Annotated in this window: 51 protein-coding genes and 1 riboswitch (2 of these 52 cut by a window edge); of the genes, 26 read left to right on the top strand and 25 right to left on the bottom strand. The window is 71.8% G+C overall.

Annotated elements, in window-relative coordinates; all coding sequences use genetic code 11:
• Positions 1-181: the start of a lipoyl(octanoyl) transferase LipB gene (lipB, locus tag IE145_RS05460; protein WP_189519371.1), read on the bottom strand. The gene continues 656 nt to the left of window position 1, outside the view; 181 of the gene's 837 nt are visible here — the first part of the coding sequence; it begins with the start codon at positions 179-181; the stop codon falls past the left edge of the window.
• Positions 182-609: 428 nt separating this feature from the next.
• On the opposite strand from lipB, the gene IE145_RS05465 reads away from it, so the two are divergent.
• Entirely contained in the window at positions 610-2286 is a 1677-nt protein-coding gene (locus tag IE145_RS05465) for an NsdA family TPR-like regulatory protein (protein ID WP_189519373.1), read from the top strand.
• Positions 2287-2411: 125 nt separating this feature from the next.
• Here the strand turns inward: IE145_RS05465 and IE145_RS05470 are convergent, their stop codons facing one another.
• Together IE145_RS05470 and IE145_RS05475 are read right to left on the bottom strand one after the other, a co-directional pair.
• On the bottom strand, positions 2412-3860 hold the full coding sequence (locus IE145_RS05470; protein WP_189519375.1) for an FAD-dependent oxidoreductase: 1449 nt from the start codon (positions 3858-3860) through the stop codon (positions 2412-2414).
• A gap of 245 nt (positions 3861-4105) precedes the next feature.
• Positions 4106-5005, bottom strand: coding sequence for a TIGR01777 family oxidoreductase (locus tag IE145_RS05475; protein ID WP_189519377.1), 900 nt, complete (start codon positions 5003-5005; stop codon positions 4106-4108).
• A 62-nt stretch (positions 5006-5067) separates the two neighbouring features.
• Between IE145_RS05475 and IE145_RS05480 the strand changes: the two genes are divergently transcribed.
• A complete protein-coding gene (locus IE145_RS05480) occupies positions 5068-5625 on the top strand; it encodes a GNAT family N-acetyltransferase (protein WP_189519379.1) in 558 nt (185 codons plus the stop codon).
• A 10-nt stretch (positions 5626-5635) separates the two neighbouring features.
• Here the strand turns inward: IE145_RS05480 and IE145_RS05485 are convergent, their stop codons facing one another.
• The 8 genes from IE145_RS05485 to IE145_RS05520 all read right to left on the bottom strand — a co-directional run bounded on the left by IE145_RS05485 (position 5636) and on the right by IE145_RS05520 (position 17193).
• Entirely contained in the window at positions 5636-6157 is a 522-nt protein-coding gene (locus tag IE145_RS05485; protein WP_189519813.1) for a DUF4240 domain-containing protein, read from the bottom strand.
• Between the two features lie 62 nt (positions 6158-6219).
• Positions 6220-7203, bottom strand: a complete 984-nt coding sequence (locus tag IE145_RS05490) for a helix-turn-helix transcriptional regulator (protein ID WP_189519381.1) — start codon at positions 7201-7203, stop codon at positions 6220-6222.
• Between the two features lie 126 nt (positions 7204-7329).
• Complete coding sequence (aceE, locus tag IE145_RS05495) at positions 7330-10002, bottom strand: pyruvate dehydrogenase (acetyl-transferring), homodimeric type (protein WP_189519383.1); 2673 nt, start codon at positions 10000-10002, stop codon at positions 7330-7332.
• 267 nt (positions 10003-10269) lie between these two features.
• On the bottom strand, positions 10270-10893 hold the full coding sequence (locus IE145_RS05500) for a GntR family transcriptional regulator (protein ID WP_006123949.1): 624 nt from the start codon (positions 10891-10893) through the stop codon (positions 10270-10272).
• Between the two features lie 148 nt (positions 10894-11041).
• Positions 11042-12844: a 2-oxoglutarate dehydrogenase, E2 component, dihydrolipoamide succinyltransferase gene (sucB, locus tag IE145_RS05505; protein WP_189519385.1), complete on the bottom strand. Its 1803-nt coding sequence runs from the start codon at positions 12842-12844 to the stop codon at positions 11042-11044.
• 62 nt (positions 12845-12906) lie between these two features.
• Positions 12907-14295 carry a dihydrolipoyl dehydrogenase gene (lpdA, locus tag IE145_RS05510; RefSeq protein ID WP_030806048.1) on the bottom strand — a complete coding sequence of 463 codons (1389 nt, stop codon included), beginning with the start codon at positions 14293-14295 and terminating at the stop codon, positions 12907-12909.
• Positions 14296-14659: 364 nt separating this feature from the next.
• Complete coding sequence (locus tag IE145_RS05515; protein ID WP_189519387.1) at positions 14660-16207, bottom strand: leucyl aminopeptidase; 1548 nt, start codon at positions 16205-16207, stop codon at positions 14660-14662.
• Between the two features lie 203 nt (positions 16208-16410).
• Complete coding sequence (locus IE145_RS05520) at positions 16411-17193, bottom strand: adenosylcobinamide-GDP ribazoletransferase (RefSeq protein ID WP_189519389.1); 783 nt, start codon at positions 17191-17193, stop codon at positions 16411-16413.
• Between the two features lie 88 nt (positions 17194-17281).
• On the opposite strand from IE145_RS05520, the gene IE145_RS05525 reads away from it, so the two are divergent.
• Positions 17282-18046 carry a hypothetical protein gene (locus tag IE145_RS05525; protein ID WP_189519391.1) on the top strand — a complete coding sequence of 255 codons (765 nt, stop codon included), beginning with the start codon at positions 17282-17284 and terminating at the stop codon, positions 18044-18046.
• Here the strand turns inward: IE145_RS05525 and IE145_RS05530 are convergent.
• The 3 genes from IE145_RS05530 to IE145_RS05540 all read right to left on the bottom strand — a co-directional run bounded on the left by IE145_RS05530 (position 17994) and on the right by IE145_RS05540 (position 21411).
• Positions 17994-18758 carry a hypothetical protein gene (locus tag IE145_RS05530; RefSeq protein ID WP_189519393.1) on the bottom strand — a complete coding sequence of 255 codons (765 nt, stop codon included), beginning with the start codon at positions 18756-18758 and terminating at the stop codon, positions 17994-17996. The two genes, IE145_RS05525 and IE145_RS05530, sit on opposite strands and share 53 nt — an antisense overlap.
• Before the next feature lie 149 nt (positions 18759-18907).
• Entirely contained in the window at positions 18908-20017 is a 1110-nt protein-coding gene (cobT, locus tag IE145_RS05535) for a nicotinate-nucleotide--dimethylbenzimidazole phosphoribosyltransferase (RefSeq protein ID WP_189519395.1), read from the bottom strand.
• Between the two features lie 191 nt (positions 20018-20208).
• On the bottom strand, positions 20209-21411 hold the full coding sequence (locus IE145_RS05540; RefSeq protein ID WP_189519398.1) for a bifunctional adenosylcobinamide kinase/adenosylcobinamide-phosphate guanylyltransferase: 1203 nt from the start codon (positions 21409-21411) through the stop codon (positions 20209-20211).
• Between the two features lie 78 nt (positions 21412-21489).
• Between IE145_RS05540 and IE145_RS05545 the strand changes: the two genes are divergently transcribed.
• Positions 21490-21699, top strand: a complete 210-nt coding sequence (locus IE145_RS05545) for a hypothetical protein (protein ID WP_189519400.1) — start codon at positions 21490-21492, stop codon at positions 21697-21699.
• A 69-nt stretch (positions 21700-21768) separates the two neighbouring features.
• Here the strand turns inward: IE145_RS05545 and IE145_RS05550 are convergent, their stop codons facing one another.
• The 3 genes from IE145_RS05550 to IE145_RS05560 all read right to left on the bottom strand — a co-directional run bounded on the left by IE145_RS05550 (position 21769) and on the right by IE145_RS05560 (position 24318).
• Positions 21769-22857 carry a S1C family serine protease gene (locus IE145_RS05550; RefSeq protein WP_189519402.1) on the bottom strand — a complete coding sequence of 363 codons (1089 nt, stop codon included), beginning with the start codon at positions 22855-22857 and terminating at the stop codon, positions 21769-21771.
• A 70-nt stretch (positions 22858-22927) separates the two neighbouring features.
• Positions 22928-23590 carry a methyltransferase domain-containing protein gene (locus IE145_RS05555; protein WP_229825361.1) on the bottom strand — a complete coding sequence of 221 codons (663 nt, stop codon included), beginning with the start codon at positions 23588-23590 and terminating at the stop codon, positions 22928-22930.
• Between the two features lie 128 nt (positions 23591-23718).
• Positions 23719-24318 carry a DUF3043 domain-containing protein gene (locus IE145_RS05560; protein ID WP_189519404.1) on the bottom strand — a complete coding sequence of 200 codons (600 nt, stop codon included), beginning with the start codon at positions 24316-24318 and terminating at the stop codon, positions 23719-23721.
• A gap of 318 nt (positions 24319-24636) precedes the next feature.
• Between IE145_RS05560 and IE145_RS05565 the strand changes: the two genes are divergently transcribed.
• From IE145_RS05565 to IE145_RS05585, 5 genes are all read left to right on the top strand, one after another.
• The gene (locus IE145_RS05565) at positions 24637-25422 is read left to right on the top strand and encodes a PspA/IM30 family protein (RefSeq protein WP_189519406.1); all 786 of its coding nucleotides are present in this window, start codon (positions 24637-24639) and stop codon (positions 25420-25422) included.
• A 10-nt stretch (positions 25423-25432) separates the two neighbouring features.
• Positions 25433-25711, top strand: coding sequence for a PspA-associated protein PspAA (pspAA, locus tag IE145_RS05570; RefSeq protein WP_189519408.1), 279 nt, complete (start codon positions 25433-25435; stop codon positions 25709-25711).
• Positions 25712-25888: 177 nt separating this feature from the next.
• The gene (locus IE145_RS05575; protein ID WP_189519410.1) at positions 25889-27211 is read left to right on the top strand and encodes a sensor histidine kinase; all 1323 of its coding nucleotides are present in this window, start codon (positions 25889-25891) and stop codon (positions 27209-27211) included.
• Positions 27208-27936 carry a response regulator gene (locus tag IE145_RS05580; RefSeq protein WP_189519412.1) on the top strand — a complete coding sequence of 243 codons (729 nt, stop codon included), beginning with the start codon at positions 27208-27210 and terminating at the stop codon, positions 27934-27936. Before IE145_RS05575 ends, IE145_RS05580 begins: the two co-directional genes overlap by 4 nt.
• A gap of 186 nt (positions 27937-28122) precedes the next feature.
• Positions 28123-31278 (top strand): efflux RND transporter permease subunit, encoded by a 3156-nt coding sequence (locus tag IE145_RS05585; RefSeq protein ID WP_189519415.1) that lies wholly within the window; start codon positions 28123-28125, stop codon positions 31276-31278.
• 106 nt (positions 31279-31384) lie between these two features.
• On the opposite strand, the gene nadA is transcribed toward IE145_RS05585, so the two are convergent.
• Entirely contained in the window at positions 31385-32563 is a 1179-nt protein-coding gene (gene nadA / locus IE145_RS05590) for a quinolinate synthase NadA (protein WP_506005039.1), read from the bottom strand.
• A gap of 253 nt (positions 32564-32816) precedes the next feature.
• On the opposite strand from nadA, the gene IE145_RS05595 reads away from it, so the two are divergent.
• Complete coding sequence (locus tag IE145_RS05595) at positions 32817-33173, top strand: iron-sulfur cluster assembly accessory protein (RefSeq protein ID WP_006123927.1); 357 nt, start codon at positions 32817-32819, stop codon at positions 33171-33173.
• Positions 33174-33280: 107 nt separating this feature from the next.
• Here the strand turns inward: IE145_RS05595 and IE145_RS05600 are convergent, their stop codons facing one another.
• A complete protein-coding gene (locus IE145_RS05600) occupies positions 33281-34723 on the bottom strand; it encodes a hypothetical protein (RefSeq protein ID WP_189519419.1) in 1443 nt (480 codons plus the stop codon).
• 216 nt (positions 34724-34939) lie between these two features.
• Positions 34940-35137 carry a hypothetical protein gene (locus IE145_RS05605; protein WP_189519421.1) on the bottom strand — a complete coding sequence of 66 codons (198 nt, stop codon included), beginning with the start codon at positions 35135-35137 and terminating at the stop codon, positions 34940-34942.
• Positions 35138-35293: 156 nt separating this feature from the next.
• On the opposite strand from IE145_RS05605, the gene IE145_RS05610 reads away from it, so the two are divergent.
• Positions 35294-36268: a carbohydrate kinase family protein gene (locus IE145_RS05610; protein ID WP_006123924.1), complete on the top strand. Its 975-nt coding sequence runs from the start codon at positions 35294-35296 to the stop codon at positions 36266-36268.
• A gap of 15 nt (positions 36269-36283) precedes the next feature.
• Here the strand turns inward: IE145_RS05610 and IE145_RS05615 are convergent, their stop codons facing one another.
• Positions 36284-37666, bottom strand: a complete 1383-nt coding sequence (locus IE145_RS05615) for a cysteine desulfurase/sulfurtransferase TusA family protein (RefSeq protein ID WP_189519424.1) — start codon at positions 37664-37666, stop codon at positions 36284-36286.
• A gap of 273 nt (positions 37667-37939) precedes the next feature.
• Here IE145_RS05615 and ctaC point away from each other — a divergent pair, with 273 nt between their 5' ends.
• From ctaC to IE145_RS05635, 4 genes are all read left to right on the top strand, one after another.
• A complete protein-coding gene (ctaC, locus tag IE145_RS05620; protein ID WP_032761681.1) occupies positions 37940-38908 on the top strand; it encodes an aa3-type cytochrome oxidase subunit II in 969 nt (322 codons plus the stop codon).
• Positions 38905-40641, top strand: a complete 1737-nt coding sequence (gene ctaD, locus IE145_RS05625) for an aa3-type cytochrome oxidase subunit I (protein ID WP_032761680.1) — start codon at positions 38905-38907, stop codon at positions 40639-40641. The genes ctaC and ctaD overlap by 4 nt, the downstream gene beginning before the upstream one ends.
• A complete protein-coding gene (locus IE145_RS05630) occupies positions 40638-41036 on the top strand; it encodes a cytochrome c oxidase subunit 4 (protein ID WP_006123919.1) in 399 nt (132 codons plus the stop codon). The genes ctaD and IE145_RS05630 overlap by 4 nt, the downstream gene beginning before the upstream one ends.
• A 141-nt stretch (positions 41037-41177) precedes the next feature.
• Positions 41178-42431: a L,D-transpeptidase gene (locus IE145_RS05635; protein WP_189519426.1), complete on the top strand. Its 1254-nt coding sequence runs from the start codon at positions 41178-41180 to the stop codon at positions 42429-42431.
• An 81-nt stretch (positions 42432-42512) separates the two neighbouring features.
• Here the strand turns inward: IE145_RS05635 and IE145_RS05640 are convergent, their stop codons facing one another.
• A complete protein-coding gene (locus tag IE145_RS05640) occupies positions 42513-42914 on the bottom strand; it encodes a DNA-binding transcriptional response regulator (RefSeq protein ID WP_189519428.1) in 402 nt (133 codons plus the stop codon).
• A gap of 199 nt (positions 42915-43113) precedes the next feature.
• Between IE145_RS05640 and ctaE the strand changes: the two genes are divergently transcribed.
• The 6 genes from ctaE (at position 43114) to IE145_RS05670 (ending at position 50292) form a co-directional block, all read left to right on the top strand.
• Positions 43114-43734 (top strand): aa3-type cytochrome oxidase subunit III, encoded by a 621-nt coding sequence (ctaE, locus tag IE145_RS05645; protein ID WP_003969635.1) that lies wholly within the window; start codon positions 43114-43116, stop codon positions 43732-43734.
• A 55-nt stretch (positions 43735-43789) separates the two neighbouring features.
• Entirely contained in the window at positions 43790-44599 is an 810-nt protein-coding gene (qcrC, locus tag IE145_RS05650; protein ID WP_189519430.1) for a cytochrome bc1 complex diheme cytochrome c subunit, read from the top strand.
• Positions 44596-45648, top strand: a complete 1053-nt coding sequence (gene qcrA, locus IE145_RS05655) for a cytochrome bc1 complex Rieske iron-sulfur subunit (protein ID WP_189519432.1) — start codon at positions 44596-44598, stop codon at positions 45646-45648. The genes qcrC and qcrA overlap by 4 nt, the downstream gene beginning before the upstream one ends.
• Entirely contained in the window at positions 45645-47294 is a 1650-nt protein-coding gene (gene qcrB / locus IE145_RS05660) for a cytochrome bc1 complex cytochrome b subunit (protein ID WP_189519434.1), read from the top strand. Before qcrA ends, qcrB begins: the two co-directional genes overlap by 4 nt.
• 124 nt (positions 47295-47418) lie before the next feature.
• Complete coding sequence (trpD, locus tag IE145_RS05665) at positions 47419-48483, top strand: anthranilate phosphoribosyltransferase (RefSeq protein WP_189519436.1); 1065 nt, start codon at positions 47419-47421, stop codon at positions 48481-48483.
• A 96-nt stretch (positions 48484-48579) separates the two neighbouring features.
• A riboswitch (SAM riboswitch) is annotated at positions 48580-48697 on the top strand.
• A 176-nt stretch (positions 48698-48873) separates the two neighbouring features.
• Positions 48874-50292, top strand: a complete 1419-nt coding sequence (locus IE145_RS05670) for an aminotransferase class V-fold PLP-dependent enzyme (RefSeq protein WP_189519438.1) — start codon at positions 48874-48876, stop codon at positions 50290-50292.
• Positions 50293-50356: 64 nt separating this feature from the next.
• Here IE145_RS05670 and IE145_RS05675 read toward each other — a convergent pair whose 3' ends face one another.
• Both IE145_RS05675 and IE145_RS05680 read right to left on the bottom strand, forming a co-directional pair.
• Positions 50357-50638, bottom strand: a complete 282-nt coding sequence (locus IE145_RS05675) for an Lrp/AsnC family transcriptional regulator (protein WP_065488891.1) — start codon at positions 50636-50638, stop codon at positions 50357-50359.
• Positions 50635-51384 carry a rhomboid family intramembrane serine protease gene (locus tag IE145_RS05680; RefSeq protein ID WP_189519440.1) on the bottom strand — a complete coding sequence of 250 codons (750 nt, stop codon included), beginning with the start codon at positions 51382-51384 and terminating at the stop codon, positions 50635-50637. The genes IE145_RS05675 and IE145_RS05680 overlap by 4 nt, the downstream gene beginning before the upstream one ends.
• Before the next feature lie 194 nt (positions 51385-51578).
• On the opposite strand from IE145_RS05680, the gene IE145_RS05685 reads away from it, so the two are divergent.
• From IE145_RS05685 to IE145_RS05705, 5 genes are all read left to right on the top strand, one after another.
• Positions 51579-51821 (top strand): hypothetical protein, encoded by a 243-nt coding sequence (locus tag IE145_RS05685; protein ID WP_003969643.1) that lies wholly within the window; start codon positions 51579-51581, stop codon positions 51819-51821.
• A gap of 37 nt (positions 51822-51858) precedes the next feature.
• Positions 51859-53220 carry an NYN domain-containing protein gene (locus tag IE145_RS05690; RefSeq protein ID WP_189519442.1) on the top strand — a complete coding sequence of 454 codons (1362 nt, stop codon included), beginning with the start codon at positions 51859-51861 and terminating at the stop codon, positions 53218-53220.
• 293 nt (positions 53221-53513) lie between these two features.
• Positions 53514-54539 (top strand): C40 family peptidase, encoded by a 1026-nt coding sequence (locus tag IE145_RS05695; RefSeq protein WP_189519444.1) that lies wholly within the window; start codon positions 53514-53516, stop codon positions 54537-54539.
• A 264-nt stretch (positions 54540-54803) separates the two neighbouring features.
• Positions 54804-55832 (top strand): C40 family peptidase, encoded by a 1029-nt coding sequence (locus tag IE145_RS05700; protein WP_189519446.1) that lies wholly within the window; start codon positions 54804-54806, stop codon positions 55830-55832.
• A gap of 16 nt (positions 55833-55848) precedes the next feature.
• Complete coding sequence (locus IE145_RS05705; RefSeq protein WP_189519448.1) at positions 55849-57105, top strand: hypothetical protein; 1257 nt, start codon at positions 55849-55851, stop codon at positions 57103-57105.
• On the opposite strand, the gene IE145_RS05710 is transcribed toward IE145_RS05705, so the two are convergent.
• Positions 57081-57671: the 3' end of a glycosyltransferase 87 family protein gene (locus IE145_RS05710; protein WP_189519450.1), read on the bottom strand. Its footprint extends 669 nt past the window's final position; the window shows 591 of its 1260 coding nt (coding positions 670-1260); the start codon falls outside the window, past its right edge; its stop codon occupies positions 57081-57083. The genes IE145_RS05705 and IE145_RS05710 overlap by 25 nt on opposite strands.

Raw genomic sequence — 57671 nt, forward strand, 5'->3', positions numbered from 1 at the left:
GCTCGTTGTCCGCCGTGCGGCGACCCGCGGTGTAGACGGGCGGGTGTTCCAGGAGCAGACAGGTGTCCGGCACCCGGTCCTCGAACCGGTCCGCATGCACCTCGCGCTGCTTCTGCCAGGCCTCCGTGTACTCGACGGCCTGTTCGCCGAAGCCCAGACGGACGAACCGCAGCTCGCTCACCGATGCCTCCCTCTGTGGGCCCCGCAGGCCCGGAGGGGTGTCCCCGGGATGACGGTGCCCTGCACTGATCGCGCCCGCATCCACTGTACGACCGTCGCCCGAACAGCCCACTGGCAGGTGGAACGGCCACCTCAAGGGCCCCCGGTCGCGCCCGTGCGAGCCCCCCGGTCGCGCCCGTGCGAGCCCGTCGGCCGCGCCCGTGCGGAGCCCCCCGGTCGCGCCCGTACGAGCCCGCCGGCCGCGCCTGTACGGGCCCGGCGCTCGCGCACTCATGTGTCGGGCGTTTCCGTCAGCTCCGTCCGGAATCCTCACACGATCGGATGAACATGGAGCAAAGGGCGGCAGTGGCCGCCCCGGTGGCCGCTAAATTCGCGCCGTTCCCATGAGGGCTGCCCGGCCGGCCCCGAAGGCAGGAGACCGTACAGCTGATGTCGGAACGACCCTCGCAGCGCACGCCCAACCGCCGACTCGCCTCACTCATCGCGGAAGCCGGGTTCTCCCACGCGGGCCTCGCCCGCCGGGTCGATCAGCTCGGCCTCGAACACGGCCTCGACCTGCGGTACGACAAGACCTCCGTCACCCGCTGGCTGCGGGGGCAGCAGCCGCGCGGCACCACCCCGGCGCTGATCGCCGAGGTGTTCACCCGGCGGCTCGGACGGCGGCTCTCCGCCCAGGACCTCGGGCTCGACGCCTGCGCGCCCGTCTACGCGGGCCTGGAGTTCGCGGCCACCCCCGCCGAGGCCGTCGACATCGTCAGCGGCCTCTGGCGCAAGGACTCCGGTACGCACACGGAGCTGCGCAAGATCGCCTTCACGCCCGCCGGGCTCGTCGTCCCCAGCCGCGACTGGCTGATCGGCCGGGCCGACGAATGGGTGGCCCGGGACGGCGGGGCCGCCCGCCGCACCGGGGGAGAGGCCGGGATCCCCGCGCCCGGGCGCATGGACCCGGGGCGTACCGGCTCCGGACGCACGGACTCCGGACGTACCGGCTCCGGACGTACCGACTCCGGGCGTACGGACGGGTCGCTGCGCACCGAGCCCCGGAACCTGCCGCGCCCGCCCGCCGGACCGCAGCGGCCCACACCGTCCGGGCCCGCAGCCACGCACCCGCCCGCGACGCACCCGCCCGCCGCCGGGACGCACCCCGGGGGCGGGGCGCTTCCCGTGGTCCCGCGCCAGCGCCAGACCGACCGCGGCCCCGGCCAGCGGGTCGGCACCGGGGACATCGCCGCGCTGCGCTCGGTCGGCGAGCTCTTCCGCACCCTCGACCACGCCTACGGCGGGGGGCACGCGCGGCAGGCCCTCGTGCGGTATCTGGAGCACGAGGCCGAGCCGATGCTCCGGGGCACCTACGGCGAGGCCACCGGGCGGCGGTTGTTCGCCGCGGTGGCCGATCTGACCCGGCTGGCCGGCTGGACCTCGTACGACATCGCCGCCCACGGCCTCGCCCAGCGGTACTTCGTCCAGTCGCTCCGGCTCGCCCAGGCCGCCGGGGACCGCGGTTACGGCGCCTATGTGCTGCTCACCATGAGCCGGCAGGCCATCTACCTCGGGCACGGCAGGGAAGCCGTCCAGCTCGCCCGCGTCGCCCAGCAGGGCATCGGCGCGGCCGCCCCGCCGCTCGTCCAGGCGCTGCTGCACGCGGTCGAGGCGCGCGGGCACGCGGTGCTCGGCGAGGCCCGCTCCTGCACCGCCGCCCTGACCCGCGCCGAACACGCCCTGGAGACCGCGCGCCCCGGCGACGAGGTGCCGCACTGGGCCCGCACCTTCGACGAGGCGCAGCTCGCCGACGAGCTGGGCCACTGCCACCGCGACCTCCAGCAGTACCGGGCCGCCGCCCAGCACGCCGAGCGGTCGCTCGCGCTGCGCGCCCCGGCGTACGCCCGGAGCAGGCTGTTCTGCCAGGTGGTCCTCGCCTCGGCCCGCCTCGGCCTCGGCGAGCTGGAGCAGGCCTGCCAGCTCGGTGCGGAGGCGGCCCAGCAGGCGGCCGAGATGCGCTCGGTGCGCGCCACGGAGTACGTCCGCGCCTTCGAGCGCAGCCTGGAGCCCTACCGGGACGCGGTCGCCGTACGCGGCTACCGCGACCGGATCGCGGCTCTCGGCTGAACCCCGCGGCGACCGGGCGGGACGAGCGACACGGGCCCGGGCCCCGTACGCCCTCCGGTCCGCGTCACGCCGCCTCCGGCAGCCGCGGGCTCCGGCGGCCTGGCGCAGGTGCCCTTCGCCCGGCCTCACGCCGCCCGGGGCAGGCTCCCCTCGTACGCGCCCGGCACGCCCAGGTCCGTGAGGATCGCCTCCGCCGCCCGGCGGCCCGAGTGCAGCGCGCCCTGGACCGTGCTCGTGTCGCGGTGGTCGCCGCACACGTACAGCCCGGCCAGCACCCGCACCGGGCGGCGCGGATCGTGCGGGGCCTCCATCGCGGGCACCGCCTCCGGGTCGTGATGGGCCGCCAGCAGCTCCCAGTCGTCCGTGGCGATCCCGTACAGTGCCGCCAGATGCGCCCGCACCGAGCGGTCCAGGTCAGGCGGCGGGGTCCCGAGCACCGTCGAGGTGATCAGCGCCCGGCCCCGGGGCGCGCGCGAGGGGTCGACCTCGCTCATCACCGAGGTGTACGCCACCGGGCCCGACCGGTCGCCGTCCAGCACCAGCGACCTGCCCGTGGGCGGCGCGACGGGCGCGGTGTGGTGAAGGACCGTCACCGGGCGGAAGGACGGCACCCGCAGCCCGGGCAGCAGCTCGGCCGCGGCCCCCGCCCCGGTCGCCAGCAGCAGGGAGCGGCACCCCAGTTCACCGTGCTCCTTGGTGCGTACGGAGGTGATGTCCGCGGCCGTCACGTGTACCCCGGTCCGGACCGTGCCCGGCGGCAGCGCCGCCGCCAGCAGCTCCGGCAGCGCGGCCGATCCGCCCGCCGGTACGCACAGGCCGCCCCGCGCGTAGTCCCGCAGCGCCAGATCGGCGGACCGGCTCGACGTGGTGAGGGCCGGGTCGCTGAGCAGCGCGGCGAGCAACGGGCGCAGGATGCCCTCCACCGTACGGCCGGGCAGCCCGACACCGGCCAGGGCCTCGGCGGCGAGACGCTCCGGGCGGGCCAGCAGCCGGGCCTCCGGCGTGAGGGCCAGCCGGTGCAGCGCCGCGCCCAGCCGGGCCCGGTCGATCGCGCCGGTCACCACGCCGCCCCGGCCGCCACCGCGCCCCGGAGCGCCGGGCTCGTGCCCGTACACGCCCTGCGCCGAACCGGCCGCCCCGGAAACAGGAGCCCCTAAAGCCCCGGAAGCCGCATAGCCCCGCAGCGTGCGGGGCGTACGCGGAGTGCGATGGACCCAGGGGGCGCTCGATCGGGTGCGTGCCGACCTGAGTGCGCCCCTCGCGCTCCGTATGTCACCGGTGAGATGGCGGCGCCCCTCGCTGTGCACCAGGACCCCCGGCGCGAACTCCCGCAACTCCGGGGCGCCCAGCCCCGGAGTGCCGGTCAGCTCGGGCCAGGAGGTGCAGAGCAGCGGGCCGAGGCGGTCGAGCCGGAACCCGTCCACCTCGTCGGTGACGAGCCGCCCGCCCACCCGGGGCTCGGCCTCCAGAACACGGACGCCGAGCCCTGCCCCGGTCAGCAGATGGGCCGCTGACAGGCCGGCTATTCCGGCCCCGATGATGATCACGTCTGCGTGATGTGCCGTGCTGCGCACGTGCCCCTCCCCGAGTCGGTGCGACTGGTGGGGGGTTCTTGCCCCCAACAGGTCCCCGGAAAGCCGGAGTTCGCATCGAGGCTAGGAGGATGGCTGATACTGGGTCAGACGCGCGCCGGGGAGCACCGGGGCACGGGGTCGCACACGCGGTCCGAGCGTGCGCAGGACGGCCCCGGGCGCTCGCACACGCCCTGCCCCGCCCGGCCCGGAAGGAACGCCACCCCCCGGACGGCTACGCGCCCGGCTCAGCGCAGTGCGGCGCGGATCGCCCCGTCGATGTCGGGGAAGGCGAACGAGAAGCCGGAGTCCAGCAGTTTCGCAGGGATCACCCGCTGACTGCCCAGCACGTCCTCCGCGAACTCCCCGAGCACCAGCTTCAGGGCGGGCGCCGGCGCGGGGAACAGCGTCGGGCGGCGCAGCACCCGGCCCATCGCGGCGGTCACCTCGGCGTTGGTGACCGGCTTCGGCCCGGTCAGGTTCACCGGCCCGGCCAGCGACTCCGTGTCCAGGATGTGGCGCAGCGCCGCGACATGGTCGTGCAGGGCGATGAAGCTCCAGTACTGGCGGCCGTTGCCCAGCTTCCCGCCGAGACCCGCCCTGAACAGCGGGAAGAGCCGTCCCCAGGCGCCGCCCTCGCGCCCGACGACCAGTCCGGTCCGGGCGTGCACGGTGCGCACCCCCGCCTCCTCGGCGGCGGCGGTGGCCGCCTCCCACTCCTCGCAGACCGACGGCAGGAACCCTTCCCCGGGCGGCGCGCTCTCGTCCACCGGGGAGCTCCCGGTGTCGCCGTAGAAACCGATGGCGGACCCGGAGAGCAGGACCCGGGGCGGGGTGTCGAGCGAGGCGACCGCCTCGGAGACGGCGGCGGTCCCCAGGACCCGGCTGTCCCGGATCTCCCGCTTGTACGCCTCGGTCCAGCGGTGGTCGCCCACCCCGGCCCCGGCCAGGTGCACGATCGCGTCGCAGCCGACGAGGCCGGCCACATCCACGTAGCCCCGCCGGGGGTCCCACTCGACCTCGTCGCCCGCTCTGGCGGGCCGGCGCACCAGGCGGGCCACCTCGTGCCCGTCGGCGCGCAGCGAGCGCACCAGCGCCGCTCCGATGAGTCCGGACGATCCGCTGACGGCGATACGGGAGCTCGGCATGGGCCCATCCTGCCCCATCAAACGCCTCGAACACGGGGAACCCCCCGTGACACAGTGACCCCATGGTCGCCCCCGCACTCCGCCCCGTCCGCCCCGCCGTACTCGCCGACGACGACGCACTCGCCGAGCTCGACCGGTCCACCTGGTCGACGCTGCACGCGGTCCTGCCGAGGCCGGCGCCTCCGTACGAGCCCTTCTTCGACGCGGGGCACGGGCCGGAGGACTTCCTCGTGGTGGAGGCGGAGCAGGCGGACGGTCAGGTGGGTATCGCCGGGTACATCCGGCTCGTCCCGCCCACACCCCTCGCCTCCAACGCCCACGTCCGCCAGATACGGGGGCTCGCCGTGGCGACCTGGGCGCGCGGGGCCGGGGCGGGGCGGACCCTGGTGCGGGCCGCGTGCGCCGAGGCCCGCCGGCAGGGCGCCAACCGGATCACCCTGCGGGTGCTCGGCCACAACACCCCCGCCCGCGCCCTCTACGCCTCCGAGGGCTTCGCCGTCGAAGGGGTGCTGCCCGGCGAGTTCTTCCTGAACGGGCGTTACGTCGACGACGTCTGCATGGGCCGTTCGCTCGGCCCCGACGGCCCCGACGGCCCCGACGGCCCCGACGGCCCCGCCTGAGCACCGGGCGTCACCGCGGCCCGAAGCGGTCCCACAGCTCGGGGAAGCGGGCGGCGAGCGCCTCCTCGTCCTCGAAGTCGACCGGCGAGCCCAGGGGCTCGGCGGGCTGCGGCGGCAGTCCCAGTTCCGGTGCGACCACCCCGGTGAGCTGCTCGTACGCCTCGTCGGCCGCGTAGCCCAGCTCCTCGCCGTCCCCGTCGATCTCCTCGTCGAAGTCGTCCAGCAGCTCCGCCAGGGCGTCCGGGTCGTGCAGCGCCCCCTCGAAGACCTCCCGGCCCTGGCCGATCAGCCAACAGCGGAACCAGTCGAACGCGTCGTCGCTCGCCCCGCCCAGCAGCACGGCCGCGGCGCCCCACAGATCCCAGGCGTAGGCGCGGTTGTAGCGGGCCTCGAAGTGCCGGGCGAAGTCCAGCACGGAATCGGGATCGAGCTGCGTCAGCCGTTCCACCATCAGGTCGGCATGGTCCTCGGGGTCGCCCTCGGCGGCCTCGCGGGTGCTGTCGATGATCTCCCAGAATTCCGTTTCGTCCATCACGGGTCCAGCATCCAGCCTGCCGGGGGCTCCCGCACGCGCAGACGCCGAATTGAAGCCTTTCAGCGATACAGCTCGCGCAGGCGTTCGGCCGCTTCGGTGAACCGCGCCCGCAGCTCCTCGGGCGCCACCACCTCCAACTCGGGTCCCAGCGCCAGCAGCTGGCCGTACGCCACGTCCAGCGATTCCACCGGCAGGGTGACCGTCCGCCACCCGTCCGGGCCCGGCTCCGAGGCCTCCGCGAGCGCCGACGCGGCCGCCGCGCGGTCACCGGCGTACGCGAGCATCCGCCCGCCGCGTTCGGACACCCGTACGGTCACTTCCGTACGCAGCAGGGACCGGGCGAACCCGGCGGCCCGCTCCGCCCAGAACCCGGGCAGGTCGAAGCCCTCGTCCCGCTCGAAGCGCTCGTCGGCCGCCTCCACGGCGGTGAAGCGGTCGATCCGGTAGACCCGGAAGTCCTCGTCCGCCCGGGCGCAGAGGTACCAGACACCGGCCTTGAGGACGAGGCCGTACGGAGCGAGCTCCCGCGCCACCTCCGTACCCGTGTGGTCGCGGCCCCCGCCCCGGCGGTAGCGGACCCGCAGCAGCCGGTCGTCCCAGACCGCGTCGGCGATCGGGGGCAGCAGTTCGGGGGTCTCCGGCTCGTGGTACCAGGAGGGCGCGTCCAGGTGGAAGCGGCGGGCCGCGGAGGACGAGGCGTCGCGCAGGGAGGGCATGAGCGCCGCCGACACCTTCAGGCGGGCGGCCGACGCCGCGTCCTCCAGGCCCATCTCGCGCAGCGCGGCGGGCAGCCCGGACAGGAACAGCGCCTCCGCCTCGTCCCGGGCGAGACCGGTCAGCCGGGTGCGGTAGCCGCCGACGAGCCGGTAGCCGCCGGCCCGGCCGCGCTCCGCGTACACCGGGACGCCCGCGTCGGACAGGGCCTGCGCGTCCCGGGTGACCGTACGCTCCGACACCTCCAGCTCCGCCGCCAGCTCGGCGGCGGTCATCGCGGGGCGGGCCTGCAGGAGCAGCACCATCTTGATCAGCCGGGCAGCACGCATGCGCCCATTGTGGCGGCAGGGCGGACCCGTCCCACAGCGAAACCCCCGGCCGCCGGGCAGGCGCGCTGTCGGGCGCGCCCGCCCGGTGACCGGGGGCTGTTCGGCCGGGTTCTACGGGAGCGGGGATCAGATCCCGTACCGCTCCCGGGCCTCCTTGACCGCCGAGGCCGGGACCTCGCCGCGCTTGGCGAGCTGGGCCAGCGAGGCCACCACGATCGACTGCGCGTCGACGCCGAAGTGACGGCGGGCCGCGTCGCGGGTGTCGGAGAGGCCGAAGCCGTCCGTGCCGAGCGAGGACCAGTCCTGCTCCACCCACTGGCTGATCTGGTCCGGGACCTGGCGCATCCAGTCGCTGACCGCGAGCACCGGGCCCGGGGCGCCGGAGAGCGCCTGTGTCACGTACGGGACCCGCACCTCACCGCGGAGCAGCGCCTCGTCGGCCGCCAGCGCGTCGCGGCGCAGCTCGCCCCACGAGGTGGCGGACCAGACGTCGGCCGTGACACCCCAGTCGGCGGCCAGCAGCTCCTGGGCCTCCAGGGCCCAGTGGATCGCCGTACCGGAGGCCAGCAGCTGGAGACGCGGCGCGTCCGCCGTCGCGGGCGTGCCCTCCTTGAAGCGGTACAGGCCCTTGACGATGCCCTCCTCGACGCCCTCGGGCATCGCGGGCTGGGGCTTCGGCTCGTTGTAGACCGTCAGGTAGTAGAAGACGTCCTCGGCGTCGGGGCCGTACATCCGGCGCAGACCGTCCTTGACGATCACCGCCACCTCGTACGCGAACGCCGGGTCGTAGTTGAGCGAGGCCGGGTTGGTGGCCGCGATCAGGTGCGAGTGGCCGTCCGCGTGCTGGAGGCCCTCACCCGTCAGGGTCGTCCGGCCCGCCGTGGCGCCGACGATGAAGCCCTTGCCGAGCTGGTCGGCGAGCTGCCACATCTGGTCGCCGGTCCGCTGCCAGCCGAACATCGAGTAGAAGATGTAGAACGGGATCATCGTCTCGCCGTGCGTCGCGTACGACGTGGCGGCGGCGATGAAGTCGGCCATGGCCCCGGCCTCGGTGATCCCCTCGTTGAGGATCTGGCCGTCCTTGGCCTCCTTGTAGTACATCAGCTGGTCGCGGTCGACCGGGTCGTACGTCTGGCCCAGCGGCGAGTAGATACCGGCCGACGGGAACAGCGACTCCATACCGAAGGTACGGGCCTCGTCCGGGACGATCGGCACCCAGCGCTTGCCGGTCTCCTTGTCCCGCATCAGGTCCTTCACCAGGCGGACGAACGCCATGGTGGTGGCCATCTCCTGCTTGCCGGACCCCTTGTACAGGGCCTTGAACGCGCGCTCCTCGGGCTGCGGCAGCGGCGCCGAGGCGTGCAGCCGACGAGCGGGGGCGGGGCCGCCGAGGGCGGCGCGGCGCTCCTGGAGGTAGCGGACCTCGGGGGAGTCGACGCCCGGGTGGCCGTAGGGGACCAGGCCGTCCTGGAAGGCGCTGTCGGGGATCGGGAGGCCGAGCAGCTCGCGCATGCCCTTGAACTCGTCGATCGACAGCTTCTTCATCTGGTGGTTGGCGTTCTTGGACTCGAAGCCCTTGCCGAGCGTGTAGCCCTTGACCGTCTGGGCCAGGATCACGGTCGGCGCGCCCTTGTGCTCGATGGCCGCCTTGTACGCCGCGTAGACCTTGCGGGCCTCGTGGCCGCCGCGCGAGGTGTAGAAGCACTCGGCGATCTTCGCGTCGGTGAGCAGCTTCGCCAGCTCGACGAGGGCGGGCTCGGTGCCGAAGAAGTGCTCGCGGATGTAGGCGACGTCGCGGGTGGCGTACGTCTGGAACTGCGCGTCCGGGACCTCGCGCAGGCGGCGCAGCAGCGCACCCTGGGTGTCCAGCTGGAACAGCTCGTCCCAGGCGTTGCCCCAGAGCGTCTTGACGACGTTCCAGCCGGCCCCGCGGAACTGCGCCTCCAGCTCCTGGACCACGCGGAAGTTGGCGCGGACCGGGCCGTCGAGGCGCTGCAGGTTGCAGTTGATGACGAAGGTCAGGTTGTCGAGCTGCTCACGGGCCGCCAGGGCCAGGGCAGCGGTCGACTCGGGCTCGTCCATCTCGCCGTCGCCCAGGAAGGCCCAGACGTGCGAGTTGGCCGTGTCCTTGATGGAGCGGTTGGCCAGATAGCGGTTGAAGCGCGCCTGGTAGATGGCCGAGAGCGGGCCGAGGCCCATCGACACGGTGGGGAACTCCCACAGCCAGGGCAGCCGCCGCGGGTGCGGGTAGGAGGGCAGGCCCTCGCCACCGGACTCCTGGCGGAAGTTGTCGAGGTGCTGCTCGGTGAGCCGCCCGTCGAGGAAGGCGCGGGCGTAGATGCCGGGGGAGGCGTGGCCCTGGATGTAGAGCTGGTCGCCGGAGCCGTCCCCCTCCTTGCCGCGGAAGAAGTGGTTGAAGCCGGTCTCGTAGAGCCAGGCCGCCGAGGCGAAGGTGGCGATGTGGCCGCCGACCCCGAACCGCGAGCCCCGGGTCACCATCGCGGCCGCGTTCCAGCGGTTCCACGCGGTGATCCGCGATTCCATCTCCAGGTCGCCGTCGAACGCGGGCTCGGCGGCGGTCGGGATGGTGTTGACGTAATCGGTCTCCAGCAGCTTGGGCAGCGCGAGACCGGCGCCCTCGGCGTGCTGCAGCGAGCGGCGCATCAGGTACGCGGCGCGGTGCGGGCCGGCAGCCTTGGTGACGGCGTCCAGGGAGGCCGCCCATTCGGCGGTCTCCTCGGGGTCACGGTCCGGGAGCTGGTCGAGCTCGCTCGGAAGCTTTCCTACGGGGTCGGTCATGATCGCCGCCTTCCGGAGAGGAGGGGGGTGGAGAAGGCTCTATCTGGCAGGACAGAGCGATGGGGCCGGTGGGCCCGCGAGTGAACTGTAAGGCGCTGATCGATGATCGATCAAAGGATTGAAGGCAAAACTTCTCGATACGAAGAAAAGTGGCATGGGGTGCCTCGAAACAGGGCACGGAGTGACGCGAAATAGCGCGCAAAAAGGGCGCTGGCCTGCACGGAAGAGCAGGTCACGCGCCAGATGATCGGAGCCGCGCGGAAGGGGTCAGGCGCGGGGCGCGCAGCCCAGCACATGCGCCTTCACCAGGGCCCCGATCTGCGGGTCCTCGGCGAGGAACGCGTCGATGAGCGCCTGGTGCTCCTCCGCGTACGACTTCTGCACCGTGCCCAGCCAGCGGATCGACAGGGCCGTGAACACCTCGATGCCAAGACCCTCCCAGGTGTGCAGCAGCACCGCGTTCCCGGCGGCCCGCACCATCTCCCGGTGGAAGCCCACCGTGTGCCGCACCTGGGCCTCGCCGTCGGCCAGCCGGTCCGCCTCGTACAGCGCGGCCACGTGCGGCTCCAGCGCCGAGCAGTCCTGGCCGAGCCGGGGGGCCGCCAGCTCGGCCGCGATCTGCTCCAGGCCGGCCCGCACCGGATAGCTCTCCTCCAGGTCGGCGGCGGTCAGATTGCGGACCCGCACGCCCTTGTTGGGCGCCGACTCGATCAGCCGGAGCGTCTCCAGCTCCCGCAGCGCCTCGCGCACCGGCGTCTGGCTGACCTCCAGCTCGGTGGCGATGCGGCGCTCCACGATCCGCTCGCCCGGCTTCCAGCGCCCGCTGACGATCCCCTCCACGATGTGCTCGCGGATCTGTTCGCGCAGCGAGTGGACGACGGGCGGGGTCATGGAGGGCTCCTTCAGGGCAGACCGGTGCTGCCTACATCATCACGGGCGCGGTAGGCCTTCCGTGGTGCTTAGACAATACGGCGGCGCCCCCGCCCGGAAGAGTTCCGGGCGGGGGCGCCGCTGGTGAGCCTGGTTACAGCCGGGGCGTTCAGAGGCCGAGCTCGACCTCGAACTCACCCGCCTCCAGGATCGCCTTGACCGAGGTCAGGTAGCGGGCGGCGTCCGCGCCGTCCACCAGACGGTGGTCGTAGGAGAGCGAGAGGTACGTCATGTCGCGCACCGCGATGGTCTCGCCGAGGTCCGGGTGGTCGATGACCACCGGGCGGCGGACCGTCGCGCCGATGCCCAGGATGGCGGCCTGGTTCGGCGGGACGATGACGGTGTCGAACAGGGCGCCGCGCGAACCGGTGTTGCTGATGGTGAAGGTGGCGCCGGACATGTCGTCCGGCGTCAGGCCGCCACCGCGCGCCTTGCCCGCGAGCTCCGCGGTCTTCTTGGAGATGCCGGCGATGTTCAGGTCGCCCGCACCCTTGATGACCGGGGTCATCAGACCCTTCTCGGCGTCCACGGCGATGCCGATGTTCTCCGAGTCGAAGTACGTGATGGTGCCCTCGTCCTCGTTGATCCGGGCGTTGATGACCGGGTGGGCCTTCAGCGCCTGGGCCGCCGCCTTCACGAAGAACGGCATCGGGGACAGCTTGACGCCCTCACGGGCGGCGAACGCGGCCTTCGCCTGGTTGCGCAGCTTCATCAGCTTGGTGATGTCGACCTCGAGGACCGAGGTCAGCTGGGCCTGCGAGTGCAGGGCCTTCATCATGTTGTCGCCGATGACCTTGCGCATCCGGGTCATCTTGACCGTCTGGCCGCGCAGCGGGGAGGCCTCCAGCTTCGGCGCCTTGGCGGCCGCCGGAGCAGCGGCGGGCGCCGGAGCGGCTGCGGCGGCCTTGGCGGCCTCCGCGGCGGCGACGACGTCCTGCTTGCGGATACGGCCACCGACGCCGGTGCCCTTGACCGAGCTCAGGTCCACGTTGTTCTCGGACGCGAGCTTGCGGACCAGCGGCGTGACGTACGCGCCGTCGTCACCGGTGGGCGCGGCCTGGGCGGCCGGGGCCGGGGCGGCGGGGGCGGGCTGTGCCGGAGCCGGAGCCGGGGCGGCCGGAGCCGACGGGGCCTGGACCGGAGCCGGAGCCTCCTGCTTGGGAGCCTCGGCCTTCGGGGCCTCCTGCTTCGGAGCCTCCTGCTTCGGGGCCTCCTGCTTCGGGGCCTCGGCCTTCGGGGCCTCCTGGGCCGGGGCGGCGGGCTGCGCCGGAGCGGCGGCCGGAGCCGCGCCCGGGGCACCGATGACGGCGAGCTTGGCGCCGACCTCGGCGGTCTCGTCCTCGCCGACCACGATCTCCAGCAGCACACCGGCGACCGGGGCGGGGATCTCGGTGTCGACCTTGTCGGTGGAGACCTCCAGCAGCGGCTCGTCCTCGGCCACCTCCTCGCCGACCTCCTTGAGCCAGCGGGTGACGGTGCCCTCGGTGACGCTCTCGCCGAGCGCGGGGAGGGTGACGTCGGTGCCCTCGGCGGAACCGCCGGAGGCGGCCGGGGCCTCGGCCTTCGGGGCCTCCTGGGCCTCGGCGGCGGGCTGCTCGGCGGCGGGGGCCGGGGCCTCGGCGGGTGCGGCGGGCGCCTCGGCGGCCGGAGCCGCGGCCTCGGCCGGAGCGCCGGAGCCGTCGTCGATGACGGCCAGCTCGGCGCCGACCTCGACGGTCTCGTCCTCGGCGACCTTGATGGATGACAGAACGCCGGAAGCGGGGGCCGGGATCTCGGTGTCGACCTTGTCGGTCGAGACCTCGAGCAACGGCTCGTCGGCCTCGACGCGCTCGCCCTCGGCCTTCAGCCAACGGGTGACAGTGCCCTCGGTGACGCTCTCGCCGAGCGCCGGAAGGGTTACGGAAACCGACATGGTTTCAGTTGCTCCTTACGAAAATGCGGAAGTGGTCGGTCGTCGCGCCCGGGACCGGGGGATCAGTCGTGGGCGTGGAGGGGCTTGCCGGCCAGCGCCAGGTGAGCCTCGCCCATCGCCTCGTTCTGCGTCGGGTGTGCGTGGATGAGCTGGGCGACCTCGGCGGGCAGCGCCTCCCAGTTGTAGATCAGCTGGGCTTCGCCGACCTGCTCGCCCATGCGGTCGCCCACCATGTGGACGCCGACCACGGCACCGTCCTTGACCTGGACGAGCTTGATCTCGCCCGCGGTCTTCAGGATCTTGCTCTTGCCGTTGCCCGCGAGGTTGTACTTGAGGGCGACGACCTTGTCCGCGCCGTAGATCTCCTTGGCCTTCGCCTCGGTGATGCCGACGGAGGCGACCTCGGGGTGGCAGTACGTCACCTTGGGCACGCCGTCGTAGTCGACCGGGACGGTCTTCAGACCGGCCAGACGCTCCGCCACCAGGATGCCCTCGGCGAAGCCGACGTGGGCGAGCTGGAGGGTGGGGACGAGGTCGCCCACCGCCGAGATCGTCGGGACGTTGGTCTGCATGTACTCGTCGACCAGGACATAGCCGCGGTCCATCGCGACGCCCTGCTCCTCGTAACCGAGGCCCTGGGAGACCGGGCCGCGGCCGATCGCGACGAGGAGGATCTCCGCCTCGAAGGTCTTGCCGTCGGCCAGCGTCACACGGACGCCGTCCTGCGTGTACTCGGCCTTGTCGAAGAAGGTGCCGAGGTTGAACTTGATGCCGCGCTTGCGGAACGCGCGCTCAAGAAGCTTGGAGCTGTTCTCGTCCTCGACCGGGACGAGGTGCTTGAGGCCCTCGACGATCGTGACCTCGGTGCCGAAGGACTTCCACGCCGAGGCGAACTCGACGCCGATGACGCCGCCGCCCAGCACGATCGCCGACTTCGGGACGCGGTCCATCTTCAGCGCGTGGTCCGAGGAGATGATCCGGTTGCCGTCGATCTCCAGGCCGGGCAGCGACTTCGGCACGGAGCCGGTCGCCAGCAGCACGTGGCGGCCCTGGACGCGCTGGCCGTTCACGTCCACCGAGGTCGGCGAGGAGAGCTTGCCCTCACCCTCGATGTAGTGGACCTTGCGCGAGGCGATGAGACCCTGCAGACCCTTGTACAGGCCCGAGATCACATCGTCCTTGTACTTGTTGACGGCCTCCATGTCGATGCCCTCGAAGGTGGCCTTCACGCCGAACTGGGCCGACTCGCGGGCCTGGTCCGCGATCTCGCCCGCGTGCAGCAGGGCCTTCGTGGGGATACAGCCGTTGTGCAGGCAGGTACCGCCGACCTTGCCCTTCTCGATCAGGGCGACGTCCAGGCCCAGCTGCGCTCCGCGCAGGGCCGCGGCGTAACCGCCACTGCCACCGCCGAGGATCACTAGGTCGAAAACGGTGCTGGCGTCGTTCGCCACGTCACGTCCTCCATGCATGTGCGCCGTACGCCGGGCCCCGTCGCTGGGGTGTGACCGGCCGGTCGGCTGGTGTGCGGCCGCTTTTGTCTTCGGCCCTGTGGTGGGGGCCCTGTCCTGCCGAGAACCCATCTTCGCACTTGTCGACGGTGGGCGGGACGCGGGGCCCGGGTCCGGGACGGATGATCATCCGTTCCGGAGGGTTACTGCTGCGTAGATACCTACGGATTCGGTCGGTGTTCGTCGAGAGCGAAACCCCGCCCTCTCCTTGCCGGTACCGCCCGGACGATGACCGGTACCGCCCGGACAACACGTACGGCCCCGGACCTTATGCCCGGGGCCGTACGTGTCATCGGCGGATTCCGGCTCAGCCGAGGTCGCCGTCGGCGGTGCGCTCGGCGAGCCGCACCAGGGTGCGGACCGCGGAGCCGGTGCCGCCCTTCGGCGTGTAGCCGTACGGCGCGCCTTCGTGGAAGGCCGGGCCGGCGATGTCCAGGTGCGCCCAGGCGATGCCCTCGCCCACGAACTCCTTCAGGAACAGGCCGGCCACCAGGCCGCCGCCCATCCGCTCGCCCATGTTGGCCATGTCGGCGGTGGGGGAGTCCATGCCCTTGCGGAGGTCGGCCGGGAGCGGCATCGGCCAGGAAGCCTCGCCGACCTCCTCGGCGATCTCGTGGATCGACGTACGGAAGGCGTCGTCGTTGGCCATCACACCGAAGGTGCGGTTGCCGAGCGCCAGCACCATCGCACCGGTCAGGGTCGCCACGTCGACGATCGCGTCCGGCTTCTCCTCCGAGGCGCGGGTCAGCGCGTCGGCCAGGACGAGCCGGCCCTCGGCGTCGGTGTTGAGCACCTCGACGGTCTTGCCGCTGTACATGCGCAGCACGTCACCGGGGCGGGTGGCATTGCCGGAGGGCATGTTCTCGGCCAGCGCCAGCCAGCCGGTGACGTTGACCTTCAGGCCCAGGCGGGCGGCCGAGACGACGGCGGCGAACACGGCGGCGGCGCCGGCCATGTCGCACTTCATCGTCTCGTTGTGGCCGGCCGGCTTGAGCGAGATGCCGCCCGAGTCGTAGGTGATGCCCTTGCCGACCAGGGCCAGGGTCTTCTCCGCCTTCGGGTGCGTGTAGGCGAGCTTCACCAGGCGCGGGCCGCGCTCGGCGCCCTGGCCGACGCCGAGGATGCCGCCGAAGCCGCCCTTGACGAGGGCCTTCTCGTCGAGGACCTGGACCTTGATGCCGTGCTCCTTGCCCGCGGCGGTGGCCACGGCGGCGAAGGACTCGGGGTACAGGTCGTTCGGCGGGGTGTTGATGAGGTCGCGGGCCCGGTTGATCTCCTCGACCAGGGCCAGGGCGCGCTCGACGGCGGCCTTGTAGGCCTTGTCGCGCGGCTTGCCGCCGAGCAGGGCCACCTCGGCGAGCGGCTGCTTCGGGCCGCTGTCCTTGGACTTGGCGTCCTTGGGGGCCAGCTTGTTCTCGCCGCCCTGGTAGGCGGTGAAGGCGTACGAGCCGAGGAGCGCGCCCTCGGCGACGGCGGCGGCGTCCTCGACGGAACCCGCGGGAAGCGCGAAGCCCGCCTTCTTCGAGCCGGACAGCGCACGGGCCGCGGTGCCCGCCGCGCGGCGCAGCGCCTCGGCGTCGTAGGCGTCCTCCTTGTCCGGGACCGGACCGAGGCCGACCGCGACGACGACCGGGGCCTTGAGGCCGGACGCGGCGGGCAGCTTGGTCAGTTCGCCCTCGGCACCGGTGGCACCCAGGGTTGCGAGGACGGCGGCGAGCTTGCCGTCGAACGCCTTGTCCACGGCCTCGGAGCCGGGTGCCAGGACCGGTCCCTTGACGCCCTTGGCGACGCCGACGACGAGTGCGTCGGCGCGCAGCGTCGCCGCACCGGCAGTGCTGAGAGTGAGAGCAGTCACGGTGGTGAAATCTCGCTTCCGTTGAGTTCGATGTCGACCGAGGGGTGGGCCGGTCGTGCCCGGCGCATCGTAGACGCCCCGACGATGTGCCGGGAATGAGCCTACGCGCGCAGTTCCTGCTCCATGACGGCGGCGGGCCTTCCCGGCCGCCCTTCCGACCGGTAAGGCGGTCGGGAACCGGTCCCGCAGAGCCTGGTGTGCCGTCAGGCCCCGAACGTCAGCATCACCAGGGCCGCCGTCGCCGCGGCCTCCTCCACGCCGCCGAAGACGTCCCCGGTGACCCCGCCGAACCGCCGCACGCAGTGCCGCAGCAGCAGCTCGGCGGCGGCGAGCGCGCCGAGCACCGCGAGCCCGTGGCGCAGTGCCCCGTACGGCCCGGACGCGGCGCCCGCCGCCGCGCACAGGGCCACCGTCACCACGGCCGCGAGCAGCGCCCGTCCGGCCGGAACCGTGCCCGCCACCGTCGCCCCGAGCCCCTCGGGCCGGGCCGCCGGGACGCCCTGACGGGACGCCAGGGTCAGCGCCAGGCGGGCGGCGACGGCCGCGACGACGGTCCCGAGGGCCCCGTGCGCCCAGCCCCGCCCGTACAGCTCGAAGAGGACCGCGACCTGCGCCAGCAGCACCAGGAGCAGCGTGATGACACCGAACGGCCCAATGTCCGACTGCTTCATGATCCGCAGCGCGTCCTCGGCGGGCTTCCCGCTGCCCAGCCCGTCCGCCGTGTCCGCCAGACCGTCCAGGTGCAGCCCCCGGGTGAGGACGGCCGGCACGGCGACGGAGGCCACCGCCGCGAGCAGCGGCCCCGACCCGGCCAGCAGCGCCAGCGAGCCGAAGGCGGCGGCGAGCACTCCCACGACCAGCCCGGCGAGCGGGGCGCGGAGCATGCCGGAGCGGGCGGTCGCGCGGTCCCAGCGGGTCACCCGGACCGGCAGCACGGTCAGGGTGCCGAAGGCGAAACGTATGCCGTGGCTGTTCAGAGAGGTCACCGCGCGCAGGCTAGCCGCTGGGCCGCACCGATAGATTGGGCGAAACGCACCGAACACCGCGAAACCTGACGTATCGGGAGTGGGTGGCATGGGTCACTGGTGGCACGAGAACATCGCGGAGCCGGGCAAGCTGCCGCTGCTCCTCGCGCTGGCCGCCTTCGTCCTGACCTTCGCGGTCACCCGCACCATCACGCGCATGATCCGGGCCGGGAAGGGGCCGTTCCGCAACATCACCCCCGGCGGGGTGCACATCCACCATGTGGTGCCCGGGGTCGTCCTCTCCGTCGTCGGCGGGTTCGGCGCGGTGGCCAGCGGGCGACACGGGGTGGCCGCCGGGGTGTTCGCGGTGATCTTCGGGGTGGGGGCCGGTCTGGTGCTCGACGAGTTCGCCCTGATCCTGCATCTCGACGACGTGTACTGGACGGAGGAGGGCCGCCAGAGCGTCGAGGTGGTGGTGCTGACCGCCTCGCTGGTGCTGCTGGTCCTGGCGGGCTTCTCCCCGCTCGGCGTCGACGACGTCACCGACGAGGAGCAGCAGGGCAGGCTCGGTCTGATCACGACGTACGTGGTGAACTTCTGCTTCGTCCTGATCTGCCTGTTCAAGGGCAAGCTGCGGATGGCGGTGCTCGGCACCCTCGTCCCGTTCGTCGCGCTGGTCGGCGCGATCCGGCTGGCCCGCCCCGCCTCGCTCTGGGCCCGGCGCTTCTACCGCCACCGCCACCGGGCCCGCTCCCGGGCGATGCTGCGGGCCTACCACCACGACGTGCGCTGGGCGGGGCCGCGCCGGAAGTTCCAGGACCTCATCGGCGGCGCCCCGGACCGGGTTCCGCTGCCGCCGGCCCGCGAGCCCTGACCGTCGCGGTCCTGACCACCGCGCCGCCGCCCGCTTCGGGGTCCCGGGAGCCGCGCCGGCGCCCGCGCCACTCCCGTACGCCGCACACCACCAGGACGGCGGCGATGGCGGCCAAGTGCTCGCGGCCCGCCAGGTTGTCCTTCACCAGGACCTCCACCACCATCGCGAGGACCACCAGCGCCCCGGTGAACCAGGCGCGCCGCTGGTGGCAGACGTACACCGCGAGCCCGACGACCGCCGCCGAGGGCCCGGTGTCCACCACCTGGGCGTCGGATGAGGGCAGCCCCAGGAACGACCCCGGCCCGAGGGCCACGCCGACGCGGGCGTACAGCGTCCCGGCCAGCGTCGCCCCGTACGCCACCGCGAGCGTGCGCCACCGCCCCAGGCACACCTCCGCCACCCCGAACACCAGCAGGATCTGGGCCAGGGCGCCCCACACCGGCAGATGGAGCGCGGGCACGAACAGGGACAGCGGAGTCCGCAGGAGGGCGAGCGGAAGCGGGTCCTCGGCGCGTACGGCTCCGAGGTTCCGCACCGGCTCGTGGCCCCACGCCTGGTTCTGCGTCACCTGGACGACGGCCGTCAGCGCCACCGCCGTCAACGTCAGCGCGAGCGCCCGCACCCCGCGCGCGGCGAGCCGCTGCCGTACGGCGGTGAACAGCGGGCCCCACTCCCGTACGGCCGCCCGGCGCAGCGCGGAGAGAGGGTTCATCCGCTCTTCCGGAACAGCATGGACAGGGCCCCCGGTCGGTCGTTCGGTCGGTTCGTCGGTCGGATCCCTTCCGAAGACGGACCGGGGCGGCGTGGAGTTCAGCGGCGTCGGGGTGACGCCGATCTCGTCCGCGCGTGGGGGAGTGGCCCTCAGGCCCGGTCGACGGCCGCCGCGTCCTCGGCCTCCGCCGCCTCCGCCGCCTCCTCGTTCTCGGCCTCCTCCGGCTCGTGCTCCGGGAGTTCGGCGGCCAGCGCCGCCGCGGCCTGCACCAGCGGCAGGGCCAGCAGCGCGCCGCTGCCCTCGCCCACCGTCACCCCGTGGTCCAGCAGCGGGGTCAGCGCCATCCGGTCCAGCGCCTTCGACTGCGCGGGCTCCCCGCTGACCTGACCGGCCAGCCACCAGTCCGGCGCCCGGAACGCCGCGCGCTGCGCCACCAGCGCGCAGGCCGCCGAGACGACCCCGTCCAGGATCACCGGCATCCGGCGCACCGCGCTCTGCAGCAGGAATCCCGTCATCGCCGCCAGATCCGCCCCGCCCGACGTGGCCAGCAGCTCCACCTGGTCGCCCAGCACCGGCCGGGCCCGGCGCAACGCGTCCCTGATCGCCGCGCACTTGCGCATCCACGCCAGGTCGTCGATGCCCGCACCGCCGCGCCCGGTCACCACGGAGGCGTCCGTTCCGCAGAGGGCGGCAACCAGGGTGGCCGCGGCCGTCGTACCGCCCACGCTGAGGTCGCCGAGCACCACCAGATCGGTGCCGGAGTCCGCCTCCTCGTCCGCGATCGCCATACCGAGGCGGATGGCCCGCTCGGCCTCCTCCGCGGTCATCGCGTCCTCGACGTCGATCCGCCCCGAACCCCGCCGCACCCGGTGCCGCGCCACGGACTCGGGCAGCAGCTCCGGATCGCAGTCCAGGGAGACGTCCACGATCCGCGTCGGCACCGAGAACCGCCGGGCCAGCACCGCGACCGGGCTCGCCCCGTCCAGGACGCTCCGCACCAGCTCGTACGCGCCGCCCGCAGGCCGGCCCGAGACGCCCAGCTCCGCCACCCCGTGGTCACCGGCGAAGAGCACCAGACGCGGCTGCTCGACGGCCTTGACCGGCACGGACTGCTGCGCGGCGCTGAGCCACTCGCCCAGCTCGTCCAGGCGCCCGAGCGCTCCCGGCGGGACGGCCAGCCGCTCGCGCCGCTCCTCGGCATCGCGCCGCACACCCCCGTCGGGGCGTTGGATCAGGTCGGAGAAGTCGTCCAGGTTCACGGAGGTCTGCCTCGCGGGTCGTCAGGTCAAATCCGGGTCAGGGAACCCGGCGGCGGGCCCCAGCGGGAACAGTACCGGTCGGCCCCGGGGGAGGAACGGGCCGCGAACGGCGGAACCGGCCACGCCCGCGGCCACGGGAGCCGGGCTCAGGCCCTGCCCCCCCTCACCCCCGCGGACCAGCACCTGCCTCCTCACCCCCGCAGCACCAGCACCTGCCCCGCCACCACCAGCAGCACCTGCTCGCACTCGGCCGCCACCGCCGCGTTCAGCCGCCCCAGCTCGTCCCGGAACCGCCGCCCCGCCGCCGTCGCCGGGACCACCCCCGACCCCACCTCGTTGGTCACCAGCACCACCTGCCGCCAGGTCCCGCGCACCGCGGCCACCAGCTCCGCGACCCGCTCCCGCAGCGCCGCCTCGCCGCCGTCGTGCCACCGCTCGTCCTCCCAGGCCCCCACCCGGTCCATCGCGTCGGTCAGCCACAGCGACAGGCAGTCGATCAGCAGCGGCGGCCCGTCCGCCCCCAGCAGCTCCGTCAGCTCACAGGTCTCCTCGGTCCGCCAGGCGCCCGGCCGGCGCTCCCGGTGCAGTCCGATCCGGGCCGCCCACTCCGGGTCCCCGTCGCGGCGGCCGCCGGTCGCCACGTACACCACCTCCGGAAACGTCTCCAGGCGCCGCTCCGCCTCCAGCGACTTCCCCGACCGCGCGCCCCCCGTCACCAGCACCCGGCGCGGCACGTCCGGCACCGCGTGGTACTCGCCCACCACCAGCGTCGTCCCGTCCGGCACCGCCCGCGCCCCGGCCGCCGCGAGCCGCCGCTCCAGCGCCGGGCCCGGCGGGGCGTCGTGGTCCAGGTGGACCGCGATCACCTCGGTCGTCGGGCCCACCGCGTCGGCCGCCCGCAGCCGCGCCACCGCGTCGGGGCGTCCGATCACATCGAGGACGACCATCTCGTACGGCCGCTCCATCCGCTCGGGCAGCCCGGCGGGGGCGGCGCCCGGCGGCAGGTACAGCAGCCGCTCGCCCTCCGGGGAGGTCACCTCGTACCCGGTCCCCGGCGCGTCCATCGCCACCGCCCGTACCCGGTGCCCGCTGATCAGCGTCAGCACCTGGCCGTCCGGGACCCGCGCGGCGGGCGGCAGCGGGGCGGGCAGTTCGACAGCGGGCCCGTCGTGCGGATGGGTCAGCAGCACCTGGCGGACCGCGCCCAGCGAGTGCCCCGCACGGGCGGCCGCGAACATCGCGCCGGGGGTGAGGTCCAGCAGCAGCGCGTCGTCGACCAGCAACGCCGTCGCGGCCCGCGCCCACGGGCCGCGGGCCGACGCGCAGACCGCGCAGGGGCAGGAGGGACGCGGCAGCCCGTCGGGGGCTCCGGTGCCGAGCAGTGTCAGTTCCACCCCTTGATCCTCCCGTGTCCCCGCTCCGGCCGCCCGCCCGGCTAGGCTTCGGGCAGCAACGCGACCCAGGAGGCGGACATGGCGTGGACGTGGCGGTTCGAGAAGTCCGACGGTACGGAGACGGAGCCGGCGTTGCAGCCGGAGGAGTTCACCACCCAGGGCGACGCGGAGTCCTGGATCGGTGAGTACTGGAAAGAGCTGCTGGAGGGCGGTGCCGCACAGGTGACGCTCTTCGAGGACACGACCAAGGTCTACGGCCCGATGAGCCTGCAGGCCGACGGCGCCTGACGCACGGCCGACAGGGAGTGCGGTGCGGGAGACACGTACCGCACTCCCTGTCTCCGGGTCTCCGGGGGCTCAGATCTCCCCGAGCGTGACCTCCGCCGTCCGGCTGTCCTCGTCCCGCGTGTACGTCACGGTCACCTTCTCGCCCGGCTTCTCGTCCGCCAGCGCCTCGGAGAGCGAGGTGATCGTGGTGACCTCGGTCTCCCCGAGCTTCGTGATGGTGTCCCCGGGCCGCAGCCCCGCGTCGGCCGCCGCGCCGCCGCGCTCCACACTGACCAGCGCCACCCCGGCGGGGCGGTAGTTGTCGTCGACGACCGTGCGGCCGGTGATGTTGAGCGCCGCCCGGCCCGAGTCGGTGACCTTGCCGTCCTTGATGATCTGGTCGGCGACCGTCCGGACCATCGAGACGGGGATCGCGAAGCCGATGCCGGGTGCCGCGCTGTCGCCCATCTGCGGATCGGTCGCGGCCAGGGTCGGGATGCCGATCACCTGACTGTCGAGGTTCACCAGCGCACCGCCGCTGTTGCCCGGGTTGATCGCGGCGGACGTCTGCACCATGTTGGCGATCGTCGCGCCCGTGCCACCGCCCGACCGGCTCTCGCTCACCGTCCGGCCGAGCGCGGAGACGATGCCCTGGGTGACGCTGCTGGACAGGCCCAGGGGCGAGCCCATCGCCAGGACGATCTGCCCGACCTCGACCTTCTCCGCGTCGCCGAACTTCGCGGCCCGCAGCCCGTCCGGCACCTCGTCGAGCTTGATCACGGCCAGGTCCTGCTCCGGGTAGGAGGAGACCAGCGACGCGCCCAGCACCGCCTCCCCGGTGGCGACGCTGACCTTGAACTTCTTCTCGTCACCGACCACATGGGCATTGGTGACGATGTGCCCCCTGTCGTCGTACACGATCCCGGAGCCGAGCCCCTCCGAGGCGTCGATCTGCACCACCGACGGCAGGACGTCGTTGATGACGCCCTGGTAGGCGTTCTCCAGATCGTCGGGGGCGCGCTTCACCGCACCCTGTGCCGTGCCCGACGCACTGGACTCGGGGGCCGGGGCCGACGGACCCGTACCGGAGCAGCCGCCGGCCAGGGCGATGGCGCAGACGGCCGCGGACAGGGGAAACAGCAGCCTGCGCGCCCGGCTGCGGGAGGGGGATGCGTCCATATCCGGAGTCTGGTGCGCGGCCCGTCCGGGTGCCCGTGCTGATGGGCCGAACGGGCCGGCCGCCCTCCGGTCAGCCGCGTACCCCGCACAGATGCAGCAGGGCCGCCACACCCCGGTACGGGTCGGTCCGCCCGGCCCGGTCCTCCAGGGTCAGGACCCGCTCCAGCTCCTCGGCCGGCAGCTCCACGTCGTTGCCGACGTTGTCCGTGAAGACCCGCACCCCGTACCAGGCGTGCAGCGGGGCGGCGATCCCGGCGAGCGTGGCCCGCAGGGCGTCGAGCCGGTCCGCCCGCACGGTGAGGCCGAGGCGGTTGGTGTACGCGGGGGTGTCGAAGGCGGCCAGGGCCGCACCGAAGTCACCGGCGAGCCCCGGGCGCATCGCGAGCGCGTCCGCGTTCCGTACGAGCAGGGAGAGCAGACCGCCGGGCGCCAGCATCCGGGCGAGCCCGGCCAGCATCGGGTCCGGCTCCTCGACGTACATCAGGACGCCGTGGCACAGCACCACGTCGAAGCTGCCGGGCAGGAAGTGCACGCCGGTCTCCCGGCCGTCGCCCTCGATCAGCCTGACCCGCTCCCGGATGCCCTCCGGCTCGCTCGCCAGGGACGCCCGGGCCGACGCCAGCATCTCCGCGTCCGACTCCAGACCGGTCACCGAGTGACCGGCCCGCGCGAGGCGCAGCGCCTGGGTGCCCTGGCCCATGCCGACGTCCAGGACCCGCAGCCGCCGGCCCACCGGGAACCGTCCGGCTATCTGCTCGTCCAGCTGCCGGGCGACCAGCTCCTGGCGGACCTTGTTGCGTACGCCGTCGAGACCCGCCAGCCAGGCCGAGGAGACCCCGGTGAAGCCGGAGGCCTCCGTGCTCAGGGCCGCTCTCCGCGCTTGACCTGCGGCTTCGGCAGCCGCAGCCGGCGCATCTGGAGCGTGCGCATCAGGCCGTACGCCACGGCTCCGCGCTTCGGCGTGTCCGGGAAGCGCTCGCGGAGCTGCTTCTTCAGGCGGATCGACAGACCGATCGAGTCGATCACGATCAGGATGATCACACCGAGCCACAGCAGCAGCGAGATGCTCTGGATGTTCTGCACCTGGATCACGCTGAGGATCAGGATGATCACGGCGAGCGGCAGGAACCACTCGGCGACGCAGAAGCGCGAGTCCACGTAGTCGCGGACGAAACGGCGGACCGGGCCCTTGTCGCGGACCGGCAGATACCGCTCGTCGCCCGACGCGAGCGCCTCGCGCTGCCGGGCCAGGTCGGCGCGGCGCGCTTCGCGCTGGCGCTTCATGGCCGCCTTGCGGTCGCCGGGCGCCGCGGACGCGGCACGACGCCGCTGCGTCTGGGCCTCGCTGCGCTTGGGGGTGGGGCGACCCTTGGGAGCCTGCGGGTCGCGGGGCTGCTGGGAGAGGTCCGCCGTCACCTTGTCGGTGGGGGCCTTCTCTGTCTTGGCACGGCTACGGAACACAAAACCCAAGGGTACGGGGTCGGCGTGCGGACCCGGCGACGCGGGCGGCCACGATCCGGCAACGGACGGGTGCCCACAAGGGCCCCGACCGGCCGATACGGGCGTTTACCGACCGTTCGGAAGTCCGTCACGGGACGGCCCCGGGGCCTCACCTACACCCTGGGCGGGAGCGTTCGCCGTACGCACTCGTCCTTGGGGAGGAGCACATCGGTGCCCGAACAGTGCGGTAATAGAGGCAGGGCCCGTACTGTGGGTTCTATCGGGAGTGCTGGAGCTCAGTCCGTCAGAAGGGGGCGCGCGAAGCCCATGAGCGGTGTCATGAAGCGTATGGGAATGATCTTCCGCGCGAAGGCAAACAAGGCCCTTGACCGGGCCGAGGATCCGCGCGAGACCCTCGACTACTCGTACCAGAAGCAGCTGGAGCTGCTTCAGAAGGTGCGTCGCGGCGTCGCCGACGTGGCGACGTCCCGCAAGCGCCTGGAGCTGCAGCTGAACCAGCTGCAGGGCCAGTCGTCCAAGCTGGAGGACCAGGGCCGCAAGGCGCTGGCGCTGGGCCGCGAGGACCTGGCGCGCGAGGCGCTCTCACGGCGTGCCGCCCTTCAGCAGCAGGTCACCGACCTGGAGACGCAGCACACCACGCTGCAGGGCGAGGAGGAGAAGCTCACCCTCGCGGCGCAGCGCCTCCAGGCCAAGGTCGACGCCTTCCGCACGAAGAAGGAGACCATCAAGGCCACCTACACGGCGGCCCAGGCCCAGACCCGGATCGGCGAGGCCTTCTCCGGCATCTCCGAGGAGATGGGCGACGTCGGCCTCGCGATCCAGCGGGCCGAGGACAAGACGCAGCAGCTCCAGGCGCGGGCCGGCGCCATCGACGAGCTGCTCGCCTCCGGCGCCCTGGACGACCCGACCGGCACGGCGAAGGACGACATCGCCGCCGAGCTGGACCGGCTCTCCGGCGGCAGCGACGTGGAGCTGGAGCTCCAGCGCATGAAGGCCGAGCTGGCCGGCGGCTCCTCGTCCTCGCAGCAGGCCATCGAGGGCGGCGCCCAGGGCGGCTCCCAGCAGTCGCAGCAGTCGTCCCCGCACAAGTTCGACAAGCAGTGAGGGCAGCGTCATGATCGTACGGATCATGGGGGAGGGCCAGGTCAAGCTGGCCGACAGCCACATCGTCGAGCTGAACGAACTCGACGACGTCCTGCTCAAGGAGATGGAGAGCGGCGACGGCCCCGGCTTTCGCACGACGCTCCACGCACTCCTGGACAAGGTGCGCGAGCTCGGCACCCCGCTGCCGGACGACTCCCTGGAGCCGTCCGAGCTGATCCTGCCGGCTCCCGACGCCACCCTCGAAGACGTGCGCTCCATGCTCAGCGACGACGGCCTCATCCCCAACTGACCTCGGGCCGCCCACCAGCCCCCGGGGCCTGTCGGCCCCAGCACCCCTGCCCCGCGTCCGGTCCGCCGGCCGCGGGGCAGGGGTGCTTCCGGTCCGGGCCGGTCCCGGCCGGTGGCCCCGCCCGCTCGCGGAGGAAGGGGTACGCCGCCCACGACCGGCCGCGTACCGTTGCTGGGCGTGACCACCCTCTCGTCCGGCTTCGCGCGCGCCCGCCGCTGGCTGCGGGACCATCCGCTCGCCTTCGACGCGACCCTGGCGTTCTGCACCCTCGTCGCGATGATCTGCGGCTCGTTCACCGACCCGGGTGACGGCCACGGGCCGCCCGCCTTCGGGGCCCGTACGCCCGAGCTGTTCAGCGTGTTCCTGATGACCCTCGCCGCCGCGGCCCTCGTGCTGCGGCGGCGCCGCCCGATGCGGATCCTCGCCGTCACCGCGGCGCTCGCGGCCGTCGAGTACGTTCTGATGGACCCGTCCGCCCCCGTGGTCATGAGCACCGTCATCGCCCTCTACACCGTCGCCTCGCGGACCGACCGTCCGACGACGTGGCGGGTCGGGCTGCTGACCATGGGAGGGCTCACCGCGGCCGCGATGGTCTTCGGCTCGACCCCCTGGTACAGCCAGGAGAACTTCGGCGTCTTCGCCTGGACCGGGCTCGCCTCCGCCGCCGGGGACGCCGTACGCAGCAGGCGCGCGTTCGTCGACGCCATCCGGGAGCGGGCCGAGCGTGCCGAACGCACCCGGGAGGAGGAGGCCCGCCGCCGGGTCGCCGAGGAGCGGCTGCGGATCGCCCGGGACCTCCACGACGTCGTCGCCCACCACATCGCCCTCGTCAACGTCCAGGCCGGGGTCGCCGCCCACGTCATGGACAAGCGCCCGGACCAGGCCAAGGAAGCGCTCGCCCATGTCCGCGACGCCAGCCGCTCCGCCCTCAACGAACTCCGGGTCACCGTCGGCCTCCTGCGCCAGCAGGGCGACCCCGAGGCGCCCACCGAACCGGCCCCCGGGCTCGCCGTCCTCGGCGAACTGGTCACCACCTTCCGCAACGCCGGGCTCCCCGTCGAGGTGGCCTGCGCCGACCGCGACCGGCTGCCCGCCGCCGTCGACCTCGCCGCCTACCGGGTCATCCAGGAGGCCCTGACGAACGTCCGCAAGCACGCGGGCGCCGGGGCCAGGGCCGAGGTGAGCGTCGTACGGGTCGGCGCCACCGCCGAGGTTACCGTGCTCGACAACGGCCAAGGGAGCGCGGGCCGACGCCCCGGAGCCGCACCCGGCGGCGGGTCCGGTCCGGACGGCGGCGGCCCGGGCGACGGCGACGAGCAGACCGGCGGCGGTCATGGCCTGGTCGGCATGCGGGAACGCGTCACCGCCCTCGGCGGAGCCCTCACCGCGGGGCCTCGGTACGGCGGCGGGTTCCGGGTCCATGCGATCCTTCCGGTCGAGGCCCGCACGGGTGAACCGGACCGGCCGGGCACAGCGGGCGGGACGGGGCTCCGCCGATGACCCAGCCGACTTCGGCAACGACGGCCGAGGCGCGGGAAGCGCCGATCAGGGTGCTGCTCGCCGACGACCAGGCACTGCTGCGCAGCGCGTTCCGGGTGCTGGTGGACTCCGAGCCGGACATGGAGGTGGTCGGCGAGGCCGCCGACGGGACCCAGGCCGTCGAGCTGGCCCGCGCCACGGGCGCCGACGTGGTGCTCATGGACATCCGGATGCCGGGCACCGACGGGCTCGCCGCCACCCGCATGATCAGCGCCGACCCGGAGCTGGCCGCGGTGCGGGTGGTCATGCTCACCACCTTCGAGGTCGACGAGTACGTGGTCCAGTCGCTGCGCGCCGGGGCTTCCGGCTTCCTCGGCAAGGGCGCGGAGCCGGACGAACTCCTCAACGCCATCCGGATTGCCGCGGCCGGCGAGGCGCTCCTCTCCCCGGCCGCGACCAAGGGGCTCATCGCCACGTTCCTGGCCCAGGGCGGCAGCCCGCAGGAGGGGCCGGACGGCGCGGAGTACGCGGAGCGGCTGGCGGCGCTCACCGGCCGCGAACGCGAGGTGCTGGTGCAGGTCGCGGGCGGCCACCCCAACGACCGGATCGCCGAGCGGCTGGAGGTCAGCCCGCTCACCGTCAAGACCCATGTGAACCGGGCGATGGCGAAACTGGGCGCCCGGGACCGGGCCCAATTGGTGGTCATCGCCTACGAATCGGGCCTGGTGCGTCCCCGGGCGGACTGACCCGGAGGCGGGCACGGTGTACGGCGACGTACTCCACCTGCGGTATGCGCGGCACGAGAAAGCAGCCCGGCGGGCGACGTTTCGGCAGCGCGGAGCGGAGATCGTAGGACTGGGCCGGAGAGGTGGCCCCCGATGTTCTCCCCTCCCCGCCCTCCGCCGCGTACGCCACAGAAGAGAGACCCACCCATGTCCTGGCTGTCCAGATTCAGCCTCGCGCAAAGGGCCCTGATCGGGCTGATCTCGATCGTCGCGCTGGCCTTCGGCGCGATAGCGATCCCGCAGCTCAAGCAGCAGCTGCTGCCGACCATCGAACTGCCGATGGTCACGGTGCTGGCGCCCTACCAGGGTGCGTCTCCCGATGTAGTCGAGAAGCAGGTCGTCGAACCGCTGGAGAACTCCCTCAAGGCCGTCGACGGCGTCGAGTCCGTCACCTCCACCGCCAGCGAGGGCAACGCCCTCATCATGGCGACCTTCGACTTCGGCGACGAGGGCACCAAGCAGCTCGTCGCGGACATCCAGCAGGCGGTGAACCGGGCCCGCGCCCAGCTGCCCTCCGAGGTCGACCCGCAGGTCATCGCCGGTTCCACGGACGACATCCCGACGGTGGTCCTCGCCGTCACCTCCGACGAGGACCAGCAGACGCTGGCCGACCAGCTCGACCGCACGGTCGTCCCGGCCATCGAGGGCATCGAGGGCGTCGGCCAGGTCACCGTGGACGGCATCCAGGACCTCCAGGTCTCCGTCGTCCCCGACGACCAAAAGCTCGCCGCGGCCGGTCTGAACGCGGGCACGCTCGCCCAGGCCCTCCAGTCGGGTGGCGCCACCGTCCCGGCCGGCTCCTTCTCCGAGTCGGGCAAGAGCCGCACCATCCAGGTCGGCGGCTCCTACACCTCCCTGAAGCAGATCGAGGACCTCCAGGTCGTCGCGAAGGACCCGGCGGGCGGCGCGGACGAACCGGGCAGGCCGGTGCGCCTCGGTGACGTGGCCGAGGTGAAGCAGGAGCCGTCCACGGCGGTCTCCATCACCCGCACCAACGGCAAGCCGAGCCTCGCCGTGATGGCGACGATGGACAAGGACGGCAGCGCCGTCGCCATCTCGGACGCCGTCAAGGACAAGCTGCCCGGCCTCCGCGAGGACCTCGGTACGGGCGCCGAGCTGACCGTCGTCTCCGACCAGGGCCCCGCCGTCTCCAAGTCGATCTCGGGTCTGACCACGGAGGGCGCGCTCGGCCTCGTCTTCGCGGTCGTCGTGATCCTGGTCTTCCTCGCCTCGATCCGCTCGACGCTGGTCACCGCGGTCTCCATCCCGCTCTCGATCGTCCTCGCGCTGATCGTGCTCTGGACCCGCGACCTGTCGCTCAACATGCTCACCCTCGGCGCGCTCACCATCGCCATCGGCCGGGTCGTCGACGACTCGATCGTGGTCCTGGAGAACATCAAGCGCCACCTCGGCTACGGCGAGGAGCGCCACGCGGCGATCATCAACGCGGTCAAGGAGGTCGCCGGAGCGGTCACCTCCGCGACCCTGACCACCGTCGCGGTCTTCCTGCCCATCGGTCTGGTCGGCGGCATGGTCGGCCAGCTCTTCGGCTCGTTCTCGCTGACCGTCACCGCCGCGCTGCTGGCCTCCCTGCTGGTCTCGCTCACCGTGGTGCCGGTCCTGTCGTACTGGTTCCTGCGCGCGCCCAAGGGCACCCCCGAGGACGCGGCGGAGGCCCGGCGCCTGGCCGAGGAGAAGGAAGCGGCCAGCAGGCTCCAGCGGATCTACGTCCCGGTCCTGCGCTTCGCGACCCGGCGCCGGATCACCAGCCTCGTCATCGCCGTCGCCGTGCTCCTGGGCACCTTCGGCATGGTGCCGCTGCTGAAGACGAACTTCTTCGACGCCGGTGAGCAGGAGGTCCTGACCGTCAAGCAGGAACTCGCCCCCGGCACCAGCCTGGAAGCCGCCGACGAGGCCGCCCGCAAGGTCGAGAAGGTGCTGACCGAGGACAAGGGCGTCAAGGACTACCAGGTCACGGTCGGCTCCTCCGGCTTCATGGCCGCCTTCGGCGGTGGCACCGGCTCCAACCAGGCCTCCTACCAGGTCACCCTGAAGGACGCCGCGGACTACGAGGACGCCCAGGACCGCATCGACGAGGCCCTCGGCAAGCTCGACGGCATCGGCGACACCACCATCGCCGCGGGCGACGGCTTCGGCTCCCAGGACCTGAGCGTCGTGGTCAAGGCCGCCGACGCCGACGTCCTGAAGAAGGCGTCCGAGGCGGTCCGCGACGAGGTCGCCACCCTCAAGGACGTCACCGACGTCCAGAGCGACCTGGCGCAGAGCGTCCCGCGCGTCTCGGTCACCGCCAACGACAAGGCGGCCGCCGCCGGATTCGACTCCGCCGCCCTCGGCGGGATCGTCGCCGGAGCCGTCCGCGGTACGCCCGCCGGCTCCGCGACGCTGGACGACACCGAGCGCGACATCGTCATCCGGTCCTCGAAGCCGGCCGCCTCCGTGGCCGAGCTGAAGGCCCTGCCGCTCGGTCCCGTCAAGCTCGGCGACATCGCCGACGTGAAGGTCGTCCCCGGCCCGGTCTCGATGACCCGGATCGACGGACAGCGCTCCGCGACGGTCACCGCCAAGCCCGTCGGCGACAACACCGGCGCGGTCAGCGCCGATCTCGCCAAGAAGATCGACGCCCTGGACCTGCCGGAGGGCGCCACCGCCACCATCGGCGGCGTCACCGAGGACCAGAACGAAGCGTTCATGCAACTCGGCCTCGCCATGCTGGCGGCCATCGCGATCGTCTTCATGCTCCTGGTGGCCACGTTCCGGTCGCTCGTCCAGCCGCTGATCCTGCTGGTCTCCGTGCCGTTCGCGGCGACCGGGGCGCTGGCCCTGCTGCTCGTCACGGGCACCCCGCTGGGCGTCCCCGCGATGATCGGCATGCTGATGCTCATCGGCATCGTGGTCACCAACGCGATCGTGCTGATCGACCTGATCAACCAGTACCGGGCCCAGGGCCTCGGGATCATGGAGGCGGTCATCGAGGGCGGCCGCCACCGCTTCCGCCCGATCATCATGACGGCGCTCGCGACCATCTTCGCCCTGCTCCCGATGGCGCTCGGCGTCACCGGCGAGGGCGGCTTCATCTCGCAGCCGCTGGGCGTCGTGGTGATCGGCGGTCTGATCAGCTCCACGCTGCTGACCCTGCTGCTCGTGCCGACGCTGTACGCGATGGTCGAGCTGCGCAAGGAGCGCCGCGCCAAGAAGAAGGCCGCCAAGCGCGCGGCCAAGGCCGGCGTTCCGGACCGGCCGGAGCCGGAGGAGGCCCGCGAGGCCGAGCCGGCCCAGGCCTGACCGGAAGAGAGGCAGGGGCCCGTCCCACGCGCTCGCGCGGGACGGGCCCCTGTGGCGTACGGCGGCTCCCAGACGTCTGCGCCCAGCCGCCCGGAACGGATACGCCTTACGGCAGCGCCAGCATCCGCTCCAGCGCGAGCTTGGCGTACTTCTCCGTCTCCGGGTCGACCTCGATCCGGTTGACCAGCTTGCCGTCGGCCAGCGACTCCAGGGTCCAGACCAGGTGCGGCAGGTCGATGCGGTTCATCGTCGAGCAGAAGCAGACCGTCTTGTCGAGGAAGACGATCTCCTTGTCCTCGTCGGCGAAACGGTTCGCCAGGCGGCGCACCAGATTCAGCTCCGTACCGATGGCCCACTTCGAGCCGCGCGGGGCCGCCTCCAGGGCCTTGATGATGTACTCCGTCGAGCCCACGTAGTCCGCGGCGGCGACGACCTCGTGCTTGCACTCCGGGTGCACCAGCACGTTGACGCCGGGGATCCGGGCGCGCACGTCCTCGACCGACTCGACCGAGAAGCGGCCGTGGACCGAGCAGTGGCCGCGCCACAGGATCATCTTCGCGTCCCGCAGCTGCTCGGCGGTGAGGCCGCCGTTCGGCTTGTGCGGGTTGTAGACGACGCAGTCGGTGAGGCTCATCCCCATGTCCCGCACGGCCGTGTTGCGGCCCAGGTGCTGGTCGGGGAGGAAGAGGACCTTCTCGCCCTGCTCGAAGGCCCACTCCAGGGCGCGCTTCGCGTTCGAGGAGGTGCAGATCGTGCCGCCGTGCTTGCCGGTGAAGGCCTTGATGTCGGCGGAGGAGTTCATGTACGAGACGGGCACCACCTGGTCGGCGACCCCGGCGTCCGTCAGCACGTCCCAGCACTCGGCGACCTGCTCGGCGGTGGCCATGTCGGCCATCGAGCAGCCGGCCGCCAGGTCGGGCAGCACGACCGCCTGGGCGTCGGTGGTCAGGATGTCCGCGGACTCGGCCATGAAGTGCACACCGCAGAAGACGATGTACTCCGCCTCCGGGCGCGCGGCGGCGTCGCGGGCCAGCTTGAACGAGTCACCGGTGACGTCCGCGAACTGGATGACCTCGTCGCGCTGGTAGTGGTGGCCGAGGACGAACACCTTGTCCCCGAGCTTCTCCTTCGCGGCGCGGGCGCGCTCCACCAGGTCCGGGTCGGACGGGGAGGGGAGGTCGCCGGGGCATTCGACGCCGCGCTCGCTCCTCGGGTCGGCCTCGCGGCCGAGCAGCAGCAGCGCGAGGGGTGTGGGAGTTACGTCCAGGGGCTGGGCCGTGGTCACGTCACGCACCCTTTCTTCTTCTGCGTTCTGCTCTGCGGCTTCGGCGAACGCGCCTTTTCGTCTATTTGACGCTATCTATGATAGCCGCTTCGTGTCACTTTGACGATGCCGATAGCGTCGATGTGACGCATCCCCCGGGCGAGTGGGTGTGCGAGCATGAAAAGGAACAGACACGCGCTTGGCCCGGAATGATTCCGGGGCTGAGACGGTTGAACCGTCGGCAAGCAGTCCGTACAACCCGGGAGAGAAGCAGATGTCCGTATCGGACGAGACCACCACCGTGAGCGACGGCATCCTCCTGTCCGACGCCGCCGCAGCCAAGGTCAAGGCCCTGCTGGAGCAGGAAGGCCGCGAGGACCTGGCGCTGCGCGTCGCCGTTCAGCCCGGCGGTTGCTCGGGCCTGCGCTACCAGCTCTTCTTCGACGAGCGCTCGCTCGACGGCGATGTGGTGAAGGACTTCGACGGTGTCAAGGTCGTCACCGACCGCATGAGCGCCCCGTACCTGGGCGGCGCCTCCATCGACTTCGTCGACACCATCGAGAAGCAGGGCTTCACGATCGACAACCCCAACGCCACCGGCTCCTGCGCCTGCGGCGACTCGTTCAGCTAAGCGCCGCGAGCGGAAGACGCACGGCTCACGGCATACGGAGGCGGCCCCGGGAATCACTCCCGGGGCCGCCTCCGTCTTTCCTGCCCTGTCCCGCGCCGGCGTCCGGGTCAGCCGCGCGGCACCGCGCTGCCCGAGGCCGCGTCGATCACCGTGCGGTCGCCCAGCGGCTTCTCCAGCGTCACCGTCCGGGTCAGCTCCTTGGCGATCATGATGCAGGCCTTCTTGCCCTCCTGCGGCTTCTCCGTCACCGTGATCCGCACCTGGCCCGGGCTCTCCTTCGCGCTCGCCGTGTACGTACTGCACACACCGCCCCAGAAGGTCACCTCAAGAGTCCGCCCGTCCGCACCGTACGAGGTCACCTTCCGGTCCCCGGAGGGCGTCGTCGGGGCGTCCGGCTGCTCGATGAACTTCGGGTCCACCGCCACCTGCGTGACCGTGTTCTCCGGGCCGCCGGGGGCCTGGCGGACCGTGAAGAGCCAGGACGGCACCAGCGTCTGCCGGCCGTCCACGTAGTTCAGCGCCAGACCGAACACCGCGTCCTCGACCGTCTTCGTCACCGGCGCCCGCTTGCCGTTCGACGGCACGCACTGCGGATCGGAGGGAGGCTTCGGCTCGCCCTCCAGCGGTACGGGAGTGGCGCAGCCGCCGATGTCCCGGCCGCCGTCGCCCTTGCCCCGGCTCGCCTCGTTCAGCTGCTTCAGCGCCTCGTCCGCGCCGACCGCCGGGTAGGTGGCGCCCTTCTCCAGCGCCTTCAGGTGCCCGCTGCCGCCGGTCACCTTGCCGTCCGGCCCCACCTGGACCCCGGTCGACCAGCCGTACGTCGGGAGCCCGTCGACCTTCGGATCGGCGTTCACCACACGGACGTCGCCCATGAGCTGGCCCGCGTTGAGCGCCGCGTCGTCCTGGCCCGCCGCCTTGAGCACCGGGGCCGCGGCCGCCTTCGCCGCCTTCTCGCTCACCGGGTCGCCGCCGGGCTCCGTTGCGCCGTTCGCGCACATCGTGCCCGGCTCGCAGGGCTTGGTCGGGGTGGTGCGGGCGAACGTCCAGGTGCCCGGGGCCTGCTTGGCCACCTTCAGGAGCGCGCCGGGACCGTCGTCGTCGCCGACCACCCACGAGGTGCCCTCGGTGCGCGGCGTGCCCGGGATGCCCAGGGCCTTCGCCAGCCGGGCGACATCGGCCGACGCCACCGTGCCCCTGGCGTGGTGGACGGCCGCCTCGTCCGGACCGTCGGGGAGTTCGCCCGCGGCCCGGTAGATCACGGGCGGCCCGCCCGGATCCGGCTCACCGGGGGCGATACCGGCGGGCGGGGAGTCCGAGGCGGAGGACGGGGAGCCCGGTCCGTCCGCCGCGGCGTCCAGGGCCAGCATGGGGGCCTGCTTCTTCGCCGCCGTGGCACTGTCGGCCCCGCCGCCGTCGCCCGAGGCGGTCGAGGCCCAGTACGCCCCGCCACCCCCGGCCAGCAGCACGGCCGCGGCCACCGAGGCCACCGCGAGCGGCGGACGCCGCCGCCGGGGGCCGGTCACGTCGTTGTCGGGTCGCTCGGTGCTCACCGGATCGCTCCTTCGCCTGCGTTGCCGTCGCGGCGCCTACCGCGTGCCCCGGACGGGGACACCGATGGGACGGAGCCGAGGAGCGTACGGTTCCACCGGCCGGGGGAGACCCGGACGCGGGCAGCGCACGATTCACGCCGGGGCGGGCGCGGAAAGGCCGAAAGGCGATCCTGCCCGCCCGGTCCCTCACCGGCCCTTGCCGGTCCTCGCCGGTGCTCAGTCCCCGTACTCGGACATCGCGTCGATCAGCCGCGCCGACGAGGGCGGCACCGTCACCCCGCTGATCAGGGACGGCCTCACCGGGACCGGGGCGGTCTTCACCGGCGCCCGCCAGTGCGGAGCCATCCGCGCACAGTCACCGCGCAGTGCGGCCAGGCTCAATTCCGACTCGGGCAATGCGGTGTGCTTCGACATATCCGCACCGTAACCACGGTCGCACTCAGGTAGAAAGCCCTACTATCGGGTAGTTTTCCCTTTTCCTGGAGGTCGGGTCACCCGGTAGCGTGAACTGTCACGTCGTCCCGGAGGGCGCACTCACGGCCCTTCGCCTTCCGCAGGAGCAGTCTCCCCGTGCGTATTGCAGTCACCGGCTCGATCGCCACCGACCACCTCATGACCTTCCCCGGCCGCTTCGCCGACCAGCTGGTCGCGGATCAGCTGCACACGGTCTCCCTCTCCTTCCTGGTCGACAACCTCGACGTCCGCCGCGGCGGTGTCGCCGCCAACATCTGCTTCGGCATGGGCCTGCTCGGCACCAAGCCGATCCTGGTGGGCGCCGCCGGGGCCGACTTCGACGAGTACCGCGCCTGGCTCGACCGGCACGGCGTCGAGACCGGTTCGGTCCGTATCTCCGAGGTCCTGCACACCGCCCGCTTCGTCTGCACCACCGACGCCGACCACAACCAGATCGGCTCCTTCTACACCGGCGCGATGAGCGAGGCCCGCCTCATCGAGCTGAAGAGCGTCGCCGACCGCGTCGGCGGCCTCGACCTCGTCTCCATCGGCGCCGACGACCCCGAGGCGATGCTCCGCCACACCGAGGAGTGCCGCTCCCGGAACATCCCGTTCGCCGCCGACTTCTCCCAGCAGATCGCGCGGATGGACGGCGAGGAGATCCGCATCCTCCTCGACGGCGCCACCTACCTCTTCTCCAACGAGTACGAGAAGGGCCTCATCGAGTCCAAGACCGGCTGGAGCGACGAGGAGATCCTCTCCAAGGTCGGCCACCGCGTCACCACCCTCGGCGCCCGCGGTGTCCGGATCGAGCGGGCCGGCGAGCCGGTCATCGAGGTCGGCTGCCCCGAGGAGGACACCAAGGCCGACCCCACCGGCGTCGGCGACGCCTTCCGTGCCGGCTTCCTCTCCGGTCTCGCCTGGGGCGTCGGCCTGGAGCGCGCCGCCCAGGTCGGCTGCATGCTCGCCACCCTGGTCATCGAGACGGTCGGCACCCAGGAGTACACCCTGCGCCGCACCCACTTCATGGACCGCTTCACCAAGGCGTACGGACACGAGGCCGCCGCCGAGGTCCAGCAGCACCTGGCGTGAACAGCACCCTCTGACTCAGCCGAGCCGGCGGACCACATAGGCCGAACCCCGGTCCGCCGGCTCTTCGCCCACGTACTCCTGACCGCGCATCTCGCACCAGGCCGGGATGTCCAGGCGCGCCGCCTCGTCATCGGCGAGCACCGTCACCGTGGCGCCCACCGTTACCTCCCCGATCACCTTTGCGAGTTCGATCACCGGGATCGGGCAGCGGCGGCCCAGCGCGTCGACCACCCGGGACGCGGCGGGCGCGGGGGAGGGGGGCGCGGACACCGGCGCCCCGAGCCGCTCCCGTACCTCCGCGACCACCCCGGGCAGCACCTCCAGGAAGCGGTCCACGTCCGCCCCGGCCGTGCCCCGCGGCAGCGACACCCGCACGTTCCCCTCCGAGAGCACCCCCATCGCCTTGAGCACATGGCTCGGCGTCAGCGTGCTGCTGGTACAGGACGAACCGGACGATACGGAGAACTCCTTCCGGTCCAGCTCGTGCAGCAGGGTCTCCCCGTCGACATAGAGACAGGAGAAGGTGACCAGATGCGGCAGCCGCCGCACCGGATCGCCCACCACCTCCACATCGGGCACCCGCTCGGCCACCACGCTCCGGATCCGGTCCACCAGGGCCCGCAGCCGCACCGCCTCCGCCGCCGCCTCGCCCCGTACCGCGCGCAGCGAGGCCGCCGCCGCCACGATCGCCGGGAGGTTCTCGAACCCCGGCGCCCGCCCCGCCTCCCGCTCCCCTCCCGGGCCCTGCGGCGAGAAGCGGGTCCCCTTGCGGACCGCGAGCAGCCCGACCCCGGCCGGCCCGCCCCACTTGTGCGCGCTCGCCGTCAGCAGCGACCAGCCCGCCGGGACCGGCCCCCAGCCGAGCGACTGGGCCGCGTCCACCAGCAGCGGCACCCCGGCCCCGGCGCAGAGCGCGGCGACCTCGGCCACCGGCTGCTCGGTGCCCACCTCGTGGTTGGCCGACTGGAGACACGCCAGCGCGGTGTCCGCCCGCAGCGCCGCCGCGTACGCCGCCGGGTCCACCGCCCCGGACCGGTCCACCGGGACCTCGGTGCACGAACCGCCCGCCGCCTCGTGGGCCGCCGCCGCATGGAGCACCGACGAGTGTTCGACAGCCGAGTGGGCCAGATGGCGGCCGACACGCCGACGGCCCGAAAGAGCCCCGGCAATTCCCGCGTGCACCGCCGTGGTCCCGGACGAGGTGAAGACCAGCTCGTCGGGGCGGCACCCGACGGCCTCCGCGGCCGCCTCCCGGGCCGCGTCCAGGAGCAGCCGGGCCCGCCGCCCCTCCCGGTACAGGCGGGCGGGATCGGCCCAGCCCTCGTCGAGCGCGGCAAGCAGGGCCTGGCGTGCGACGGGGTGCAGGGGGGCGGCGGAGGCGGCATCGAAGTAGGGCACCCCGCCACGCTAGCCCGCACCCGGCCGGACCTCGCCGGGGGCCGCTCCTCCCGGACGGGCGAGTGGGCGTCAGATGGAGGCCGGAGCCCCGCATTCCACCCCAAGGGGGTGTCCGGCGGCGCGTTGGGCACCCTCCCCGCGCGACCCCAAATAGCGTCCAGTAGGGTTTGGTCCGCATAAACATCCAAACCCCTGCCCGCGTCAGGGCCGGCGACCGACCAGAGACATACGGGCGCGCCGACCGTGCGGGCGAGACTCTCGGGAAGGCGCTACGTGAGTCCCAACGGCTCCGACCGCTCGTCGCGGCGCCCGATGCGGCGGAAGCTGCCGCAGGTGCTGACTGCGGGCCTGGTCCTGGCGACGGCCTCCGGTTGTTCATACAACTGGGAGGATTTTCCCCGCCTCGGTATGCCCACCCCGGTAACGGAAGAGGCCCCTCGGATCCTCTCCCTCTGGCAAGGCTCGTGGGCGGCAGCGCTCGTCACGGGTGTCCTTGTCTGGGGGCTGATCCTCTGGAGCGTCTTCTTCCACCGGCGTAGCCGGACCAAGGTGGAGGTACCTCCGCAGACCAGGTACAACATGCCCATCGAGGCGTTGTACACAGTGGTTCCCCTCATCATCGTCTCGGTGCTCTTCTACTTCACCGCGCGTGATGAGTCGAAGCTCCTCGAGCTCTCCGACAAGCCGGCCCACACCATCAACGTGGTCGGCTTCCAGTGGAGCTGGGGCTTCAACTACATCGAGAAGGTGGATGGCCAGCCCGCTGCGGGCCCCGAGGTCCCCAAGGAGCTCAACGCCATCCCCGACAAGTACCAGAAGGACTTCCCCGAGGGGGCCGGCGGCGTCTACGACGTGGGCATCCCCGGGACCCGCAACCCGCAGAACGGCAACCCGGGTCCGACCCTGTGGCTGCCGAAGGGGGAGAAGGTCCGCTTCGTCCTCACTTCGCGTGACGTCATCCACTCCTTCTGGGTGGTGCCGTTCCTCATGAAGCAGGACGTCATTCCGGGCCACACCAACGTGTTCGAGGTGACCCCCAACCGCGAGGGCACCTTCATGGGCAAGTGTGCCGAGCTCTGCGGCGTCGACCACTCCCGGATGCTCTTCAACGTCAAGGTCGTCTCCCCGGAGCGTTACCAGCAGCACCTCAAGGAGCTGGCTGAGAAGGGTCAGACGGGCTACGTGCCGGCAGGGATCGCGCAGACGGACCCGGCCAGGAATGCGGAGAAGAACCAACTGTGAGCATCCTCAACGAACCTCAGGGTGCCGCTCCGGCAGACGACTCGTACGAGGACGAACTGCCCGTGCGGCGCAAGCAGCCCGGAAACGTCGTCGTCAAGTGGATGACCACCACTGACCACAAGACGATCGGCACGCTCTACCTGGTCACGTCGTTCGCCTTCTTCATCATCGGCGGACTCATGGCGCTCTTCATGCGCGCCGAGCTCGCTCGTCCCGGCACGCAGATCATGTCGAACGAGCAGTTCAACCAGGCGTTCACGATGCACGGCACGATCATGCTGCTGATGTTCGCGACGCCGCTGTTCGCCGGATTCGCGAACTGGATCATGCCGCTCCAGATCGGCGCGCCCGACGTGGCGTTCCCGCGGCTGAACATGTTCGCGTACTGGCTCTACCTCTTCGGCTCGCTCATCGCGGTGGCCGGGTTCCTCACCCCGCAGGGCGCGGCCGACTTCGGCTGGTTCGCCTACGCGCCGCTGAACGACGCGGTCCGCTCGCCGGGCATCGGCGCCGACATGTGGATCATGGGTCTGGCCTTCTCCGGCTTCGGCACGATCCTCGGCTCGGTCAACTTCATCACCACGATCATCTGCATGCGCGCACCCGGCATGACGATGTTCCGCATGCCGATCTTCACCTGGAACGTCCTGCTGACCGGTGTTCTGGTCCTGCTGGCCTTCCCGGTTCTGGCCGCCGCGCTCTTCGCGCTGGAGGCGGACCGTAAATTCGGTGCGCATATCTTCGACTCCGCCAATGGCGGCGCACTGCTCTGGCAGCACCTCTTCTGGTTCTTCGGACACCCAGAGGTGTACATCATCGCGTTGCCGTTCTTCGGAATCATTTCCGAGGTCATCCCGGTCTTCAGCCGCAAGCCGATGTTCGGCTACATCGGTCTGATCGCCGCGACGATCGCCATCGCCGGCCTTTCCGTGACGGTGTGGGCGCACCACATGTACGTCACCGGCGGTGTGCTGTTGCCGTTCTTCTCCTTCATGACGTTCCTCATCGCCGTACCAACAGGCGTGAAGTTCTTCAACTGGATCGGCACGATGTGGAAGGGGTCGTTGTCCTTCGAGACACCGATGCTCTGGGCCGTCGGCTTCCTGATCACCTTCACCTTCGGTGGTCTGACCGGCGTCATCCTCGCCTCGCCCCCGATGGACTTCCACGTCTCCGACTCGTACTTCGTCGTCGCGCACTTCCACTACGTCATCTTCGGCACCGTGGTCTTCGCGATGTTCTCCGGATTCCACTTCTGGTGGCCGAAGTTCACCGGCAAGATGCTGGACGAGCGGCTCGGCAAGATCACGTTCTGGACGCTGTTCGTGGGCTTCCACGGCACGTTCCTGGTGCAGCACTGGCTCGGTGCCGAGGGCATGCCGCGGCGTTACGCGGACTACCTCGACGCCGACGGCTTCACCGCGCTGAACACGATCTCGACGATCTCCTCGTTCCTGCTCGGTCTGTCGATGCTCCCGTTCTTCTACAACGTCTGGAAGACCGCGAAGTACGGCAAGAAGATCGAGGTCGACGACCCGTGGGGTTACGGCCGTTCGCTGGAGTGGGCGACCTCCTGCCCGCCGCCGCGGCACAACTTCCTCACCCTGCCGCGGATCCGCTCCGAATCCCCGGCGTTCGACCTGCACCACCCGGAGATCACCGCGCTGGAGCAGCTCGGCCATGACTCCGAGTCGGACAAGGCCCTGGCCGGCGGCAAGGAGGCAGGCAAGTGAAGATCCAGGGACAGATGTTCATCTGGCTGAGCGTCTTCATCCTCGGCATGGCCGTCGTGTACGGCGTGTGGTCGAAGGAGCCGGTCGGCACCACCGCCCTCTTCCTGGCCTTCGGCCTGGCCATCATGATCGGCTTCTACCTGGCCTTCACGGCCAACCGGGTCGACGCGATGGCCCAGGACAACAAGGAAGCCGATGTCGCCGACGAGGCGGGCGAGCTGGGGTTCTTCTCCCCGCACAGCTGGCAGCCGCTCTCCCTGGCGGTCGGCGGGGCCTTCGCCTTCCTGGGCGTCGTCTTCGGCTGGTGGCTGCTCTACTTCTCCGCCCCCCTGCTCCTGATCGGCCTCTTCGGCTGGGTCTTCGAGTACTACCGGGGCGAGAACCGCACCCAGTGACACCGCACCCCGTGCCACCGCCCGGGCGGTGACACGCGCTACACCACGAAAGGCCCGCGCCGCCGCAAGCGACGCGGGCCTTTCGCCCGTTTGCAGTCACTGAACGCGCTGGAACGGAGGAGTCTTCCTAGCGTGGAGCGCATGAACCACACGCCGCGCATCCGCACCGCAGTGAGCTGCACCCTCCTGGTCGTGACCCTCGTCGCGGGTGCGACCGCCTGTGGCTCGCCCGACGACCACCCGCTCTCCACGAAGCCTTACGACGCGGGCGACCAGATCTCCTTCAACGGCCCCTCCGACAAGGAGAAGGCCGACCCCGACAAGCCCCTGGAAGTCACCGTCAAGGGTGACGACGGGCGCATCACCGACGTCAGCGCCGTGGACACCGGCGGCCGCCACCTCGCGGGCGAACTCTCCGCCGACGGCAGGCGCTGGCGCTCCACCGCCCCGCTCGCGGCAGGCACCGGATACACCGTCAGGGTCTCCACCGAGAACGGCGACGGCGCCCCGGGCGTCCGTACGCTCTCCTTCGACACCTCCTCGCCCAAGAAGCTGCTGAAGGTCGCCTTCGGCCCGGAGGCGGGCACCTACGGCGTCGGACAGCCCATCACAGCGGAACTCAGCGCTCCGATCACCGACAAGGCGTCCCGGGCCACCGTCGAGCGCGCCCTGAAGGTCCGCTCCACCCCGGCCACCACCGGCTCCTGGTACTGGGTCGACGACAAGAAGCTGCACTACCGTCCGAAGGAGTACTGGCCGGCGAACGCCACCATCGAGGTGCGCTCCAACCTGGCCGGCATCAAGGTGACCAACGCGCTCTACGGAGCCGAGGCCAAGCCCCTCAAGCTCACCACCGGCGACCGGATCGAGGCCATCACCGACGCCGCGAACCACAGCCTGACGGTGTACCGCAACGGAGAAGTGATCAATACCATTCCGGTCACCACCGGCAAGCCCGGATTCTCCACCCGCAACGGGGTCAAGGTGGTGCTCGCCAAGGAGCAGTTCGTCCGCATGCGCGGCGAGTCCATCGGCATCGCCGCCGGCTCCTCGGAGTCCTACGACCTGCCGGTCTACTGGGCCACCCGGGTGACCTGGAGCGGCGAGTACGTCCACGCCGCCCCCTGGTCCACCGGCTCCCAGGGCAACGCCAACGTCAGCCACGGCTGCACCGGCATGAGCACGAGCAACGCCGAATGGTTCTTCGACACCGTACGCGAGGGCGACATCGTCAAGGTCGTCGGCAGCCAGGGCGAGGACATGGACCCGTTCGGCAACGGGTTCGGCGACTGGAACCTCTCCTGGGAGAAGTGGCAGCAGGGCAGCGCGCTGCACGAAGGGGTGCCGGACAGCCCGCGGACGCTCCGGACCGCCCGGCTGCGGCCCCACGTATGACCGGGCAGGGCCCGCGAAGTCGCCGAGAAGCCCCCACGCCCCCTGCGGGCCGTGGGGGCTTCTGTGCGCCTCAGGAGGCTCTCAGGCCTCCACGGCGAGCCGCTTGCGCAGCAGTGCCGCCAGGGCGTCGGCGAACTCGACCGGGTCCACCGGCAGCGTCACAGCGGCCTCCGCGCGGCTCCAGGTGGCCAGCCACGCGTCCTGCGGGCGGCCGATCAGCAGGAGGACCGGCGGGCAGCGGAAGATCTCGTCCTTGATCTGGCGGCAGACGCCCATGCCGCCGACGGGAGCCGTCTCCCCGTCCAGCACGCACACGTCGATGCCGCCGCCGTCCAGCGCCTTCAGGACGGCCGGGAGCGTCGCGCACTCCAGGAACTCCACCGGTGGGACGTCCGCGGCAGGCCTGCGACCGGCTGCCAGCCTCACCTGCTCGCGGATGTTGGCGTCGTCGCTGTAGACCAGGACCGTGGCGGTCGCCTGCATTGTTCCTCCGTGACATCGACGTCGTCGGGGCTCTCGGGGCATGAACCGATGCGCGGATCGTACTCCGCCCGACCGGCCGTCAGCACCGGTAATGACGACGATCCGATGGGCCGTTCGGCGCAGGGCGGGACCCCTGCCGACGGTACGGACACACCGAACGGCACCCCCCGGGGTGAGGGCGGGATAAGCGACCGACATAATGTCGGTCGTGGCGACAGCAACGACAGTAGAAACCGGGCACGCGCACCCGTCGGTCAATCGGCCGAACCTCACCAGCGTCGGAACCATCATCTGGTTGAGTTCCGAGCTGATGTTCTTCGCGGCCCTCTTCGCGATGTACTTCACCCTGCGATCGGTGATGGGACCCGATTACTGGAAGGAGATGTCCGATCATCTGAACTTCCCGTTCTCGGCGACGAACACCACGATCCTGGTGCTCTCCTCACTCACCTGCCAGCTCGGCGTCTTCGCCGCCGAGCGGGGCGATGTGAAGAAGCTCCGCACCTGGTTCATCATCACGTTCGTGATGGGTGCGATCTTCATCGGCGGCCAGGTCCTGGAGTACACCGAGCTGGTCAAGGACGCGGGGCTCTCCCTCTCGTCCGACCCGTACGGCTCGGTGTTCTACCTGACCACCGGCTTCCACGGTCTGCACGTGACAGGCGGTCTCATCGCCTTCCTGCTGGTCCTCGGCAGAACGTATGCGGCCAAGAGGTTCACCCACGATCAGGCCACCGCCGCCATCGTCGTGTCCTACTACTGGCACTTCGTCGATGTCGTATGGATCGGCCTGTTCGCAACGATCTACATGATCAAGTAACCGGGCTCGCACCCGCCCACCATCGACGCAGAAGATCCTGACACCGGGGTAATCCGTGAAAAAGCTCTCCGCACGACGACGCCATCCGCTGGCGGCGGTCGTCGTACTACTCCTCGCGCTGGCGGCTACCGGGGGGCTGTACGCCGCGTTTGCGCCTGCGGGCAAGGCGCAGGCCGATGAAACCGCCCAGTCCCTCGCCATCGAAGAGGGCAAGAAGCTCTACGCCGTAGGCTGCGCCAGCTGCCACGGAACCGGCGGTCAGGGCACCACCGACGGGCCGTCCCTCGTGGGCGTGGGCTCCGCCGCCGTCGACTTCCAGGTCGGTACGGGCCGCATGCCCGCGCAGCAGCCGGGCGCCCAGGTACCGAAGAAGAAGGTCATCTACAGCCAGGCTGAGATCGACCAGCTCGCGGCGTACGTCGCGTCGCTCGGCGCCGGTCCGGTCACCCCGACCGACAAGCAGGTCGACCCGGCGGGCGCGGACGTCGCCAACGGCGGCGAGCTGTTCCGCACCAACTGCGCCCAGTGCCACAACTTCACCGGTAAGGGCGGAGCCCTGACGGAGGGCAAGTATGCACCGGACCTCGAAGGTGTGAGCTCGAAGCACATCTACGAGGCCATGCAGACCGGCCCGCAGAGCATGCCCTCCTTCCCCGACACGGTGATGCCGGAGCAGGAGAAGAAGGACATCATCGCGTACATCGAGTCCGTGAACGGTGACGAGACGGAGAGCCCCGGCGGTCTGGCCCTCGGCGGCCTCGGTCCGGTCAGCGAAGGTCTGTTCGCCTGGATCTTCGGGCTCGGCGCGCTCGTCGCAGTCGCCGTTTGGGTCGCGGCCCACACCGCTAAGGCCAAGAAGTCATGAGTAGCCAACAGATTCCAGAAGACAGCCTGCCCGCAGTGCAGGAGAACGCGCACGGCGCGGTCGAGGGTACGGACGACCCGTTCGCCGACCCGGGGCTGCCGGCCCACCAGCCGCGCATCCAGGACCTCGACGAACGCGCCGCGAAACGCTCCGAGCGGGCCGTCGCGCTCATGTTCACCCTCTCGATGCTGGCGACGGTGGGCTTCATCGCCTCCTACGTCATCTTCCCGGTGGACAAGATCGTCTACATCTGGCCGTTCGGCCATGTGAGCCCGCTCAACTTCTCCCTGGGTCTCACCCTGGGCGCGGCGCTCTTCTTCATCGGCGCGGGAGCCGTCCACTGGGCGCGCACCCTGATGTCCGACGTCGAGGTCGCCGCCGAGCGTCACCCGATCGAGGCCACGCCCGAGGTCAAGGCCCAGGTCATGGCCGACTTCAAGGCCGGTGCCGAGGAGTCCGCGATCGGGCGCCGCAAGCTGATCCGCAACACCATGTTCGGTGCGCTGGCCCTGGTGCCGCTCTCCGGTGTGGTGCTGCTGCGCGACCTCGGTCCGCTGCCGGAGAAGAAGCTCCGCAAGACCCTCTGGGCGGAGGGCAAGGAGCTCATCAACATGAACACGATGAAGCCGCTGCGCCCCGAGCACATCACCGTCGGGTCGCTGGCCTTCGCCATGCCCGAGGGGCTCGACCCGGAGGCGCACGACTTCCAGACGCAGATCGGCAAGGCCGCCCTGATGATCGTCCGCATCGAGCCGGGCGACATCAAGGACAAGCGCCAGCGTGACTGGGCCCACGAGGGCATCGTCGCGTTCTCCAAGATCTGCACCCACGTCGGCTGCCCGATCAGCCTGTACGAGCAGCAGACGCATCACGTGCTCTGCCCGTGCCACCAGTCCACCTTCGACCTCTCCGACGGCGCTCGCGTCATCTTCGGTCCGGCCGGCCACCCGCTTCCGCAGCTGCGGATCGGTGTCAACAGCGAGGGCAACCTCGAGGCGCTCGGCGACTTCGACGAGCCCGTCGGTGCTGCCTTCTGGGAGCGCGGATGAGTACTGCGACGAAAAACCCCTCCGCCGCCGAACCGGCGAGCGGGCGCAAGGCTCCGGCCGGTGAGCGGGTTGCCGACTGGGCGGACGGCCGGCTGGGCATCTACGGCCTGGCCAAGGCCAACATGCGCAAGATCTTCCCGGACCACTGGTCCTTCATGCTCGGTGAGGTCTGCCTCTACAGCTTCATCATCATCATCCTCACGGGTGTGTATCTGACGCTGTTCTTCCAGCCGAGCATGGGCGAGATCGTCTACCACGGTCCGTACGAGCCCATGCAGGGCATCCGGATGTCCGAGGCCTACGCCTCGACCCTGAAGATCAGCTTCGAGGTCCGCGGTGGTCTGCTCGTCCGGCAGATCCACCACTGGGCCGCGCTGATCTTCCTGGCCGGCATGTTCGTGCACATGATGCGCGTCTTCTTCACGGGCGCCTTCCGCAAGCCGCGCGAGATCAACTGGCTGTTCGGCTTCCTGCTGTTCGTGCTCGGCATGTTCACCGGGTTCACCGGCTACTCCCTCCCGGACGACCTGCTCTCCGGTACGGGTGTCCGCTTCACCCAGGGCGCGATCCTGTCCGTGCCGATCGTCGGTACGTACATCTCGATGTTCCTGTTCGGCGGCGAGTTCCCCGGCCACGACTTCGTGGCCCGGTTCTACTCGATCCACATCCTGCTGCTGCCGGGCATCATGCTCGGCCTGCTGGTGGCCCACCTGATCCTGGTCTTCTACCACAAGCACACGCAGTTCGCGGGTCCCGGCCGGACCAACAAGAACGTCGTCGGCATGCCGCTGCTGCCCGTGTACATGGCGAAGGCCGGAGGGTTCTTCTTCCTCGTCTTCGGCGTCATCGCGATCATCTCGGCCATCGCCACGATCAACCCCATCTGGGCGCTCGGCCCGTACCGGGTCGACCAGGTGTCCACCGGCGCCCAGCCCGACTGGTACATGGGCTTCGCAGAGGGTCTGGTGCGTGTGATGCCGGGCTGGGAGATCAACCTGTGGGGCCACACACTCGCCCTCGGGGTGTTCATCCCGCTGGTCGCCTTCGGTCTGGTGCTCGGTGTCATCGCGATGTACCCGTTCGTCGAGTCCTGGATCACCGGCGACAAGCGCGAGCACCACATCCTGGACCGCCCGCGCAACGCCCCGACCCGTACGGGCCTCGGAGTCGCCTGGATCACGGCGTACTTCGTCGGTCTCGTCGGCGGTGGAAACGACCTGTGGGCCACGCACTTCCACCTGTCGATCAACTCGATCACCTGGTTCGTCCGGATCTTCTTCTTCGTCGGACCGGTCATCGCGTTCATCGTCACCAAGCGGATCTGCCTCGGCCTCCAGCGCCGCGACAGGGAGAAGGTGCTGCACGGTCGCGAGACCGGCATCATCAAGCGCCTGCCGCACGGTGAGTTCGTGGAGATCCACGAGCCGCTCAGCCCGGAGCAGCTGCACACGCTCACGGCGCACGAGCAGTACAAGCCGCTCGAACTCGGCCCCGCGGTCGACGAGAACGGCGTCAAGCGCAAGATCTCCCCGGTCCAGAAGCTGCGCGCCAAGCTCAGCAGGGGCTACTTCGCCGACGGGAACCAGATCCCCAAGGCGACCGCCGAGGAGTACAAGGAGATCAGCGAGGGCCACGGCCACCACTGATCGCCTGACCTGATCGCCACCGCGAGAGCCCCGTCCATTCGCTGGACGGGGCTCTTCGCGGTCCCCGGGGCTGGATAGGGTGGAGCCCGACCCTTCTTACCGGCTGTGGACCCTGGAGCGGACCATGAACGTTGTGACCCCGAACGGCGGCGACAGCGTGGCGGACCGCTCCTGGCCCGGCCTCCTGAACCCCCTGCTGCGCGGCGAGAACCTCAGTTCCCAGGAGACCGCCTGGGCCATGGACCGCATCATGAGCGGCGAGGCGACCGACGCGCAGATCGCCGGGTTCGCCGTGGCGCTGCGGGCCAAGGGCGAGACCGTCGACGAGGTCACCGGCCTGGTCCGCGCGATGTACGCCCACGCCAACACCATCGAGGTGCCCGGCCGCACCGTCGACATCGTCGGCACCGGCGGCGACCTCGCCAAGACCGTCAACATCTCCACCATGTCCGCGATCGTCATCGCCGGTACCGGCGCCAAGGTCGTCAAGCACGGCAACCGGGCCGCGTCCTCCGCGAGCGGTTCCTCCGACGTACTGGAGAAGCTCGGCGTCAACCTGGAGCTGACCCCGCGCCGGGTGGTCGAGGTAGCCGAGCAGGCCGGCATCACCTTCTGCTTCGCCGTGAAGTTCCACCCCGCTCTGCGGTACGCCGCCAAGGCCCGCAAGGAGCTCGGCGCGCAGACCACGTTCAACATCCTGGGCCCCCTCACCAACCCGGCCCAGGTGCGCTCCCAGGCCGTCGGGGTGGCCGACGCCCGGATGGCGCCCATCGTCGCGGGCGTGCTGGCCGAACGGGGCAACTCCGCCCTCGTCTTCCGCGGCGACGACGGGCTCGACGAGCTGACCACCACCGCCACCTCCCGGGTCTGGGTGGTGCGCGACGGCGCGGTCCGCGAGGAGGTGTTCGATCCGCGGGACGTCGGGCTGCCCATCGTCCCGGTCGAGGCGCTGCGCGGCGCCGACGCCTCGTACAACGCCGATGTGGCCCGCCGCCTGCTGGACGGTGAGACGGGCGCGGTACGGGAAGCGGTGCTGCTCAACACGGCGGCGGCGCTGGTCGCCCTGGACCCCGGCCCCGGCACGCTGACCGAGCAGCTCGCGGCGAAGATCGCGGTGGCGGCCGAGTCCATCGACTCGGGGGCGGCCAAGAGGGCCCTGGAGCGCTGGGTGACGGCCAGCAACGCCTGAGGGCGACCCCCGGGGCACATGGTGTGAGGCAGGGCGCAGTCCGGAATCCGGACTGCGCCCTTGCGCGTGTGCCTACGTATGGCAAGATGCTGCGCAGGTCATGAGTGACAGCGACTACGGCCCCGGCCCGCTGTCCGGCAACCCTCCGTCCGTGGCGGGGTGCCCCGGGTGAAGACCAGGCCGCAGGCAGCGAGGTCTGCGGCAAGCGCGGGCCCCTCGGCATCCAGTGGATGTCAGCCCCCGGGGTCCTGGTCCCTAGGGAGCCTCTTGTGAGCAAGCGAATGCGTTAGGGCCGACCGCCCTTCTTCAGCGCACCCTTTTCCTTTTCTCTCCGCGCCGCCGCGTATCCGCGGGCGCGTGGGTTTCGCCTGCCTGTTACGGGAGTTCGCCATGTCTGTCTCCACCGCTGCCCTCGGCCCGTCGGTTTGTGCCGCCCTGACCGTTCTGGGGCGGGACGTCACCGTTCCGCTCGTCACCGGCGGTGAGGTCACCTACGCCGCGCTCGACTACGCCGCCAGCGCGCCGGCCCTCCAGCGGGTCTGGGACGACGTCGCCGCGTACGCCCCGTACTACGGCAGCGTCCACCGCGGTGCCGGCTACCTCTCGCAGCTCTCCACCGACCTCTTCGAGAACAGCCGCCGCACGGTCGCCGAGTTCCTCGGCTGCCGCGCCGAGGACCAGGTGGTCTTCACCCGCTCCACGACCGACTCCCTCAACCTGCTGGCCGCCGCGCTCCCCGCGAACTGCCAGGTCTTCGTGTACGAGACCGAGCACCACGCCTCCCTGCTGCCCTGGCGGAACGCCCGGGTCACCTACCTCGACGCACCCCGCACCCCGGGCCAGGCCGTCGAGACCCTGGAGCGCGCGCTCGCCGACCGCGACCCCTACGGCCCCGCCCTCGTCTGCGTCACCGGCGCCTCCAACGTGACCGGTGAGCTGTGGCCCGTGCGGGAACTGGCCGCCGCCGCCCACGCCCACGGCGCCCGCATCGTCCTGGACGCCGCCCAGCTCGCCCCGCACCACCCCGTCGACATCGCCGAACTGGACGTCGACTGGGTCGCGTTCTCCGGCCACAAGCTGTACGCGCCGTTCGGCTCCGGGGTCCTGGCCGGCCGCGCCGACTGGCTCCGGGCCGCCGAGCCGTACCTCGCCGGCGGCGGCGCGTCCCGCAAGGTCGCGCGGCGCGCCGACGGCGGCGTGGACGTCGACTGGCACACCACCGCCGCCCGCCACGAGGCCGGTTCGCCCAACGTCATCGGCGTCCACGCCATCGCCTCCGCCTGCAAGGCCCTCACCGAGGCGGGCTTCGACAACCTGGTCGCCCGGGAGCAGGAGCTGGTCTCCCGGGTGCGCGAAGGGCTCGCCGAGGTCCCCGAGGTGCGGGTGCTCTCGCTGTTCGGCGACGACGCGCCCCGGGTCGGCGTCATCTCCTTCGTCGTGCGCGGCTGGAACAGTTCGCACTTCGCCGCCGCCCTCTCCGCCGAGTACGGCATCGGCGTCCGCGACGGCCTCTTCTGCGCCCATCCGCTCGTGCGCACCCTCCTCGGCGGCGACCCGCAGGAGCCGGGGGAGTGCGGCGCGCCCGAGGCCGGGCCGGGCGAGCGGAGCGAGGTGGGGGTCCCTCCGGCCGAAGGCCGGGGGAGGTCGCTCAACGCCATCCGGGTGAGCTTCGGGGCCGGTACGCCCGACGAGCACATCGACCGCTTCCTGCGCGCGGTCCTTGAGCTGGTGCGCGAGGGCGCCCAGTGGAAGTACCGCACCGAGGACGGCCGCTGCGTCCCGGACCGCGGCGAGGCCGCGCGGGTCTGAGGCCCGGAAACCACGTCGGCCGGGGACGGGCGCGCTGCCCGCCCCCGGCCGAGGGGTGCCGGAGTTACGCGTCGAGGCCGATGGCGAAGGCCGCTTCCAGGTCGTGCTGGGAGTACGTACGGAACGCCACATGGGTGTCCGTGCCCTCGACGCCCGGGATCTTGCTGATCCGGCCGGGGATGACATCGGCGAGGTCGTCGTGGCGGGCTACCCGGACCATGGCGATCAGGTCGTAGGTGCCGGTGACGGAGAAGACCTCGCTGACACTGTCCAGCGCGGCGATGGACTCGGCGATCTCCGGAATCCGGTCCACACTGGTCTTGATGAGCACGATCGCGGTGATCACGGCTGGCTGTCTCCCTCGGTGGCTGGAACCTTCACTCTAGCCCTCCGCCCATAGCCCACCCAGGCGCAGAGGAACCCCGCCGCGAACCCGGCCACATGCGCCAGATACGCCACGCCCGGCCCCGCGTCCGCCCCTTGCGCCGCCGCCCACTGGAGGGCGAACCAGAAGATCAGCACGATCCAGGCGGGAAAGCGCAGCGGCAGGAAGAAGAGGAACGGGAACAGGCTGGTCACCCGGGCCTTGGGGAAGAGGTACAGGAACGCGCCCAGCACCGCCGAGATCGCCCCCGACGCCCCGACCAGCGTCTGCCCGGAATCCGCGTGCGCCGCCGCGTAGCAGACCAGCGCCACATAGCCGCAGCCCACGTAGAACAGCGCGAACCGCACCCGCCCCATGCGCTCCTCGGCCATCGCGCCGAACACGTACAGGAACAGCAGGTTCCCCAGCAGGTGCAGCCAGCTGCCGTGCACGAACAGCGCCGTGAACGGGGTGATCAGGGCGTGCGCGGAGCCCTCCCACAGCTCGGCCGGGATCACCCCCCACCGCTCGAAGTACGCGGCCTGCGCGGCGATCAGCGCCTCCTCGCTCCGGTGGGCGGCGCCGCCGAACCCGGAGAGCGGGCTGATCAGGAAGACCACCCCGCAGACGCCGATCAGGCCGTACGTGACCGGGGCGCCGCTCCTCACCGCCGCGTCCCGGATCCTCCCCGCCGTGGTCCGCCAGTCGGCCTGCCGCCACTCGATCATGTACAGAGCATGACGTACGGGTCGAGAACGGGACGGAGCGCCTCGCCGTGCCCATGCCTATACGCGAGGCCGTAGGGTTACGCCAGGACTTCCGCAGTTCGACGGCGCACCGCGAGATCCTTGACGTAGACAGGTGGAGTCGCGGCGGCGCGCCCGGCGCGGGCTCCCGGAGACGACGAAAGAGGACGCAAACGATGACGACGGTTCCCCTGCCGACGGACTCGACCCGCTGGCGCTGCACCCTGTGCGGCAACCTCACGCGCTTCGACGTGACCCGCTCCTCCAAGGTCGTGGAGTACGTGCACCTCGACCTGGCCGGTGAGTCGAGTGTCGAGGAGCGGGAGGTCGTCAGTGAGACCATCGAGTCGGTCCGCTGCCGTTGGTGCAACGCGGTGGACCAGATCGAACTGGTGGACAGGCCGGGTGCCGCTTCCTGAGGGAGCGCACCCTTCGACATATATGGGGTGACGGACGGTGGATCAGCCGACCAGCGGCGCCGGACCGGCCGATGAGGCCGGCGGCGGTGCAGAGGTGCTCGGCCGTCCGCTGCCCGAGGGTGTGCGACGGCGGGTGATCGCGCTGGTGTCGGACGCCTTCGGCGCCCTGACCGTCGCCGAACTGCCCGCCCAGCTGCGGCAGTACGCCCGGTTCACCCCGACCCGGCGGGCGAAGTTCGCGGGGAACGCGATGGCCGCCGCGCTGGAGAGCGACGCCGTCTTCCGGCAGCGCATCGGTGAGCGGCTCGGCCAGTCCCAGCCCGAGCTGACCGGTGCGCTGGAGGCGGGCGCGCCGCCCGCCGCCGCCGACCCCCTCGACGTGGCCGCGGCCGCCTACGTGCTGCGCCCGGCCGGCTGGGTCAAGCTGGTCGAGTCGGCCGGCGAGGAGGTCCAGCGCGCCGACGCGGAGCGGGCCGACGAGGAGACCCGTCGGGAACGGGACCACCTGCGCGAGGAGCTGGAGCGGGCCCGCGCCCACACCCGTACCGAGACCGAGCGGCTGCGCACCGAGCTGGAGGCGGCCCGCAAGGAGTCCGAGTCGCTGCACCGCAAGCTGCGGAGCGCGCTCAGCGAGGTGAAGCGCGGTGAGGCGGCCCTGCGCCGCAGCGCCGCCGAGGCCGACGCCGTACGGGCCGAGTCGGCCGCCCAGCTCTCCGCCCTGGAGAGCGAGTCGCGCCGGCTCAAGGCGCGGCTGGGGGAGGCCGAGGCGGCCCTGGAGGCGAGTCGCCGGGCCGCCCGGGAGGGCCGCTCGGTGGAGGACATGCGGCTGCGGCTGCTCCTGGACACCGTGCTGGACGCGGCCTCGGGGCTCCGGCGGGAGCTGGCGCTCCCTCCGGCGACCACCCATCCCGCCGACACCGTGGACGCGCTGGAGCCGGGCCGGATGTCGCCCAAGGACATTGCCGCGCGCGCCCTTTCGGAGACCGACCCGGCGCTGCTGGACCAGCTGCTGGCGCTGCCGCAGGCGCATCTCATCGTGGACGGCTACAACGTCACCAAGACCGGCTATCCCCAGATGCCGCTGGAGAAGCAGCGGTTGCGGCTGCTGGGCGGGCTCTCGGTGCTCGCGGCCCAGACCGGCGCGGAGATGACCTGTGTCTTCGACGGGGCCGAACTGGCCGCCCCGGTGCTGCTCGCCCCGCCGCGCGGCGTACGGGTGCTGTTCAGCAAGCCCGGCGTCACGGCGGACGAGGTGATCCGTCAACTGGCCCGTGCGGAACCGGCCGGGCGGCCCGTGGTGGTCGTCTCCACCGACCGCGAGGTGGCGGACGGTGTGGCGAAGGCCGGGGCGCGACCGGTTGCGTCCGTGTTGCTCCTCAAGCGCCTTTCGCGCGTCTAAAGGGGTTTGGGTGTCATGTGTGACATGCCGGTTTTCTGGGAACGTACCGTCAAGTCGCCGCTACACCCGGTGGGGTGAGAGTAAAGAGTTGCCTGGTGTGACGAGAAAATTCCTGTGAGGATTTGAACTGATCACAAGATGGTCACTAGGGTCAGGCCTCGAACCTTCGCACGGTTGATCACCCATTGGGGGTGACGGCGAAGGAACCGCCGAGTCCGTCATGTGCACGGAGCCGGGGATTCTGTCCCCCACAAGCCCGGTAGGCGGCTCTGAGGAAGAAGGAGCTCGCCTTCGTGGCGTCCCACCGTCGTCCCAAGCAGCCGAGCCGCACCCGCGTGACCGTGCTCACCGCGACCGCCGCCGCGGCCGTGGCCCTGACCTCCCAGGCCGCCCACGCCGACCCCAAGCCGAGCAAGAGCGAAGTCAAGGCGAAGGTCGACAAGCTCTACCACGAGGCCGAGGCCGCCACCGAGAAGTACAACGGGGCCAAGGAGCAGCAGGACAACCTGAAGAAGGAAGTCGACGCGCTCCAGGACAAGGTCGCCCGCGGCCAGGCCGAGCTCAACACGCTCCGCACCGAGCTGGGTTCGATCGCCACCGCGCAGTACCGCTCCGGCGGCATCGACCCGTCGGTCGCCCTCTTCCTCGCCTCGGACCCGGACAGCTTCCTGGACCAGGCCTCCGCGCTCGACCAGCTGACGGTCAAGCAGACCGAGGCGCTGCAGAAGATCCAGTCCAAGCAGCGCACCCTCGCCCAGCAGCGCAAGGAGGCCCAGGACAAGCTCGGCGACCTCGCCGACGTCCGCAAGGCCCTCGGCGAGAACAAGAAGAAGTACCAGGGCAAGCTGGCCGACGCCCAGCGGCTCCTCAACACGCTGACGCAGGCCGAGCGGGCCAAGATGCAGCAGGACGAGCAGCGCGCCAGCCGTGCCGCCAGCGACCGGGTCGAACTCGGCAACGAGGCCCCCGCGTCCAACCGCGGCGCCGCCGCCCTGGCCGCCGCCGCCACGCAGATCGGCAAGCCGTACGTCTCCGGCGGCTCCGGCCCCAACTCCTACGACTGCTCCGGGCTGACCCAGTGGGCCTTCGCCCAGGCGAACGTCCACATCTCCCGGACCACGTACACCCAGCAGCACGACGGCCAGCGGATCGGCCGCAGCCAGCTCAAGCCGGGCGACCTGGTCTTCTTCAACGGCCTGTCGCACGTCGGCTTCTACGCCGGCAACAACCAGATCCTGCACGCCCCGAAGCCGGGCACCGTCGTCCGCTACGAGTCGATGGACTACATGGGCACCTTCCAGTTCGGCGTCCGCGTCTGACCGGTCCGCTCCGGGCGGCACACCATGGCACGCCCGAACGAGGGAATCGCCGCGCCCCGCACTGACGCCCCCGCCCCGCCGGAGACCAAGGTCACCGGCGGGGCGGCGGCTTCCGGGCCCGTCCTGCGCCACCGGCGCGGTCTTTGGCCGCCGCGTAGTCGTCCGATTACTGTCTGGCTGCTGCGCAGCTCCCGGACTCCGTCCGCCCGCCCGGGTGGCAGGGACTGCGCACCACCGCGTCAGCGGAAGGGAGTGCGGCTACCAGTGGTGTCCCATCGCCGTTGCACACAGTCCGGCTTCACCAGAGGCGTCCGGGTCACGGTCGTCTCGGCGGCCGCCGCCACCGCGGCCGCCACCCTGACCGGGGCCCCGGCGAGCGCCGACCCGAAGGACACCCGGGAGAGCGCCAAGGCCGCCGTCGACCGCCTCTACGAGGAGGCCGAGCGGGCCACCGAGCGGTTCAACGCGGCCGGGGAGCGCGTGAAGGTGCTGCGCGGCGAGGCGGACCGCGCCCAGGACGCCACGGCCCGGGGCCAGGAACGCGTCAACGAGATGCGCAACGCGCTCGGCGCGATGGCGGGCGCCCAGTACCGCACCGGCTCCATCGACCCGTCGGTCGCCCTGCTGCTCTCCGCCGACCCGGACACCTACCTGGAGCAGGCCGCCGCCCTCGACCGGGCGGGCGCCCGTCAGGCGATGACCCTGGACAAACTGCGGCACGCGCAGCGAAAACTCGCCCAGAACCGCGCCGAGACCACCCGAGCCCTGACCGACCTGGAGCGCAACCGGGCCGCCGTCAGCCGGCACAAGCGCGCCGTCGAGTCCAAGCTCCGCGAGGCCCGCCGGCTGCTCGACTCGCTGCCGCCCGAGGACCGCGCCTCCTTCGACCGGGCCTCCCGCTCCGGCCGCGAAACACTGCCCGACCTCTCCGGCGTCGCCCCCGGCTCGGCCCGCGCCGTCGCCGCCGTCGCCGCCGTCCACCGGGCACTCGGGAAACCGTACGTCTGGGGCGCCAACGGGCCCTCCGGATTCGACTGTTCCGGCCTGATGCAGTGGGCCTACGCCCAGGCCGGGGTGAGCCTGCCCCGCACCTCCCAGGCCCAGCGCTACGCGGGCCGCATGGTGCCCCTCTCCCAGGCACAGCCCGGCGACCTCGTCGCCTACCGGGCGGACGCCAGCCACATCGGCATGTACGTCGGCAACGGCCAGGTCATCCACGCCCCCTACCCGGGCGCCGCGGTCCGCTACGATCCGGTCGGCATGATGCCCGTCTCCTCCGTCACCCGGATCTGACCGTACGATCGGCAGGGTGGCCGTACGAGAACGTGACGCGCGCGGGGGAGACCCCCGGGGACGGCGGCGTGCGGCGGGCCTGCTGCTCGCCGCGCTCCTGACCGCGTCCGCCTGCACGGCCTCCACCGACCCGGACCCCCTCCTCACCACCGGGGCCCTCGACGCCACCCTGGAGCGCCGCGCCGCGGCCGTCCTCGCCCACGACCCGGCGGGCTACCTCGACGGCCTCGCCCCGGACGCGGCGAAGTTGCGGGCCGCCCAGCGCACCGAGCTGGAACGCCTCGCCGACGTGCCGCTGAAGTCGTGGACGTACGACGTCAAGGACATCACCGAGCAGGACGGGCGGTGGGCCACCGCCGAGGTGGAGCTCCGCTACCGGATCGACGGCTACGACACCGCCCCGGTCGCCACCCGCCGCGTCCTGGAGCTGATGCGCGACGGCGACCGCTGGTACATCACCGCGGACCGGCCCGCCAAGGGCGCCTCCGGGCAGCTGTGGCAGCAGGGGGACGTGGAGGTCGTCCGGGGCGCCCACAGCATCGTCCTGGGCGTAGGACGGGGCGAGGAGGAGCTGCGGCAGATCGCCGACACCGTGGACCTCGCCGTACCGGCCGTCTCGGACGCCTGGCCGCGCCCCTGGAACCGCCGTGTGGTCGTCCTCGTCCCGGACTCCGTCGCGTCCATGGCGGGGCTGCTCGGCTCGCCGGAGGCCAGCTACCGGGGCATCGCCGCCGTCACCACCGGCGAGGTCGGCGGCACCGGCGAGCGCCCCGCCATCGCCGACCGGGTGATCGTCAACCCACAGGCGTACGCCACCCTGGGCAGCTTCGGACAGCGGATCGTCCTGACCCATGAGACGACCCATGTCGCCACCCGGACCAGCACCTCCACCGCCACCCCCGTCTGGCTCTCCGAGGGCTTCGCCGACTGGACCGCCTACCGGGGCGAGGACCGCGCCGCCGACACCATCGCCCCCGAACTGGCCGAGGCCGTCCGCGGCGGCCGGACCCCCGCCGAACTCCCCGCCGACCCGGACTTCGGCTTCGACGGCGACCCGGCGAAGCTCGCGGGGGCGTACGAGGGCGGCTGGCTGGCCTGCGAGCTGATCGCCGAGCGCTGGGGCAAGGAGAGGCTGATCGCCTTCTACGAGACCGTCGGCGCGCACGACGGGCGCGAGGGAGCGGTGGAGAAGGCCCTGAAGGCGGTGCTCGACACCACCCTGGAGCAGTTCACCGCCGACTGGCGCGACTACCTCGCCACCCGGCTCGGCTGACCCCCGGCCGCTCCCCGCGCGGCCTCCGCACGCGGCCCGACCGGCCGGTCCGGCACCGTCGACCGCCACAGCCGCCGCGCCGCGATCAGCGAGGCCGCCACCAGCAGCCCGTTCCGTACGACCAGGAGCGTCACGCCCCACGCTTCGCTCGCCACCACACTCCCGAAGCCGATCGGGAACTCCAGCAGCGTCACCCCCGCCGCCACCAGCACCAGGACCGCGGGCAGGGCCATCGCCGTCCCCCGGAACACCAGGCACACCGCGGCCAGACCGACCAGCCACACCACGTACTGCGGGCTGATCACCCGGCTGGTCACCGTGAACAGCAGCACCGCCGTGAACGCCGCCTCGGCCGGAGTGCGCACCGCGAAGAGGCGCGCCCGCAGCCGCCACAGCAGCAGCCAGCCCAGCGCCAGGACCGCGAGCCCCAGCGCCAGCGCCGACACCAGCTCCACGTGCGGCCCCACGAACTCCACCGAGCCGTAGCGCAGCTCCACCCGCCCCGCCCAGCCGAACTGCCGGGCGATGTGGAAGACCAGCGCCCCCAGCGACTCGATCTCGGTGCC

It is taken from the genome of Streptomyces sindenensis (assembly GCF_014649035.1).
Taxonomy (GTDB): Bacteria; Actinomycetota; Actinomycetes; order Streptomycetales; family Streptomycetaceae; genus Streptomyces; species Streptomyces sindenensis.

Coding starts and splice junctions, on each gene's coding strand:
- IE145_RS05490 (WP_189519381.1), bottom strand. CDS start 7,203: ATGCGTGCTGCCCGGCTGATCAAGATGGTGCTGCTCCTGCAGGCCCGC.
- IE145_RS05585 (WP_189519415.1), top strand. CDS start 28,123: ATGTCCTGGCTGTCCAGATTCAGCCTCGCGCAAAGGGCCCTGATCGGG.
- IE145_RS05640 (WP_189519428.1), bottom strand. CDS start 42,914: ATGCAGGCGACCGCCACGGTCCTGGTCTACAGCGACGACGCCAACATC.
- trpD (WP_189519436.1), top strand. CDS start 47,419: ATGAACGTTGTGACCCCGAACGGCGGCGACAGCGTGGCGGACCGCTCC.
- pspAA (WP_189519408.1), top strand. CDS start 25,433: ATGATCGTACGGATCATGGGGGAGGGCCAGGTCAAGCTGGCCGACAGC.
- IE145_RS05580 (WP_189519412.1), top strand. CDS start 27,208: ATGACCCAGCCGACTTCGGCAACGACGGCCGAGGCGCGGGAAGCGCCG.
- qcrA (WP_189519432.1), top strand. CDS start 44,596: ATGAGTAGCCAACAGATTCCAGAAGACAGCCTGCCCGCAGTGCAGGAG.
- IE145_RS05680 (WP_189519440.1), bottom strand. CDS start 51,384: ATGATCGAGTGGCGGCAGGCCGACTGGCGGACCACGGCGGGGAGGATC.
- IE145_RS05500 (WP_006123949.1), bottom strand. CDS start 10,893: ATGACCCCGCCCGTCGTCCACTCGCTGCGCGAACAGATCCGCGAGCAC.
- IE145_RS05525 (WP_189519391.1), top strand. CDS start 17,282: ATGGGTCACTGGTGGCACGAGAACATCGCGGAGCCGGGCAAGCTGCCG.
- IE145_RS05605 (WP_189519421.1), bottom strand. CDS start 35,137: ATGTCGAAGCACACCGCATTGCCCGAGTCGGAATTGAGCCTGGCCGCA.
- IE145_RS05485 (WP_189519813.1), bottom strand. CDS start 6,157: ATGGACGAAACGGAATTCTGGGAGATCATCGACAGCACCCGCGAGGCC.
- IE145_RS05670 (WP_189519438.1), top strand. CDS start 48,874: ATGTCTGTCTCCACCGCTGCCCTCGGCCCGTCGGTTTGTGCCGCCCTG.
- IE145_RS05475 (WP_189519377.1), bottom strand. CDS start 5,005: ATGCCGAGCTCCCGTATCGCCGTCAGCGGATCGTCCGGACTCATCGGA.
- qcrB (WP_189519434.1), top strand. CDS start 45,645: ATGAGTACTGCGACGAAAAACCCCTCCGCCGCCGAACCGGCGAGCGGG.
- IE145_RS05550 (WP_189519402.1), bottom strand. CDS start 22,857: ATGGACGCATCCCCCTCCCGCAGCCGGGCGCGCAGGCTGCTGTTTCCC.
- IE145_RS05465 (WP_189519373.1), top strand. CDS start 610: ATGTCGGAACGACCCTCGCAGCGCACGCCCAACCGCCGACTCGCCTCA.
- aceE (WP_189519383.1), bottom strand. CDS start 10,002: ATGACCGACCCCGTAGGAAAGCTTCCGAGCGAGCTCGACCAGCTCCCG.
- IE145_RS05530 (WP_189519393.1), bottom strand. CDS start 18,758: ATGAACCCTCTCTCCGCGCTGCGCCGGGCGGCCGTACGGGAGTGGGGC.
- IE145_RS05595 (WP_006123927.1), top strand. CDS start 32,817: ATGTCCGTATCGGACGAGACCACCACCGTGAGCGACGGCATCCTCCTG.
- sucB (WP_189519385.1), bottom strand. CDS start 12,844: ATGTCGGTTTCCGTAACCCTTCCGGCGCTCGGCGAGAGCGTCACCGAG.
- ctaE (WP_003969635.1), top strand. CDS start 43,114: ATGTCGGTCGTGGCGACAGCAACGACAGTAGAAACCGGGCACGCGCAC.
- IE145_RS05480 (WP_189519379.1), top strand. CDS start 5,068: ATGGTCGCCCCCGCACTCCGCCCCGTCCGCCCCGCCGTACTCGCCGAC.
- IE145_RS05685 (WP_003969643.1), top strand. CDS start 51,579: ATGACGACGGTTCCCCTGCCGACGGACTCGACCCGCTGGCGCTGCACC.
- IE145_RS05545 (WP_189519400.1), top strand. CDS start 21,490: ATGGCGTGGACGTGGCGGTTCGAGAAGTCCGACGGTACGGAGACGGAG.
- IE145_RS05565 (WP_189519406.1), top strand. CDS start 24,637: ATGAAGCGTATGGGAATGATCTTCCGCGCGAAGGCAAACAAGGCCCTT.
- IE145_RS05635 (WP_189519426.1), top strand. CDS start 41,178: ATGAACCACACGCCGCGCATCCGCACCGCAGTGAGCTGCACCCTCCTG.